Origin of the sequence: Streptomyces sp. NPDC046261 (genome assembly GCF_040646235.1) — a bacterium.
Classification (GTDB): Bacteria; Actinomycetota; Actinomycetes; order Streptomycetales; family Streptomycetaceae; genus Streptomyces.
In genome coordinates this window covers 1-57,272 of the sequence record NZ_JBEYZU010000013.1, presented here as the reverse complement: position 1 = coordinate 57,272, position 57,272 = coordinate 1, and the positions used below count along the sequence as shown (strand labels likewise).

The window sequence follows — 57,272 nt, the reverse complement described above, 5'->3', positions numbered from 1 at the left end:
GGTTGTTGGGCGCGATGCCGACCAGGGCGTTGACCTTCTTCGCGCCGCCGTTGAACTTCATGTACTGACGGGGCATCATCCCGCCCTGCGAGTGGCCGACGATGTCGACCTTGTCGGCACCCGTGGCGGCCAGCACCTTGTCGACGTCGCCGGCGAGCTCCTGCGCCGACTTGGCGACCGGACCGAGGCCGTGGAAGGCCGGGACGCCGGACAGCTTGCCGTAGTCGAAGGAGAAGACGCAGTAGCCCCGGTTCACCAGGTAGGGCGCGAAGGCCCACCAGTTGGTCTTGGCGTTCTCGAGCGTCCCGTGCACGAGGACGACGGGCCGGGGGTGGGCGGCGGAAGGCTTGCAGGAATAGTCGTTCCAGCCACGGCTGACGCTCTCCGTGGCGCTCGGAGCGGCTGCCGCGGTCCCCGGAACCGCGGCGGCCGCCACGGTCAGAGTCAGGGCGGACAGCAGGGACCTGAACGGTCTCCGGGGTCTACGACGCAGCATCACTTCCGAAACTCCTCGCAGGTGGGGGGTGGGTACGCCGAACAGCACCGGCAACTGTGTTGCAGGCGCATTAAATGGGCGTTAATTACTCTTGAGTAGGGTGCGGGCAATCTTTTGCTTTCGTCAAGCAAGTTGAAACAGTTGCCCAAGTTGAGTCAGTGACGTACGAATGATTCAGGCCACGTGCAGGGTGGTCGCCGGCCCCACGGCCCCCGCGCCGAAGCGCGCCCGTGCCCGGTCGACGGCGGCCTCCACGCGCCGCGCCTTCTCGTCGGCCGGGTCGAACGTGAGCTGGTGCGCGGCGAGGCGCGCGTCGCACAGCCCTTCCGCGCGCAGCGCCACGGCCCGCACCCTGGCCCGCTGCAGCGCGAGGGAGGCGTGCAGCGCGTAGGCCGCGGCGGTCAGTTCGGGGGTGTGCGCGGTCGGCTCGGCGAAGGTCCTGGACCGGGTCGTCGACGAACCGTCGGCGTAGCGGACGGTCAGCTTCAGGCCCCGTGCGGCCTGTCCGCTCCCCCGCAGCCGGGCGCCCAGCCCGTCGGCGAGCGCGAGCAGGGCGTGGCGCCGGTGTCCGGCGTCCAGTTCGTCGGCGTCGAAGCGGTGTTCCGCCCCCATGGAGCGGGCCCGCGCGTCCGGGGTGACGGGCGTGGGGTCGATGCCGCGCGCCCGCTCGTGGACGCGCCGCCCGGCGGCCGCGCCGAGGATGCGCTGCAGCGCGCCCAGGGGCGCGTCGGCGATCCGGCCGATGCTGTCGAGCCCGTACGAGCACAGGGTGCGGGCGGTGGCGGGCCCCACCCCGTACAGGGCGGCGGCCGGCTTGCGGGCCAGGAACGCGGCCACGGCCTCCGGCTCGCCGCGGAGCGTACGGACCGCTCCGGGCGGCCCGTCCTGCGCGGCCATCCGCGCGAGCATCGGATTGCCGGCGATCCCGACCGTGCAGTCCACCCCGTACCGCGCGAGCGCCCGCACCCGCAGCAACTCCGCGAGCCAGGCCGGCTCGTGCCTGAAGTAGCGCAGGGCACCGCGGACGTCCATGAGCGCGGCGTCGGGGGGCAGCGCCTGCACGACGGGCGTCACCTCGGCGAGCAGCGCGAGCAGCCCGTCGTAGGTCTCCTCGTCGAGGGCGGTCCCGCAGGCGGGATGGAAGTGCACGTACAGAACCACCGGTTGTGGGCAATCGTTCCGCAAGGCGGAACGGGTGGGCACAACCGGCCCACGGACCCGCGCCGACTCGCCTCGCCCACTCATCCCGCGCTCCCCTGACTCGCGTGCCACAACTTGCGCCCAGTGGCCGCCCCCTCGCCGGCAGGCTGCAGATCCGCCCACGGATGCATGGCATAGCCGGTGGACATCCGGATGCGACGCTCCGGTCCCGCGGCAGCGGACTCCGCGGGGTGCGCCAGCACCTCGGCCACCGCCCCCAGTCCCCCCTCCGCCCGCAGCGCGGTGAGCTCCGCCAGATCCCACGCCGCCGCGCCCACCACGCTCAGGCTGCGCGGCCCGCGCCGCTGGACCACGCCGCGTACGAGCAGCAGCCAGGAGTGGAAGACCGTGTGCGCGCACGCCTCGTGGCTGTCGTCGAAGAAGGCGCAGTCGACCAGGCCGGTGCCGTCGTCGAGGGTGGTGAAGATGACCCGGCGGCCGGAGCGGACCGGTGGGGTCTGGGTGGCGGCCTTGGCGCCCGCGACCAGGACGGTCTCGCCGTGCCGTGCGTCGCGCAGCCGCCGGGCGGGGATCGCGCCCAGCTCCGCCAGGAACGCCCGGTGGTCGGACATCAGGTGGCGCGAGGCGTCCATGCCGAGCACGTTCAGCTCCGCGCCGAGCCGCTCCCGCGCGTCCAGGTCGGGCAGGCCGACCGGTTCGGCCCGGGCGCTGTCGATCAGCGTCGGCTGGGCGGGGGAGCCGGAGCGGTGCCGGGCGTGCAGTTCGGCGATGTGCAGCAGCAGGTCCCGGCGGTTGGTGCCGAAGGCGTCCAGCGCCCCGACGCGCGCCAGCCGTTCGGCGACGGGCCGGGCGGGGTGGGCGCGCTGCCACAGGTCCTGGAGCGAGGTGTACGGGCGTCCGTCGACGATCCGCCGCACTTCGGCCCGGGAGATGCCCTGCACCTCGGAGAGGGCGAGGCGGATGCCGAGGAGCCCCCGCTTACCGGACACCAGTTCGATCGAATAGGCGGCGCCCGACCGGTTCACGTCCAGCGGCAGGATCGGCACCCCGCGCCGCCGCGCGTCCGCGAGCAGCAGCCGCTTGGGGTACATCCCGGGGTCGTGCGTGAGCAGGCCCGCGTAGAAGGCCGCCGGGTGATGGGCCTTCAGCCAGGCCGACTGGTAGGTCGGCACGGCGAAGGCCACGGCGTGCGCCTTGCAGAAGCCGTAACTGCCGAACGCCTCGACGATCTCCCAGGCGCGGCGCACGACGTCCGCCGGGTAGCCCCGCTCGCCCGCCCGCGCTGCGAACCAGACCCGTACCCGGCCCACCAGGGCGGGGTCCGACAGCGCGCGCCGGGTCTCGTCGGCGAAGCCCCGGTCGCAGCCGGTCATGATCCGCAGGATCTCGATGATCTGCTCGTGGAAGACGACCACGCCGTAGGTCTCGCGCAGCACGTCCTCCAGGTCGGGGTGCGGATAGCGGGCGGGGGCCCGGCCGTGCCGGGCCTCGATGAAGGGGCGGACCATGTCGGCGGCGACCGGGCCCGGCCGGAACAGCGAGATGTCGACGACGAGGTCGTGGAAGGTCGCCGGCTGCAGCCGTCCGATGAGGTCCCGCTGGCCCGGCGACTCGATCTGGAAGCAGCCGAGGGTCTCGGCGGACCGGATCAGCTCGTACGTCCGGCGGTCGCCCGGCGGGACCTGCGCGGGGTCGTCGAGGTCGATCCGGCGGCCGGTGGCCCGTTCGATCTCCCCGACCGCGTGCGCCATGGCGGACTGCATCCGCACGCCCAGCACGTCGAGTTTGAGCAGCCCCAGCTCCTCCACGTCGTCCTTGTCGAACTGCGACATCGCGAACCCCTCGCCGCTGGTGGGCACGATGGGGGTGCGCCCGCGCAGGGTGGCGTCCGAGAGCAGCACTCCGCAGGGGTGCATGGCGATGCCGCGCGGCAGCCCGTCCAGGGCCTCGACCAGCTCCCACAGCCGGCCGTGCTCCTCCGCCGCCACGCCGCGCAGCTCGGGCAGTTCGGCCAGCGCGGCGCGGGCGTCGCGGGCCCGGATGTGCGGGAAGGACTTGGCGAGCCGGTCCACCTCGGCCGGCTCCATGCCGAGGGCCGCGCCGACGTCCCGTACCGCGTGCCGGACCCGGTAGGTCTCGGGCATGGAGACGGTGGCGACGCGTTCCCTGCCGAAGCGGTCGAAGATCGCGCGGTAGACGTCCAGGCGCCGGGCGGACTCGACGTCGATGTCGATGTCGGGCAGCGCCTTGCGGCGCGTGGACAGGAAGCGCTCCATCAGCAGGCCGTGTTCCACGGGGTCGGCGTGGGCGATGCCGAGCAGGTGGTTGACCAGCGAGCCCGCGCCGGAGCCCCGGGCGGTGACGCGGATGCCCAGCGCCCGGGTGTCGTCGACGACCTGGGCGACGGTGAGGAAGTACGAGGGGAAGCCGCGCTGTTCGATGATGCGCAGCTCCTCCTCCAGCCGGTCCCAGTAGCGGCGGTCGCGGTCGTGGCCGCGCAGCACCATGGCCCCGGCGCAGCGGGAGCGCAGCACCCGGGCGGCGGTGCGCCGGCCGGCCCCGACCAGGTGCGGCTCGGGGAAGTGCACGGACCCCAGACCCAGGTCGTCCTCGGGGTCGACGAGGCATTCGGCGGCGGTCTCCCACGTCATGGTGAGCAGCCGGTGCGCGGCCTCGCGGCGGAACCCGGCGGCCTCCATGACCCGTTCGGCGACGGCGGCCATGGCGGCCGGGTCCTTGAGCCAGCGTTCGCCGCCGTCCAGGGCCTCGGGCCTGCGGCGGTCGATGGGCACCAGGCGGCGGGCCGCGTCGAGGACGTCGGCGACGGGCCCCTGTCCGGGGTCGGCGTAGCGGACGGCGTTGGTCAGCACGGCCCGTACGCCCTGTTCGGCGGCGAAGCCGGCGGTACGGGCGGCGAGCCGCAGCGAGCCGGGGCCGGTGCCGGCGCGGCCGTGCCAGACGGTCTCCAGCCGCAGGGCGTCACCGAACATTTCGCGCCAGGGCAGCAGCAGCCGCGCGGCCCGGTCGGGGCGGCCGGCGGCCAGCGCGCGGCCGACCTCGGAGTCCGGCCCGAGCAGGACGGTCAGCGGGGCGCGGGCGCCGTCGGCGGCGGCCGCGAGGTCCTCCCGGGTCAGCTCGGGCCGCTCGGCGCCCGACGCGTGGGCGGCGGAGACCAGCCCGCACAGCGCGGCCCAGGCGGGCGCGCCCGCGCGGGCGAGGAAGACCGCGCGGGGCGCGGACTCGTCGACGAAGGCGCCGCCGCGCACCGGGGAGCGGTGGCGCACCGTGGGCCCGGGTTCGGGCAGCGGCTCGCGTACGGCCAGGTCCACGCCGAACAGCGGGCGCACCCCGGCCGTGGCGGCGGCCCTGGCGAACCGGACCGTGCCGGCCAGGCTGTCGCGGTCGGTGAGGGCGATCGCGTCCATGCCCCGCTCGGCGGCCCGCTCGGCCAGCCGTTCGGGGTGCGTGGCCCCGTAGCGCATCGAGAAGCCCGAGGCCGTGTGCAGGTGTGTGAACGCCGGCATCGCAGCCATCGCACCCTCCTGCCTCGCTCACCCCCTGACCGAAAACCGCCCCTCCTTATCCACCATAGACCACTTCTCGAACGTTCGTACGAATAGAACGGGCGGGCCACCCGGACGGCCCACACCGCCTGCGCCGCACCCCCACCTCTCGCAGGCTCGAGGCATGGTCCTCTCCCCCAGCCGCGGCACCCGCTTCCTCGAGGAGGTGCGGGAAGCCGTGACGGGCCGGGCCGCGCTCCTGGTCGTCGGGGTGCTGGTGCTGCAGCTCGCGTTCATCGCCTCCTACGTCGGCGCCTTCCACAGCCCGAAGCCCAAGGACATCCCGCTCGGTGTGGTCGCCCCACCGCGGGTCGGCGAGGAGCTGGTGGGGAAGCTGGCCGCCCTGCCCGGTGACCCCCTGGACCCGCGCACGGTGTCCGACGAGGCGGCGGCCGTCCGGCGGATCCGCGAGCGCGACCTGGACGCGGCGCTGATCGTCGACCCGCGCGGCGACACCGACACCCTGCTGGTCGCCGGCGGCTCCGGTGCCTCGCTCGCCCAGGCCACCGAGGCGGTCGTCACCAGCGCCGAACAGGCACAGCGGCGGAGCGTGAAGGTCACCGACGTGGCCCCGGCCGCCTCCGGCGACTCCCGCGGGCTGACCTCGTTCTACCTGGTCGTGGGGTGGTGCGTGGGCGGCTATCTGTGTGCCGCGATCCTCGCCATCAGCGCGGGCGCCCGGCCCGCCAATCCCCACCGGGCCGTCATCCGGCTCGCGGCCATCGCCCTGTACGCGATCGGCTCGGGCCTGCTCGGCGCGGTCATCGCGGGTCCGGTTCTGGGGGCGCTGCCGGGCAGCATCGCGGGGCTGTGGGGCGTGGGCGCCCTGGTGGTCTTCGCCGTGGGGGCCCTGACCCTGGCCCTGCAGGGGCTCGCGGGGGTGGTGGGCATCGGGCTGGCGATCGCGATCGTCGTGGTGCTGGGTAATCCCAGCGCGGGCGGGGCATATCCCTATCCCCTGCTGCCGCCCTTCTGGCGGACCATCGGCCCGGCCCTCCCGCCGGGCGCGGGCACCTGGTCCGCCCGGTCCATCGCCTACTTCCGGGGCAACGCGCTCACCTGCCCCCTGCTGGTGCTGTCCGCCTGGGCGGCGGCCGGCACCGTGGCAACGCTCTGGAGTGCGGCATTCCGGGCCCGCAAGGGCCAGACCGAACGGTCGGTCTGAGCGGAGTTCGGCCATTGCTGCGGACCCTCCGCGATCGCCGCGGACGCTACGGAGGCGGGGGCCGAGCCGCTTTTCGGCCGGACAGCGGAGGCCGGGGCAAGGACCCCTTGACCCCTTGAATTCAATGGCGGGACCCCACAGGGATTCCCTACAGTCAAGCCCTATTTGACGACTCGTCAATGATTACAAGGCATCGCCGCTGGTCAACACTCCTGAAACATTAATCCCCGCCTTCCCGCACAAGTCGGGCGCCAAAGAGCGCCCTATGTTTCCCCGTTGTCGCTCGGGCGACCTTGCGCCCATCGGATCCGGCCAGAACCAAGCGCTACTGAGGGTTTTCATACGACGACTGAAAGTGTTCGATCGGGGTGCGTTCATGCCCGAGTTGGGCAAGACTGCCGTCCGTTATCTGCACCGACGAACAAGGGAGTGTTCGGAATGCGGTACATCACTGGGGGGATCGCGCTGGGAGCCGCGCTGGCACTGGGCGGCCTGGTGGGAGCCGGAACGTCGGCGAACGCCGAACCCGCGCCCGTACCCGCGGCACAGACGCAGAGTCTGTACGCGCCCTCCGCACTGGTGCTGACGGTTGGTCAGGGCGAATCGGCGGCGACCGCGGGCATACAGCGCGCGGTGACGCTCAGCTGTATGCCGAAGGCCGACGGCACCCACCCGAACACACGTGGGGCCTGCGCCCAGCTGCGCCTGGCCGGCGGTGACTTCGAGAAGGTCACCAAGATAAAGGAGGGCACGGCCTGCACCCGGGAGTGGAACCCGAGCGTGGTCACCGCCGAGGGCGTCTGGGAGGGCCGCCGGGTGAGCTTCGAGCGCACCTTCGCCAACCCGTGCGAGATGAAGGCGGGCAAGGGCACGGTCTTCGAGTTCTGACCCCGTAGCGGTCGGCACCGAGCGTGCTGCGGCCCCCGGACACCGTGGAGGTGTGTCCGGGGGCCGCGGTCCATGGGGGCGTCAGCCGAGGGTCGCGCCGTACGCGTCGAGGGCCGGCCGCACCGGCTGGTAGTACGTCACCTTCGGCCCGCTCAGCAGGCCGCAGTTGCCGCTGCCGCCCGAGAGGAGCCCCAGCGCCTTGGGGCCGTCGAAGAGGGGACCGCCGCTGTCGCCGGGCTCGGCGCAGACGTCGGTCTGGATCAGCCCTCTGACCTGCCCCTGCTCATAGTTGACCGTGGCGTCGAGGCCGGTGACCTTACCGCTGTGCAGCCCGGTGGTGTAACCGCTGCGCTGGACCGCCTCGCCGACGGACGCCGTGCCGGCCGAAGTGATGCGCTGTGACGAGCCGTTGTGGAGCCGCACGGTGCCCGGGGCGTCGGTGGTCGCGGTGTAGCCGGCGATGGCGTGGTCGCTGCCGGGGAACGTCGACGCCTCGGTCCTGGCGATCTGCGGGCCGCCCCGCGTGGCGGCCCAGGTGGTCACGGCGTTGCCGCAGTGCCCTGCCGTGAGGAAGCCGTCGGGCTTGCCGGCCCGCTTGACGTTGAAGCCGAGCGAACAGCGGGCGGTGGGGCCCCAGACGGCGTCCCCGCCCTCGATGAACCGGGTGAGCCGGGTGGAGATCCTGCGCACCGTCACCGACTCCCCCAGGTCGGAGACGACCTTGTCGAGCCGCGCCCGCTTCGCGCCGGTGACGGTGGGGTCGGCGGTGACGACGACCCGGTTGACTCTGGGGTCCTGCACCCAGGCGGTGCCGGGAATGGCGGCCCGCTCGTTGAGCGCCAGCAGGGCCGAGTCGAGCCGGGCCTGGGTGAACCGGGCACGCTGGGGTCGCGCGCCCGCCGCGCGGACGATGTTCTCGGCGGTCCGGTCGATGACGTTGACGACGAGGGCGCCGGCGCCCTCGTCGTAGTACGAACCGGCGGCGGAGCCCTGGAGCCGGTCGGCGAGCGACGCGGCGAGCCGCTGGGCGGAGACCGGGGACAGGGGCGAGAGCGTCGCGGGGACCGGCCCGGCAGCGGCCTGGACCTGCTGCGGGGCCAGGGACACGGCGGTGAGGGCGGCGACCGCCACGCCGGTCAGAACAGCCCGCACGGACACCCGAAAGGACTTCAACTCGGCACCTCCAGTGGGGGGTTGGGCCCGCACTGAAGGCTGCGGGCCCGGAGGACGAACGACACAGCCGCACCCCCGATAGGAGGTCGCGTCCATGCCAAGTTGGTCCGTCGAGTGTCCCGATCGGGCAAGGGAGTGCACAAGGGCGACTTCCAGTCGCGCGCATGGTCATGCGTACGCCCCCCTCGTACGCGGCACGCCATTACCGGACTACGCCCTGGTCCCCACATGCCGGACGGGCTGGATAATCCAGCCCGTCCGGCATGTGGGGCCACCGTGGCCGACGCGCCCCAGGGGATTCACCCCGGGGAAAGAGCCGCTAGGCGTGTCCGATACTCGCCTCGTCCTCCCCGGATTCCGTACCGGCGGGCGTGGTGGCGGGCGCGGGCGCGGGCGCCGCACCCTCCGCGCCGGTCTGCGCCGCGCGCTCCAGGAAGCGCAGCAACTCCACGGGGAAGGGCAGCACCAGCGTGGAGTTCTTCTCCGCCGCGACCGCCACGATGGTCTGCAGCAGCCTCAGCTGGAGCGCCGACGGCTGCTCCGACATCGTCTGCGCGGCCTCGGCCAGCTTCTTCGAGGCCAGCAGCTCGGCGTCCGCGTTGATGACCCGGGCCCGGCGCTCCCGCTCGGCCTCCGCCTGCCGCGACATCGACCGCTTCATCGTCTCCGGCAGCGAGACGTCCTTGATCTCCACCCGGTCGATGTGCACGCCCCAGCCCACGGCGGGGCTGTCGAGCATCAGCTCGAGACCCTGGTTGAGCTTCTCCCGGTTGGAGAGCAGATCGTCCAGGTCGCTCTTGCCGATGATCGAGCGCAGCGAGGTCTGGGCCATCTGGGAGACCGCGAAGCGGTAGTCCTCCACCTGGATGACGGCCTCGGCCGGGTCGACCACCTTGAAATAGACGACCGCGTCGACCCGCACGGTCACGTTGTCCCGGGTGATGCCCTCCTGGGCGGGCACCGGCATGGTGACGATCTGCATGTTCACCTTCCGCAGCCGGTCCACACCCGGAACGATCATGGTGAATCCCGGCTGCCGGATCTGGGAGCGCAGCCGTCCCAGTCGCAGCACCACTCCGCGCTCGTACTGCTTGACCACCCGGGCCGCCGCCGCCAGGTACACGGCACCGGTCGATGCGACGGCCACTGCTGCCACCACGAGGTCTTCGACCATCACGGCCCCCTGCGTTGCACGTCAGGCGATACGTCCACGGTATGCCCGCGGGTGAGCGTGGTCGAGCCCCCGGCCCCGCTGGGGGGCCGGGGGCCTTGTGCTGCTGGCCGCAGGCGTGGGGAAGGGCGGAGCGCGCTCGCGGTCAGACGCCGGGGACGGTCACCGTGGGGATCAGAAGATGCTCACCCCGTAAGCGCTCAGCGCCTTGGTGACGGGCTGGAAGAAGGTCGTGCCGCCGGAGCGGCAGTTGCCGCTGCCGCCGGAGGTCAGGCCCAGGGCGGTGGAGCCGGCGAAGAGGGCGCCGCCGCTGTCGCCGGGCTCGGCGCACACGGTGGTCTTGATCAGGCCGCGGACGACCTGGCCGTTGCCGTAGTTGACGGTGGCGTTCAGACCGGTGACCTTGCCGCTCTTCAGCCCGGTCGTGGAGCCGCTGCGCTGGACGCTCTGGCCGACGGTGGCGTTGCCCGCGCCGGTGATGCGCTGCGAGCTGCCGTTGTAGAGGTTGACCGCGCTGGGGTGGGGGATGGAGGTGTTGTCGTACCGCACGATGCCGTAGTCGTTGCCCGGGAAGCTGGTCCCGGTGGTGGGGCCGACGCTGGTGGTGTGGGCGGCGTTGGCGTAGTACGCCGGTTTGCCCTCGGTGCAGTGGCCCGCGGTCAGGAAGTAGTAGGTGCCGCCCTTGCGCACGTTGAACCCCACCGAGCAGCGCCAGCTGGGGGCGTAGACGGCGTCGCCGCCGGCCAGGAGCTTGCGGAAGGTGCCGGGGGTGCGCTCGACGCGCAGCGCCGAGGCGGCCGGTCCGGCCTGGCGTCTGATGTTGGCTATGGCGGCCTCGGAGACGCTCTCGTCGGCGGTCACCACGAGCGTGTTCGTCCGCTGGTCGACGACCCAGGCCGTGCCGGCGACGTCCGCCGACTCCACTGCCGTGTTCACGGCGGCCAGCCGCGCTGCCGAGTGCGCGGCCGCCGAGGCGTCCTGGGCGTGGGAGTCGGTGGCGGTGAGGCCGGACGCGGCCACGACGGCCACGAGGCCGGAGGCCACCGTGGCGGCCCGGGCCCGTCTGGCGATACCGCTGCGGGGGGTGGTGCGCTTGATCCTCACGTAGTTCCTCCCGAGTGGGGTCGGGGGCCCGGGTGCGCGGACCCGTGAGGCGCAGCCAAAAGGACACCACGGTTCCACTTTCGCCGTGCCCCTGACAAGCGCTGCTCGGGAGTATTCGGGCCCCGCGCCGCACGGCGCAAGAGCACCTTTCGGACGCGCCCCCGGCGCACGCCAAGGAGCCCCGACGGCTCCCGGGCCGCCGGGGCCGCGTCGGAGGCGGTCCCGCTCGCCGCTTCGACGCGTCAGCGCGTGCGGAGGTTCCGCTCCCCCGCCGGGACGTCGAAGGGCAGCCTGTTGCCCGGCGGCGGGAAGGGGCAGATGAAGTGGTCGGCGAAGGCGCACGGCGGCAGCACCGCGCGGTTGAAGTCGACGCTCACGGTGCCGTCGGCCGCCGGCGGCGGGGGCTTGAGGAAGCGGAAGCGGTAGCTGGAGACGCCGCTGGTGCCGTCGGCGAACACGGCCCACATCGCCCCGTCCGCCTCCGCCGAGACCCGCAGCGCGTACTCCTCGCCGCCGATGCCGAAGGCCAGTTCACCGGCGAGGTGCAGGCCGCGGGTGAGCCCGTCGGCGTTCTCCACCGCGACCGTGCGGTCCCGCTCGTACGGGCGGAACACGCCGGGCAGCACCCAGCGCTCGTCGTGGTCGAAGGCGTCGATGCCGGCGAACGCCCGGCGGCCGGCGGAATCCGGGTCGAAGACGCGGACCGCCCACAGCCCTTCGCGGCGCATGACCAGCAGCTTGCGACGGCCGTGCGCGACGCGGGCGGCGGCCGGCCCGCTGTCGGGGGTCAGCAGCGCCTCCCCCTCCAGCGGCCGCCCGTCCAGGACCAGCCCGTCCGCGGGCCCGGCGCTCAGCAGCACGCCCCCGGGACGCACAATCCAGCGCCCGGGGATGGCCGGAACCCGACCGTCCGGGGCGCTGCCGAGCCAGTACGTACCGGTGAGCGCGAGCGGCCCGTAGGGGGCCGAAACCTCCTCGGTGCGCTGCTCGCGCCACGCCTCCCACTGCTGCCGCGCCTCACTGGTGCTCATGCCGGCCCACCCTGCCACACGGGCAGCGCCGACCCGAGGAACTCAGCAGCCGCAGTCGCAACCACAGTCGCAGCCGTCACAACAACCGCCGCCGTCGCCACCTTCACCACCCTCACCGGAGCTTCCGCAGCACTTGCAGCATTGACCACAGTCGGCACAATCGCCGCAGCAGTCACAGAACTTGGCGCACCAGCCCTCGCGCGGCTGCCCGTTCCACGGGTCCTGATACGGGTCCCGGCAGCACACCTGGCCGGTGCAGAACAGCCCGGTCCACACGGCGCAACCGGCGATCAGCCCACGCCGCCGGCCACCGCGGGGCGGCCCCGGCGGTGCGGGCGGCGGCGGCATCGGGGGCGCGCCGTACGGACCGTACGAGCCTTCCGGCCCCTGCCCGCCGCGGGGTTCGTGGCCCCCGTGCGTCGCACAACCTCCCGTGGCGAACGCGCGGTCGACGGAACGTTCCAGCTCGTGCGCCAGCAGGATGTGCGCCAGCCTGCCCTGCGCCTTGCTCGCGAAGGCGACCTCGCGCAGCGCCAGCCGCACGCCGTGCACCGCGTCGTCGCACAGCCGCCGCACCTCGGTGAGTTCGGTGCCCGTGGCGGCGATCGGGTTCCAGGCCCCGGTCCGGGCGTCCTCGTCCAGATCCTCGACGGCGTCCAGCAGATGGGCGAGGCGCCCGAAGAGCCGGCCCGCCTCCTCCAGCGGCGCCCGGTTGGCGGGCCGCCCGGCCAGAACGGCCGTATGACCGAAGGCGGCCGCGGTGGCCGTCTCGGTGGGCTCGGTCACCTCCAGCAGCGACGTGCCCGTCCCGGCCAGCGCCTCGATCCCGGCCTGCCGTTCGACGGCGTCGACCAGAACGGCCGTGTCGAAGCCCAGTTCCGATCCCGTACGGGCGCCCGCCCGGTCCCACGTGGCGGCCACCCTGCGCGCCGCCGCCGCGACCGGGCGGCGCGCCAACAGCCCGTCGCCGTCGGCGACATGGTCGCGCATCTTCGCGGACGCCAGTACGAGCGATACCGAAGCGGCCAACCGGGCGCCCTCGCCCTGCGCCACCGGCGCGGAACGCATCCCGCGCAACGGGCAGGGCCCCGCCGTGCGCCGCCAGGAGCCGGCGTCCTCGCCGCGCGACGACTGCGCCTCGACGAGCACTGATATGACCAGCCCGTCATAGTTGGTGGCTATTCGAGCAAACTGCCCGTGATCGCCCTTCAGTGCCAGGCAAAGGCCGCAGAGATGGGCCATCCACTCGGTTCGCATGCTCTCGGACAGCCGATGACGGCATGGCCTGATGATCCCGAACAAAACGTGCCCCCGTGTGTGGTGTCGATGTGCCCGGGCATCCTATTCACCGGGGACAATCGAGCTGGGCCGGAGCCCGCTCCCTGAGAACCATGCCGCATATGCCCAGGTCCAGCGCCTGCGGCCAACCACCAGGGGTTTCTGACGCATCGCCACCCGCTTTGCACCAGATGCGTCACGAAATCCCCGCATGGCCGCCATCCACTTGGCACATCATCCGCATCATGGACGACCATAGAGGAGCGGGCGGAACACACCGCGTGTGAGAGGAGGCGTCCATGGGATCGGTGCGCAAGGCGAGTGCCTGGCTTGGCCTCGTCGACGACAGCGATGACGAGCGCTACTACGGCGGCTACGAAGAGGACTCGGACGAAGGGCCCGAGCCCGGCGACTCCTGGGTGACCAACCCGAAGGTGCGTGTGGCCGACGAGGTCGCGCAGGAACAGGGCACCCGCATCGCCACGGTCACCCCGGACGGCTTCCGGGACGCCCGGGGCATCGGCGAGCTGTTCCGGGCGGGCGTCCCGGTGATCGTCAACCTCACCAGCATGGAGCCCAGCGACGCCAAGCGCGTCGTGGACTTCGCGGCCGGCCTGACCTTCGGCCTGCGCGGCTCGATCGAGCGGGTGGCCAACCGCGTCTTCCTGCTCACCCCGGCCGACTACAAGGTCGTCAGCGGCGAGCAGCCCGGCCGCGCGAACGGCGGCTTCTTCAACCAGAGCTGATCCCCCCGGCAGCGCCAGGGGGTCCGGGGGCGGGGCACGCCCCCGGAGGGCCGAGCGGGCGGGGCTTACCGGAACGCGTCGAGACCGGTGAGCGCCTTGCCCAGCACCAGCTGGTGCATCTCCACGGTGCCCTCGTACGTCAGCACCGATTCCAGATTCGTCGCATGCCGCATCACGGGGTACTCCAGCGAGATCCCGTTGGCCCCGAGGATCGTACGGGCCGTACGGCAGATCTCGATCGCCTCCCGCACATTGTTCAGCTTCCCGAAGCTCACCTGTTCCGGCCGCAGCCGGCCCGCGTCCAGCCGCCGCCCCAGATGGTGGGCGAGCAGAACCCCCTTGTGCAGCTCCACCGCCATGTCGGCCAGCTTGGCCTGCGTCAGCTGGAAGCCACCGATGGGCCTGCCGAACTGCTCCCGCGTCCGCGCGTAGTCGAGCGCCGCCTCGAAGCAGGTACGGGCCGCGCCCATCGCACCCCAGACGATGCCGTACCGCGCGTGGTTCAGACAGCCCAGCGGCCCGCGCAGCCCGACGGCCTCCGGCAGCACGGCGTCGGCGGGCAGCCGCACCTCGTCCAGGACCAGTTCGCTGGTGACCGAGGCGCGCAGCGACCACTTGTGCCCGATCTCGGGGGCCGAGAAGCCGGGGCTGCCGGCGGGCACGAGGAATCCCCTGATCCCGCCGTCGGTCTGCGCCCAGACGACGGCCACCCCGGCCACCGAGCCATTGGTGATCCACATCTTGCGCCCGGTCAGCACCCAGTCGCCGCCGGCGTCGCGCTTGGCGTACGTGCGCATGCCCGCGGGGTCCGAGCCGTGATCGGGCTCGGTCAGGCCGAAGCAGCCGATGATCTCACCGGCCGCCATCCCCGGCAGCCAGCGCTGCTTCTGCTCCTCGGAGCCGAAGCGGTGGATGGCGTACATCGCGAGGGAGCCCTGCACGGAGACGAGGGAGCGGATGCCGGAGTCGGCGGCCTCCACCTCCAGGCACGCCAGCCCGTACTGGACCGCGCTCGCCCCGGCGCAGCCGTAGCCGGTGAGCTGCATGCCGAGGGCTCCCAGGGAGCCGAGCTCACGGGCGAGTTCACGGACGACGGGCAGCTCGCCGCTCTCGTACCACTGGGCGATGTGGGGCAGCACGCGGTCCGCCGCCCAGGCGCGCATGGTCTGCCGTACCGCGCGGTCCTCGTCGGTCAGGAGATCGTCGATGCCGAGCGGATCATGCGGGTCGAACACGTCAGCCTCCGGCCGGGCGCGGGTGATCATCGGTCACCACCGACGCTACGGCCGGGTAACCCCCGGCGTCCAGACCCGGCCGGGGCCGCTGCGGTGCCGGCTCAGGCCGCGGGCACCCCGCCCGGCGCGGGCACCGACACCGGAACGGGGTCGGTGCCGTCCGCGTCGGCCGCGACGCGCGGCAGGCGCAGGGCCGCCAGGCCGCCCAGCAGGAGCAGTCCGGCGCTGACGGCCAACGTGACGTGCAGGCCGTGGACGAAGGAGTCGCGTGCCGCGGCCCGCAGGGCCGCACCGGCGGGGCCACCGAGCCGGTCGGCGACGTCGTACGCCTCCCCCAGCGAGTGCCTCGCCGCGGCCCCCGCCGCGCTCGGTACCCCCGGCACCGCGGCCACGCCGGGTGCGTACGCGGCGTTCATGACGCTGCCGAGCAGGGCGATGCCGATGCCGGCACCGAGCTGGTAGGAGGTCTCGCCGATCGCCGCGGCGCCGCCCGCGCACTTCGCGGGGGCCTCGCTCAGCATGGACTCGTACGCCCCGAAGAGCGTGGTCTCCAGGCCGAAGCCGAGCAGCACGAAGCCCGCGATGAGGGCGGCCGGCCGGTCCTCGCGGCCCATGACGGTCAGGGAGAGCACCGCCATCGCCGTCAGCACGAATCCGGCCGCGACCATGGTGCGTGGCCCGAAGCGGTGCAGCACCCGGGAGCCGGCCAGGCCCGCCGCCATCGCGGCGAGCGTGAGCGGCAGCAGCCGCAGGCCCGTCTCCAGCGGGGTGAGGCCGAGCACGAGCTGCAGATACTGCGCGGCGACGAGCTCCAGCCCGACCAGTGCCAGCATGGCCAGCACGATGCAGCCCACGGACGTGCCGAACGCGGGCCGGCTGAACATCGCCAGGTCGACCAGCGGGTGCTTGCGCCGGCGCTGCCGCCGCACGAAGAGGATGATCAGGGCGGCCCCGAGCGCCGCCGGGACGACCGTGCCCAGGGCGAGCGGGTCGGCGCTGCCGACCCGCTTGACGCCGTAGACGACGCCGAACAGCCCGAACGCCGCCATCAGCGCGCCGAGCACGTCCCACGGGCCGTCGCGGTCGCCGGTCGACTCGGGCAGCACCCAGCGTCCGATGGGGAGGCTGACCGCCATCAGCGGAATGTTGATGAGGAAGACCGAGCCCCACCAGAAGTGCTCCAGCAGGAAGCCGCCGAGCAGCGGTCCGACGGCCGCGCCCACCGCGGCCACCGCGCTCCAGACGCCGATGGCCACCGCGCGCTCCCGGCGGTCGGGGAAGACCTGCCGGAGGATGGACAGCGTCGCCGGCATGATCATCGCACCGCCGACGCCGAGCAGGGCCCGGGCGGCGATCAGGACCTCGGGCGCCGTCGCGAAGGCGGCCAGCGCCGAGGCCACGCCGAAGAGCGCGTAGCCGAACAGCAGCACGCGGCGGCGGCCGACGCGGTCGCCGAGGGTGCCGAAGAGGATGAGCAGGGAGGCGCAGACGAGGGGGTAGACGTCGACGATCCACAGCAGCTGTATCGCGCCCGGCCGCAGGTCCTCGGTCACGGCCGGCACGGCGACGTGCAGCACGGTGGCGTCGACGGCGACGAGGAGCAGGCTGACGCAGAGGACGACGAGCACGGCCCAGCGGTTCGCACCCGCGGTGCCGTACCCGTCCGCGCGGCGCGGCCGTGGCCGCTGCCGGGGAACGCCGACCGGCCGTCGGGGGCCGGCGGTGGTCGTCCCGGACATCCACACACCTCCGTGTCATGCGCTCGCGGCCGCCGCGGGCCTGGAAACTGTGGGGCCCCGGCGGAGTCGAGGGGCGAGTGAGTCGACAGAGTACGCGAGTCCCGCCGGAAGCCACGTGGCCCGCCTCACGTCACGGGGCTGGGACAATCGACCGGTGACCGATCTCGCTACCCCCTCCGGCATAGCCCCCGGCGCGGCCACCCTGCCCCATGGCCGCGCCGCGCTGCGCCGCGCCGCGCCCGCCCTGCTGCTGTTCGCGGCGGTGCGCGCGCTGGGCATCGTGGCACTCGCCCTGTGGGGGCTGGCGGACGGCAAGGGGGCGCGACACCTTCTCTCGGCGCGCTGGGACTCCATCTGGTACGCCCGCATCGCCGAGCAGGGGTACGGCCACACCCTCCACCTCCCGGGTGGCAAGGTCCACTCCGACATGGCGTTCTTCCCCCTGCTGCCCTGGCTGGAGCGGCTGCTGTCGGCCGTCTTCCCGCTGTCGGCACCCGACGCGGGACTGGTGGTCTCGGCCGTCGCGTCACTGTGCGCGGCGTGGGGCATCTTCGCCGTCGGCGACCACCTGTACGGGCGGCGGGCGGGTGTGGCGCTCGTGGTGCTGTGGGCGGCGCTGCCGGTCGGCGTGGTGCAGTCGATGGCGTACTCGGAGTCCCTCTTCACGGCGCTGGCGGCGTGGAGCCTGTACTGCCTGCTCACCGGGGGCTGGGTGGCGGCGGGGACGTTCGCCGCGCTGGCCGGGCTGACCCGGCCGGTGGGAGCGGCGGTGGTCGCGGCCGTGTGGATCACGGCGGCGGTGGCCCTGCTGCGGGCGCGCCGCCGGCCCGCGGCGGAACGTCCGCCGCCGGCGCGGGTGCTGCTCGGGGTGGCGCTGGCGCCCCTGGGCTGGCTGGCGTACTTCGCCTGGGTCGGATCGCGCACCGGCAGCGTCACCGGCTATCTCGACGTGCAGGGCGGCTGGGGCAACGGTTTCGACGGCGGGCTGGCCTTCGCCTCCTTCATCGGGGAGCGGCTGGCGGGCCCGGCGTTCTGGGCGGGCCTGGGCCTGCTGGCCGGCGTCGCCCTGGTACTCGTGCTGTACCGGGCCGGGGTGCGGCAGGGGCAGCCGCTGCCGCTGCTGGTCTTCACCGGCACGGTGGTGCTGCTGGCGCTCACCGCCAAGGGGTACTTCGGCTCCAAGCCGCGGCTGATGATGCCCGCCTTCCCACTGCTGCTGCCCCTGGCGGCGGCCCTGGCCCGGCTACGCACGGTACGCGCGGTGTCGGTGGTGACGGTCGTCGCACTTGCGTCGGCCGTCTACGGCGCGTTCTGGCTGCATGGCTCCGGACCCCCATGATCATATTTTCGGGGCGCGCGGCGGGCCGGCGGGAAACGCCGCGAAACCCCTCGGCCAATCGCCGATAAACGCCTTCGTACGGAATGGAATTAAAGCGGTCCGGACCATTGTCCGGGGGCGCTGACGATTCCTTGGGTGTTTCTTGTTCCGGCGTTTCAAACCTGAGCCCCCGCCACGATTGAGACGCATTCCACATCACATCGTCATCACAAAGAGGCCCGAACGGCCTAAGCCTCCCGTCACGCAATGTAACGTCGATTGAGTGCGTACCGATGACGAGCTCGTCCCCGTGGAGGAGCACCCGACCAAGCCCGTGCGGCCGCGGATGACCCGTACCCGCCTGGGGATCTTTGTCGCGACCTCCGTGGTCTACGCGGCGATCGTGGTCGGCGTGGTCACCACGTCCTGGCCGGTGCGGTTCGACTGGCAGGTCATGCTCTTCCGGCCGTACAAGCAGTGGCCGGAGATCCATGCCTTCCTCGACTACTTCGTGGTCCTGGGCCAGCGCGGCCCGACCGCGGTGGCCGTGGCGGCCTGGCTGGGCTGGTGCACGTACAAGCACAAGACCCTGCGCCCGCTGCTGGTGCTGGGCACGTCGTTGCTGCTGCTCAACGTGACGGTGGGCGCCGCCAAGCTCGGCATGGGCCGGCTCGGGCCGCACTACGCGACCACCGTCGGCTCGAACGAGATGTTCGCCGGCGGTGACATATTCCCCTCCGGCCACACCGCCAACGCCGTGGTGACCTGGGGCGTCCTCGCCTATCTGGCCACCACGCCGCGCGCCCGCCGGATCGCCTCGGTGGCCGCCGCGATGCTGGCGCTCGGCGTGGGCATGACGACGGTCTACCTGGGCACGCACTGGATGAGCGATGTGACCCTGGGCTGGACCGCGGGCCTGCTGGTGCTGCTGGTCCTGCCCTGGTTCGAGCCGCTGATGGCCCGCACCGACGCCTGGCTGCTGGGCCTTTGGCAGCGGCTGCGCGGGCGCCGCACGCTCGCCCCGGTCACCGTGCCGGTGGCCGCCTCCGTCCCGCTGGGCGCGCCGCGCGGCCCGGTCGACGACGAACTGCCCGTCCGCGAGCCGGTGGCGGCGGGCAGCCGCCCGGGCGCCGGCGCCTCGGTCCGCGTCCCCGACGGCAGACCGCACCTGGCGCCGCGGCCGCACACCGCCCGCTCGGAGCGGACACCGGTCACTCCCACCGGCAGCCGCCGGCCCCCGCACGCCGACCGCCTGCCCCGCACCTCGCCGCTGGGCCCGGGCGCCGGCCGCGGCCGCGCCGCCGGGAACTGACGGCCCCACCGATCCACGCGAGAAGGCGGCCCCGGAACATCCGGGGCCGCCTTCCTGTGTGTGCGGGCCGTCCGCCGGGTCAGCCCTTCCAGCAGCGCTCCACGACGCCGTCGCGGACCTCGAAGTTCAGCCGGCCGACCCGGTACTCCATGGTGATGACCGCGCCGTGCGGCAGGACCCGTACGTCCGTCCAGCCGAGGGCCCGCGCGCGGACGGCGGCCGCTTCCTCGGGCAGGCCGAGGTAGGCCCCGGGGTCGTCGTCGGGCTCGCTGGGCAGGTGGGGAAGAGGTGCCATGACAGCCACCGTAGGCGGCGCCGCGCGGCGGCGGAAGCCGGGGCGTACCGGGCGCCCGGACCCACCCGGTCCGCCACTGGTCACACTTGTGTCACAGAAGACCCGCCGGGGTTTGGCCCGGAAGACCCCACCCGCGCAAGCCCTCCGCTTTCTTCCCAGAGCTTGCGCTAAACCTGTGCGCCGAATTAACCGAGCCGTTCCGGAACGCTCCCGCTAACCCCGCCCGCGGCACCCTGAATTACCGGGCCCGGGGCCGCACCGATATGGAGCCGCTGAGCTCCGTCATTGATCCCGGGCCGAATTGAGCGACGTCCCGCGCCGGGAGCCGGGTGTACGCGGAATATAAAGTTCCGGCACCTCACTCGCTGTCCGCGGGCCCCGCTTCGCCCCGGGGCCGGGGAGGCACCCTCGCGCGGTGACCTTCCGGCGGAGCATCATGGCGGTGCCCGAGAGAGCGCGTGGGCACCAGGAGCCCATGTGAGCCGACAGCGAGGGGGCACGGATGGGGACCGGGACCGCGCAGGCCACCGCAGCGGATCCGGCCGGAGCCCGGCGGCCCGGCCGGATCATCGTGGACTGGCTGACGACCACCGACCACAAGAAGATCGGCCATCTCTACCTGATCACGTCGTTCGCCTTCTTCCTCGCCGCCGGCCTGCTCGCCATGCTGATGCGCGTCGAACTGGCCCGCCCGGGCCTGCAGCTGATGACCAACGAGCAGTTCAACGAGGCGTTCACCGCCCACGGCACGATCATGCTGCTGCTGTTCGCCACCCCGGCCTTCGCCGGCTTCGCCAACGCGATCATGCCGCTGCAGATCGGCTCGCCGGACGTGGCGTTCCCCCGGCTGAACATGTTCTCGTACTGGCTCTACCTCTTCGGCGGCCTCATCGTCGTGGCCAGCCTGCTGATGCCACAGGGCGGCGCCACCTTCGGCTGGACCGGCTACGCGCCGCTGAGCAGCATGGTCCGCTCACCCGGCATCGGCACCGACATGTGGATCATGGGGCTGGCCCTGTCCGGCTTCGGCACGATCCTCGGCGCGGTCAACTTCCTGACGACCATCATCGGCATGCGGGCACCGGGAATGACGATGTTCCGGATGCCGGTCTTCACCTGGAACGTGCTCTTCACCTCGATCCTGATCCTGCTGGCCTTCCCCGTGCTGGCCGCGGCCCTGCTCTGCCTCGAGGCGGACCGGCGGTTCGGCTCGGTGGTCTTCGACGCCGAGTGGGGCGGGGCGCTGCTGTGGCAGCACCTGTTCTGGTTCTTCGGCCACCCCGAGGTCTACATCATCGCCCTGCCGTTCTTCGGCATCATCACCGAGATCATCCCGGTGTTCTCCCGCAAGCCGATCTTCGGCTACCTGACGCTGGTCGCGGCCACCATGTCCATCACCGCCCTGTCCGTGGTCGTCTGGGCGCACCACATGTTCGCGACGGGCGCGGTGCTGCTGCCGTTCTTCTCCTTCATGTCGTTCCTGATCGCGGTGCCGACGGGGGTGAAGTTCTTCAACTGGATCGGCACGATGTGGAAGGGCTCGCTGTCCTTCGAGACACCGATGCTGTGGGCGGTGGGCTTCCTGGTGAGCTTCCTCTTCGGCGGGCTGACCGGGGTGATCCTCGCGTCGCCGCCGCTGGACTTCCACGTCACGGACACCTACTTCGTCGTCGCCCACTTCCACTACGTGGTGTTCGGGACGGTGGTGTTCGCGATGTTCGCGGGCTTCTACTTCTGGTGGCCGAAGTTCACCGGGAAGATGCTGGACGAGCGGCTGGGCAAGGTCCACTTCTGGACGCTGTTCGCCGGCTTCCACACCACGTTCCTCGTCCAGCACTGGCTGGGCGCCGAGGGCATGCCCCGCCGCTACTCCGACTACCTGGCGGCCGACGGCTTCACCGCCCTCAACACGCTCTCCAGCATCGGCGCGTTCCTGCTGGGCCTGTCGACCCTGCCGTTCTTCTACAACGTCTGGAAGACCGCGAAGTACGGCAAGAAGGTCGAGATCGACGACCCCTGGGGCTACGGCCGTTCCCTGGAGTGGGCGACCACCTGCCCGCCGCCGCGCCACAACTTCCTCACGCTCCCCCGCGTCCGCTCCGAGTCCCCGGCCTTCGACCTGCACCACCCGGAGGTGGAGACGCCGGCCCGGCCGCCCGCCGCGGCCGGGCCCACCGCGCGGTGACCGGGGGACACTACCGGGCGGCCGCCACCGGCGGGCGTTCGTCGATCCTGATCGAGAGGTCGTTGTCGACGGTGTAGTACGGGCTCACCCGGGCAGGGGCGTAGGAGGCGGCCACGGGCTTCGCCGGGTAGGTGAAGACCTGCTTCTTGTCGGCGACGTCGTCCAGGATGCGGGCGATGCGGACCGGCTGCGAGCCCTCCGGCCCGCGCAGCCACAGGTCCCACACATCGAGTCCGCCCCGCCACTCCTCGCACAGCTCGGCGTAGGAGAGGGCGAAGGTGAAGTCCTGGCCGTCGGCGGTGACCGGTGCGGTGCGCACCAGCTCGGGGGCGCGGCGGCAGCGGGCCTCGACGACGGCCCCGGCGAGCCACGCCCCGGGGTTCTCGACCCGGTAGAGGCTGCCGCGGCCGGTTATGCCGCTGTCCTCGACCTGCACGTCCCCCGCCTCGGCGTGCGGGGCGCGCAGCCAGCTGCGCAGCGAGAGGTTGCCGTGCTTGGTCGCGTACGGGATACGCACCGCCAGCGGCGAGGTGCTGGGCCCGGGCCTGCGGTCGACCAGGGAGCGCAGGTCGGCCAGGCCGGGCAGCAGGCGCTGCGGGGTGTCCTCGCCGCACGCCACATGGACGTCCCAGCGGCCCTCGGGGAGGGCCACGGTGCTGGGCAGGACGGCGCGCACCCGGCCGGCGCCGCTGGGCGCGAGCGGCAGGCGGACCTCGTCGGCGCCGTCCGGCGCGTCGGGCGAGCCGCCGCGGCGGCGCAGCACGAGGGCCGCGGACCAGTGCGCGGCGGCGTCGGCACTGCCGGGGACGTCGAGGTCGAAGGTGAGTCCGCCCGCGGAGTCCGCGATGCAGTCGGCACTGGGGTTTCCCGCGCCGAAGGCCAGGGGAGGGGCAGACACGTCGGTGCACTCCTCGGAGGTGGTGGTCGAGCTCTCGGGCACGGTGGGCTGGTTCGGTGGCGTCACGCGGCACGCACCCTTCGCAGGGCGGAGCGGGAGAGGTCCTTGGCCTGGAAGGCGCTGCTGAGCAGGGCGCCACGGGTGCGGTGCAGCGAGCCGCGCAGGCTGCCGCGGGCCAGGAGGTCGGTGAAGAGGCTCTCGTAACGGCCGGCGATCCGGCCGGGGTCGAAGCGCGCCGAGCTCGCCAGGGCCTCGCGGCCCATGCGGGCGCGCAGTTCGTCGTCGTTGATGAGCTTCAGCAGCCCGGCGGCGACGGCGTCGGGCTTGCCGACGGGCACGAGCAGGCCGTCGACACCGTCGTTGATGATCTCCCCGGGGCCGTGCGGGCAGTCGGTGGAGACCACCGGCACCCCGCAGCGCATCGCCTCCACGATGGTCATGCCGAAGGACTCCAGGCTGGAGGTGACCGCGCCGATGGAGCCCTTGACCCACTCGGGGTCCAGCGGCGTGGCCGGGCCCATGAGCAGGACGTGGTTGTACAGGCCGTGCTTGTCGATGAGCGCCCGCAGCTTGGCGCGCTCGGCACCGGCGCCGTAGATCCGCAGCCGCCAGTCGGGGCGCTCGGCGACGACCTTCGCGAAGGCGCGGATGAGGACGTCGTAGCGCTTGGCGGGGGCGAGCCGGCCGGCGGCGATCACCCACTTGCCGCTGCCGTCGGCGGGCTCGAGCGCCGGCGCGGGCACGCCGTTGGGCACGGCCTCGACGCGTACGCCCGGCAGCCGCATCAGCTTGCGGTAGGTCTCGGCGTCGGCCTCGGTGACGGTGGTGACGGCGTCCAGGCGCGGGTAGTGGGTGCGCAGCGTCAGCTTCAGGCGTGGGGAGTGGGTGCCGAGCGTCAGGTGCTCCTGGCCGACGCGGACCGGGCCGCGGCGGGCCTGCTGGGCGATGTGGACGTTCAGCCCGGGGCGGGTGCCGACGACCACGTCGCAGTCCAGGCCCCGCAGATGCTCGGCGATCCGCCGGTCGGTGAGGGCGCTGTACTGCTTGTACCGGCCCTCGGTGGCCGGGAAGACCGACGCCGGGCGCTGGTAGTCGGGGTCCTCGCCCTCGTAGCCGGGGCTGTTCTTGCGCAGATCCACCAGATGGCGCAGCCGGATCTTGGGGCTGGGGGTGAAGACCGGCTCCTGGCGGTGACGGAAGACGGAAACGATCTCCACGTCGTGCTGCTCGGCGAGGATGCCGGCCAGGTTGTACGTGGTGCGGATCGTGCCGCCGATGCCGTACGCGTTGTGAATCAGGAATGAGATGTGCATTCGTCCCCATGCAGCCGGTATGCCGCGGACAGTCCTGGTAGCCCGCCTCCACTGAGAGGTTAGACCGTGGGGCGCCCCGGCGGGTTGGCCTTGATCACCAAGTCGTTCTTCAACAGATGGCGAATCGGTAGCGGATCCGGGAACTTTTCCGGGGCGTGACCCAGGCCATGGATCGTCCGTTGTCTCCTTACGAGCCGGGTTCCGCCCTGCTCACACCGCGTAGCGATCCGCAGTGCTTGTCTACCGAGTGTCACACCAAGTTTTCGAGGAGACCCCGTGCCGCGCATGCTCGATGTCAGCGACGAGGTACGCGCCGAGATCGGCGCCGAGGAAGCGGAGCGACTGCTGGGCGGCGACAGCGCCCCGGGGCTCTACGACTGCACCTCCTGCCGCACCCCCGGCCACACCGAGAAGGAGCGCACCAGCACGGTGCTGTTCGTCGGGGACGAGACGGCCGTGCTGGCCTTCGCCCACGCCGCCTGCATCCCCTCCCAGGTGGTCCCGGTCTCCGAGGAGCAGTTGCAGGGGGCCGTGCGCTCCATCACCGGCGAGGGCGAGCCGGAGGTTCCGCTGCAGGCCGAGCTGGGGGTGACGAGCGGTCTGGTGCTGGTCGGCGGCGCCGTGCAGCCGGCGCTGGTGGTCGAGCCGCTGGGGCCGATCGCCCGCCCGGGCACCACGGGACCGGTCGACGTCTTCCTGGATCTGCTCACCGAGCAGGGCTTCACGCCCGTCGCCGACGTCGACCAGGCGCCGCCGCCGCTCGCGGGCTGGTCGGTGCTGGTGGCCATGGGCAAGCTGCACGCGGTCATGCAGCCGCCGGCCCAGGGCACCACCCCCCAGGCCTGGTGGCAGGCGCACCAGGCGATGCAGGTCGCCGACGAGTGGCGGGCGGCGGTCAACAAGACGCGGCAGGTGCTGGTCTTCTGTGCCCCGGTCGGGACGATCGGGGCACAGCCGCGTGAGGACCTGCTGCGCGAGGCCCTGGACCGGGCGGCCGCCTCCGGCCGGCTGGTAGGGGCGGCCATGCCGCTGGCGGGCACATGAGCGGCGACCTGCGCCCCGTCGTACACCCCGCGGGCATGCTCCCGGCGGGCCATTCGCGCCCGGGGCCGCATCCGACGGGCCTCGAGGTCGTTGGCAGGGATGTGTACTCATACGAACCCGCAGCCCGGACCTCGTACCCGAACCACATTCCCGGCATGCGGCCACCCCGCGATGCCTCCACGGAGAGTCACCCCGCCTCGGTCACCCCGATCTACGACGCTCTCTGCTCCGAGTACCGCCGTTCCTTCCGGGCCCTGCCCGGGGACCGCTCGGGCGAGGAGGATCTGCGGTTCAAGGCCTTCGGCCCGCACCAGGGCGGGTACGGCTACGCCGGGCAGCTGACGGGGCAGTCCGCCTACCCGGGGCAATCGGGGTACAACGCGGTGTGGGAGTCGTACCACGGACGCCAGCGCGGCAGCCAGCTGCCCGCGCTGCCACCCGCGCCGCGCGACGGCCGCTCACGCGGCTTCTAGCCGCCCGACCCGCTCCGCTCCAGCATGCGACGGAGCCCCGGACCCCGGTGGGATCCGGGGCTGCCCGGCGTTGTCCTGCGCCCTACTTCTTGCGCCCGCGCTTCTCGCGCACCCGCACCGACAGATGGATCGGGGTGCCCTCGAAGCCGAACTCCTCGCGCAGGCGGCGCTCGATGAAGCGGCGGTAGCCGGCCTCGATGAAGCCGGAGGCGAAGAGCACGAAGCGCGGGGGCTTGGTGCCGGCCTGGGTGCCGAAGAGGATGCGGGGCTGCTTGCCGCCCCGGATCGGGTGCGGGTGGGCCGCGACGAGCTCGCCGAGGAAGGCGTTCAGCCGACCGGTCGGCACCCGCGTCTCCCAGCCCGCCAGGGCCGTCTCGATCGCCGGGACCAGCTTCTCCATGTGGCGGCCGGTACGCGCCGAGACGTTGACCCGCGGCGCCCACGCGACCTGCTGCAGCTCGGTCTCGATCTCGCGCTCGAGGTAGTAGCGGCGCTCCTCGTCGAGCGTGTCCCACTTGTTGAACGCGATGACCATCGCACGCCCGGCCTCGACGGCCATGGTGATGATGCGCTGGTCCTGGACCGAGATGGTCTCGCTCGCGTCGATGAGGATGACGGCGACCTCGGCCTTCTCCACCGCCGCCGCGGTGCGCAGGGAGGCGTAGTAGTCCGCGCCCTCCTGCAGGTGCACGCGCTTGCGGATGCCGGCGGTGTCGACGAACTTCCAGGTCGTGCCGCCCAGCTCGATCAGCTCGTCGACCGGGTCGCGCGTGGTGCCGGCCAGCTCGTTGACGACGACCCGCTCCTCGCCCGCGACCTTGTTCAGCAGGGAGGACTTGCCGACGTTCGGACGGCCGATCAGCGCGATGCGGCGCGGGCCGCCGGGGGCGGTCCCGAAGGTCTGGGCCGGGGCCTCGGGCAGCGCGTTGAGCACCTCGTCGAGCATGTCGCCCGTGCCGCGGCCGTGCAGCGCGGAGACCGGCATCGGCTCGCCGAGCCCGAGCGACCACAGCGCGGTGGCGTCGGCCTCGCCGGACTGGCCGTCGACCTTGTTGGCGCACAGCACGACGGGCTTGCCCGCGCGGCGCAGCAGCTTGACGACGGCCTCGTCGGTGTCGGTGGCGCCGACCGTGGCGTCCACGACGAAGACCACCGCGTCGGCGGCCTCGATCGCGTACTCCGCCTGGGCGGCGACGGACGCGTCGAGCCCGAGGACGTCCTGCTCCCAGCCGCCGGTGTCGACGACCTTGAAGCGGCGGCCGGCCCACTCGGCCTCGTAGGTGACGCGGTCGCGGGTGACGCCGGGCTTGTCCTGGACGACGGCCTCGCGGCGGCCGATGATGCGGTTCACCAGCGTCGACTTGCCGACGTTGGGGCGGCCGACGACGGCGAGCACCGGCAGCGGGCCGTGGCCGGCGGCGGCGAGCTCGCTCTCGACCTCCTCGGCGTCGAAGCCCTCCTGCGCCGCGAGCTCCATGAACTCCGCGTACTCGGCGTCGCCAAGCTCACCGTGCTCGTCGCCGGAGTGGATCTGGTCGTTCATGAAGTCAATTCCCTGCTTTTGAAGTGCTTCGTCATCCGGCGGACCGCTCGTGCGGGCCACCACTGAAAGTCTCGTCGGTCGTACGACCGGTCAGCCGCCTGGCTTCCGCCAGGTGTGCGGCCAGCCGCTGCTGGACCCGGGTCGCGGCCGCGTCCAGCGCCGTGCGGGTCCGCTTCCCGCTGCCGTCGCCCGCCTCGAACGGGTCCCCGAAGACCACGTCGATGCGGCTGCGCAGCGGGGGCAGCCCGGGGACCAGCCGGCCCCGGTCGCGGGCGCTGCCCAGCACCGCCACCGGCACGATCGGCGCCCCCGACCGTACGGCGAAGTAGGCCAGCCCGGCGCGCAGCGACGAGAAGTCGCCCTCGCCCCGGGTGCCCTCGGGGAAGATCCCCAGGACGTGGCCGCGCTCCAGCACGGCCAGCGCGTCGCTGATGGCGGCCCGGTCGGCGCTCTCGCGGTCCACCTTGAGCTGGCCGATCCCCCGCAGGAACGGGTCCAGCGGGCCGGTGAACGCCTCCCGCTTGATCAGGAAGTGCACCGGGCGGGGCGCGGTGCCCATCACCATGGGGCCGTCGATGTTGTGGGAGTGGTTGACGGCCAGGATGACCGGCCCCGCGGTGGGCACCCGCCAGGCGCCCAGGACGCGGGGCTTCCACAGCCCGTACATCAGCCCGATCCCGATCCGGCGGCCGACGGCGGCCCCGGCCTCGGTGCCGGTGACAGCTCCGCTCACGCCGCCCGCTTCTCCTCTACCAGGGTGACGACGCACTCGATGACCTGCTCCAGCGTCAGCTCGGTGGTGTCGACCTCGACCGCGTCGGCGGCCTTGGCGAGCGGGGAGGTCTTGCGGCCGGAGTCGGCCGCGTCCCGCTTGACCAGGGCGGCCTGTGTGGCGGCCAGGTCGCTCGCCTCCTTGCCCTTCAGCTCACCGTTGCGGCGGGCGGCGCGCGCCTCGGCCGAGGCGGTGAGGAAGATCTTGAGGTCGGCGTCCGGCAGCACCGTGGTGCCGATGTCCCGGCCCTCGACGACGATGCCGGCCGGCGCCTCGGCGGCGATCGCCCGCTGCAGCTCGGTCAGGCGCGTGCGCACCTCCGGCACCGCGCTGACGGCGCTGACCGCGGCGGTGACCTCCAGGGTGCGGATGGGCGCCGAGGCGTCCGCGCCGTCGACCGTGATGGTGGGCGCGGCCGGGTCGGTGCCGGAGATGATCTCCGGCTTGGCGGCGGCGTCGGCCACGGCCGCGGCGTCGTTGACGTCGATGCCGTTGTTCAGCATCCACCAGGTGATCGCCCGGTACTGGGCGCCGGTGTCCAGGTAGCGCAGGCCGAGCTTGGCGGCCACGGCCTTGGAGGTGCTGGACTTGCCCGTGCCGGAAGGGCCGTCGATGCCGACGATGACAGCTGCCGGGGCGGTCCGGGCGGCGGTTTCCACGGTGTCAGACACCTTCCTTGTGCACGGGGCGGAGAGTACGAGCCATATCAGGCTCACCCAAGGTTACTGGCTCACCGGACCGGCCCGCGCAGTCGTACGGTTCGGGCGGCTACTGGCGCACCGCCCAGCCGCGGTCCCGGAGCGTGGCGGTCAGCCCCGCCACGGCCGCCGGCTCGACCATCAGCTGGATCAGGCCGGCCTGCTGGCCGGTGGCGTGCTCGATGCGTACGTCCTCGATGTTGACGCCCGCCCGGCCCGCGTCGGCGAAGATGCGGGCCAGCTCGCCCGGCTGGTCGCCGATGAGGACGGTCACGCTCTCGTAGGCGGCCGGGGCGGCCCCGTGCTTGCCGGGGACCCTGGAGCGGCCGGCGTTGCCGCGCCGCAGGACGGCCTCGATGCCGGCCGCGCCGCCCAGGCGCTTGTCCTCGTCGGCGGAGTCCAGGGCGCGCAGGGCCCGCACGGTCCCGTCGAGGTCGGCGGCGACGGCGGCGAGGACGTCGGCGACCGGTCCGGGGTTGGCGGAGAGGATGTCGATCCACATGCGGGGGTCGGAGGCCGCGATGCGGGTGACGTCGCGGATGCCCTGGCCGCACAGGCGCACGGCCGTCTCGTCGGCCTCCTGCAGCCGGGCGGCGACCATGCTGGAGATCAGCTGGGGGGTGTGCGAGACGAGGGCGACGGCCCGGTCGTGGGCGTCGGCGTCCATGACGACGGGCACCGCCCGGCACAGGGCGACCAGCTCGAGGGCGAGGTTGAGGACCTCGGTGTCGGTGGCGGGGGTGGGGGTGAGCACCCAGGGCCGGCCCTCGAAGAGGTCCGCGGTGGCCGCCATGGGCCCGGAGCGCTCGCGCCCGGCCATCGGGTGCGTGCCCAGGTAGCCGCTGAGGTCGCAGCCGAGTTCCTCAAGCTCGCGGCGCGGGCCGCCCTTGACGCTGGCGACGTCCAGATAGGCGCGGGCCAGGTCGTCCCGGATCGCCTCGGCGAGGGTCGTGGCGACGTGCGCGGGCGGTACGGCGACGATCGCGAGGTCCACGCGTCCCTCGGGCGCCTGGTCCGTGCCGGCGCCGCGGGCGGCGGCCGTACGGGCCTGGGCGGGGTCGTGGTCCATGAGGTGCACCTGGACGCCGCGACCGGCCAGTGCGAGGGCGGCGGACGTGCCGATCAGTCCGGTTCCGATGACAAGGGCGGTTCTCACGTCCCCAGCCTAGTCAGCCCGCCGCCCGGGACGGGCGGGGCCCTCGTCGGGTAGAACCGTGGTCATGATCTTTCACGTGGTGCCCCTGGACGACTGGCTGACCGTGCCCGACCGCCCCTACTCCCCCGCGTCGCTCGCGGAGGAGGGCTTCGTCCACTGCTCCCCCGACGAGGCCACCACGCTCGCCGTGGCCACCGCGTTCTACCGCGAGGTGCCCGGCCCGCTGATGGCCCTGCTGATCGACGAGCACAAGCTGGACGTGATGGTGCGCTGGGAGGCCGCCGTGCCGGCGCCGCCGCCGGGGGTGGCGCCGGGCACCTTGTTCCCGCACGTCTTCGGCAGGATCACCCGTGACGCGGTGGAGGGGATGATGGAGATCCAGCGCGACGAGGAGGGCCGGGCGACGGGGCTGGCGGTGTGGTCGTAGCCTGCGGGGGCGCCGCGGCCTGCGCGGCGCCCCCGCCCCGTGGCCGGAGGTGACTAGAGGTCGACCTCGCGCATCAGCATGCCGACCTCGGTGTTGGTCAGGCGGCGCAGCCAGCCGGACTTCTGGTCGCCCAGGGGGATCGGGCCGAAGCTGGTGCGGACCAGCTTCTCGACCGGGAAGCCGGCCTCGGCGAGCATGCGGCGCACGATGTGCTTGCGGCCCTCGTGGAGGGTCACCTCGACGAGGTAGTTCTTGCCGGTCTGCTGGATGACCCGGAAGTTGTCGGCGCGGGCCCAGCCGTCCTCCAGCTGGATGCCGCTCTTGAGCTGCTTGCCGATGTCGCGCGGCAGCGGGCCCGTGATGGCGGCCAGGTACGTCTTCTGCACGCCGTACTTGGGGTGCGTGAGGCGGTGGGCCAGCTCACCGTGGTTGGTGAGCAGGATGATGCCCTCGGTCTCGGTGTCGAGGCGGCCGACGTGGAAGAGCCGGGTGTCGCGGTTGGTGACGTAGTCGCCGAGGCACTGGCGGCCGTCGGGGTCCTCCATGGTGGAGACGACGCCGGCCGGCTTGTTGAGCGCGAAGAACAGGTACGACTGGGTGGCGACCGTCAGGCCGTCGACCTTGATCTCGTCCTTCTCCGGGTCCACGCGCAGGCCCTGCTCGGTGACGATCTCGCCGTTGACCTCGACGCGCGCCATCTCGATGAGCTCTTCGCAGGCACGCCGCGAGCCCATGCCGGCCCGGGCCAGCACCTTCTGCAGGCGCTCGCCCTCCTGCTCGGCGCCGGGGAAGGTCTTGGGGGTCTTCACCTGCGGCTTGTTGTGCCGCTCCCGGTTGCGCTCCTCGATCTTGGCGTCGAGCTCGCGCGGACGGGCGGGGGCGTAGCCGTGGCCGCGGGCGGGCCCGCTGCTGCGGCCGCCGGAGCCGGCCGTGGAGCCGCGCCTGGGGCCGCCCTTGGCACCGCCGCGGGCCGCCGCGCCCCGGCCGCTGGTGGGGCCGCCGGTGCGGCCGCTGGTGGCGCCGCCGCGGGTGCGCTCGGCGTCGGGGCCCACGTCGTAGCGACGCTCCTCGGGGCGCGGACGGCGCGGACGCTCCTGCTGGCGGTCGTCACGCCGGTCGTCGCGCCGGTCCCCGCCGCGGCCGCCGTCGTAACGCCCGCCCTCGGAGCGGCCGCCGTAGCTGCCGCCGCCGGAGCGGCCACCGCCGCTGTAGCTCCCGCTGGAGCGGCCGCCGCCCTCGGGGCGTCCGCCGCCGGAACGGCCGCCACCCGCGCGCCCGCCCCCGGACGCCGGACGGGAGGCTCCTGCCCGGCCGCCCCGGTCGTCCCGGTTGCCGCTTCCGCTGTTCCTGCCGCTGCTTCGCATCAAAGTTCCGTCTTGTCGTCTGCGTCGGTGTCCGGTGCGTCCGGATCGAACGACGGCACACCTTCCTGAGTGTCGCCCTCGATCGCTTCCGCCTCGGGGAGGAAGGGGGCGAGCTCCGGGAGCTCGTCCAGGCCGCGCAGGCCCATGCGCTCCAGAAAGTAATTCGTCGTCCTGTACAGGATCGCACCTGTTTCGGGTTCCGTCCCCGCCTCCTCCACCAGACCGCGCTGGAGGAGGGTGCGCATGACCCCGTCGCAGTTCACGCCGCGTACGGCCGAGACCCGGGAACGGCTGACCGGCTGACGGTACGCGACCACGGCCAGGGTCTCCAGCGCGGCCTGGGTGAGCCGGGCCTGCTGCCCGTCGAGGACGAAGGCCTCGACGGCGTCGGCGTACTCGGCGCGGGTGAAGAATCTCCAGCCGCCGGCCACGTGCCGCAGGTCGAAGCCGCGGCCCTGGGCCGTGTACTCGTCGGACAGCTCGCGCAGCGCCCGCGCGAGCTCGCGGCGGGGGCGGTCCAGGACCTTGGCGAGGTGCTCCTCCGTGGCGGGCTCGTCGACGACCATGAGCACGGCCTCCAGGGCCGGCTTGAGATCGAGCCGCGCGAGGGCCATGACCCCCGCGGGAGCCGCGTCGTTTTCGCGGGTCTCTTCCGTCACGTCTTCGCTCACGATGTGCTCTCCTCCGGCTCCGGCTCCGGCTCCGGCTCCGGCTCCGGCTCGGCCTCCGGCTCGCGGTCGAACTCGTCCGTCACCGTCGGCAGGGCGTCCTCCGTGCCCGTCCAGCGGACGTTCAGGGCCCCAAGCGCCTCGTCCTGGTCCAGGGCGACCGCCCGCTCGCGGTAGAGCTCCAGAAGGGCCAGGAAGCGCGCCACGACGGTGAGGGTGTCCGGGGCGTCGGCGGTGAGCTCCGCGAAGCTGGCCTCGCCGGCCCCGCGCAGCCGGGCCACCACGACCTCGGCCTGTTCCCGGACGCTGACCAGCGGCGCGTGGATGTGGTCCACGTACACCTGTGGCGCGGGCTTGGGCCGCATGGCCTTGACGGCCAGCTCCGCCAGCCGCTGCGCCCCGATGCCGAGGACGACCTCGGGCAGCAGCTCGGCGTGGTGCGGTTCCAGTCCGACCGTACGGGGGTAGCGGCGGCCTTCCGTGGCCAGCCGCTCGCTGAAGATCTCCGCGATGCGCTTGTACGCCCGGTACTGCAGCAGCCGGGCGAAGAGCAGGTCACGGGCCTCCAGCAGGGCCAGGTCCGCCTCGTCCTCCACCTCGGCGGCGGGCAGCAGCCGGGCGGCCTTGAGGTCGAGCAGTGTCGCCGCGACCACGAGGAACTCGGTGGTCTGGTCCAGATCGAAGTCCGGGCCCATGGCACGGATGTGCGCCATGAACTCGTCGGTGACCTTGGACAGGGCCACCTCGGTGACGTCCAGCTTGTGCTTGGCGATCAGCTGCAGCAGCAGATCGAAGGGGCCCTCGAAGTTCGCCAGCCGAACGGTGAACCGCCCGTCGTCCGCCGCACAGTCCCCCGCCCCGGCCCGCGGCCCCTCCGGCGCCCCGTCCGTGGCGGCGGGAGCCGCCTGCGGCTCCGGGGGCCGGTGCCCCGGTCCGCGGCCCAGCGGACGGCGGGCCGGAGAGGGGGCGGCTGCGGGCATCGGGGTTCCAGGGTGCGGGGCGGGGCGGGCCGTGCGCCCGGAAGTCCGGGGACGGCGGTCGACTGCGGTTGACGGCAGGTTAGCGGCCGCGCAGGCGCCGCACGAGGATGCTCGCGTCGCCGCGCTGCTCCAGGTCGGCCAGGACGACGGCGACGGCCTCGCGGACGATGCGGCCGCGGTCCACCGCGAGCCCGTGTTCGCCGCGCAGCACGAGCCGGGCGTGCTCGAGGTCCATGAGCTCCTCGGCGGAGACATAGACCGTGATCTTCTCGTCGTGGCGCTCACGGCCGCTGGGCCGGCGGTTGGCGGCGCGGCCACGCCGCTTGCCCTGGGGGGCGGCGGGCTCGGCCGCCGTACGGCCGGCGGCCGGGCGGCGCTCGGCGTCCTGCTCCGGGCCCGCGGCGGCCGCGGCGGTCGGCGCGGCCGCACCGCGGCCGGGCGGCTCCGCGCCCTTGCCCGGGCGCTCGTCGGGCCCGTCGCCCGGTCCCGGCACCCTCGGCTGCGGCTCGCCGTTCGCCTTCCGGCGGGGGGAGGAGGACTGCAGCCCCATCCCGCCGGTGGTGCGGAACAGCTCGTCGGCACCGGGCAGACTCACTCGGCGTGACACCGGGCGAGCACCTCCCTGGCCAGCTGACGGTACGCGGCGGCGCCGACGGAGTTGGACGCGTACGTGGTGATGGGCTCGCCCGCGACCGTGGTCTCGGGGAAGCGGACCGTACGGCCGATGACGGTGTGGTAGACGTGATCGTCGAACGCCTCGACCACGCGGGCGAGGACCTCACGGCTGTGCACGGTCCGCGAGTCGTACATCGTGGCGAGGATGCCGTCCAGCTCCAGTTCGGGGTTGAGCCGCTCCTGGACCTTCTCGATCGTCTCGGTGAGCAGCGCGACACCGCGCAGCGCGAAGAACTCGCACTCCAGCGGCACGATCACCTTGTGAGCCGCCGTCAGCGCGTTGACGGTGAGCAGGCCGAGCGAGGGCTGACAGTCGATCACGATGTAGTCGTAGTCCGACATCAGCGGCTTCAGGGCGCGCTGGAGGGTGGACTCGCGGGCGACCTCGCTGACGAGCTGGACCTCGGCCGCCGACAAATCGATATTGCTGGGCAGCAGGTCCATGTTGGGGACGGCCGTCTTCAGCAGCACCTCGTCGGCCGACATGCCCCGCTCCATGAGCAGGTTGTAGACCGTCAGGTCGAGCTCCATCGGGTTGACCCCGAGGCCGACCGAGAGCGCGCCCTGGGGGTCGAAGTCGACCAGCAGGACCCGGCGTCCGTATTCGGCGAGCGCGGCGCCCAGGTTGATGGTCGAGGTGGTCTTGCCGACCCCGCCCTTCTGGTTGCACATCGCGATGATCTTGGCCGGGCCGTGGTGGGCCAGCGGGCCGGGGATCGGGAAGTACGGCAGGGGACGCCCGGTGGGGCCGATGCGCTCACGGCGCTGGCGCGCGGCGTCGGGTGCGAGCGTCGCCGCGTACTCGGGGTCGGGCTCGTACTCCGCGTCGGGGTCGTAGAAGTGCCCGTCCGGCACTTGCTCGTAGTCGGCGAGACGGGTGGATTCCGCCCCGCCCCGGTCGCCGGCCATGGCGTTCACGTGTTGACCGTCCATGCTCTGGTGGGCTGTCGTCATGCTCTGGATGTTCTGGTGGGCTGCGAAGGTGTGGACAGCGACGGAGCCGACAGCTTGGAGTCCCACGGGACTCTGGCCCAGCGCAGGCATTCCTGGGTGACCACCCCCGGGAGCAAATGTCGACTCATTCACAAGTCGTCCTACCTCCTTGGTGACCAGGAAACATCTCAATACGTCAGCGTGGCACCATGCCGACGGTTGGCGACTCTATGGCGTGTCGGCGGTCCGCAGCAACACAATCCGCCGGAGACGGCACGATGTGTCGGCAATCGAACACCCTTCTGTCAAGGGTGTACGACGGATAACCCGGAAGAATCACGGGCGGGTCAAAGCACCGTAAAACACCCCGGCCGGACCTTGCTCGGCAAGGCCCGGCCGGGTGCGTGCTCTTCTGGGTTACGCCATGACGGCTCAGCCGAGCAGGGTGCTCAGTTCGACGTGCGGCAGGCCGTGCGCCTCGGCGACGGGGCCGTAAACGACCTGACCCTCATGCGTGTTGAGACCCTTGGCGAGCGCGGCGTCGCGGCGCAGCGCCTCCTGCCAGCCGCGGTTGGCCAGCTCCACGATGTAGGGCAGCGTGGCGTTGGTCAGCGCGTAGGTGGAGGTGTTCGGCACCGCGCCCGGCATGTTGGCGACGCAGTAGAAGACGGAGTCGTGGACCTGGAAGGTCGGCTCCGCGTGGGTGGTGGGCTTGGAGTCCTCGAAGCAGCCGCCCTGGTCGATCGCAATGTCGACAAGTACACTTCCGGGCTTCATCTTGGCGACGAGCTCGTTGGTGACCAGCTTGGGGGCCTTGGCGCCCGGGATGAGGACGGCACCGATGACCAGGTCGGCCTCGACGACGGCCTTCTCCAGCTCGTAGGCGTTGGAGACGATCGTCTGCACCTTGGTGCCGAAGACCTTGTCGGCCTCGCGGAGCTTGTTGATGTCACGGTCGAGCAGGGTGACGTGGAAGCCCATGCCGACGGCGATCTGCGCGGCGTTCCAGCCGGAGACGCCACCGCCGATGACGACGGCCTTGCCCGCCGCCGTGCCCGGGACGCCGCCCGGCAGCACGCCACGGCCGCCGGCCGAGCGCATCAGGTGGTAGGCGCCGACCTGCGGGGCCAGCCGGCCCGCGACCTCGGACATCGGGGCGAGCAGCGGCAGCGCGCGGTTGGCGAGCTCGACCGTCTCGTACGCGATGGCGGTGGTGCCCGACTCGAGCAGGGCGTCCGTGCACTCGCGGGAGGCGGCGAGGTGCAGGTAGGTGAAGAGGGTCTGGCCCTTGCGGAGGCGGTGGTACTCCTCGGCGATCGGCTCCTTGACCTTCAGCAGCAGGTCGGCGGTGCCCCAGACGTCGTCGGCGGTGTCCAGGATGGCGGCACCGGCGGCCACGTACTCGGCGTCGGTGATGGAGGAGCCGAGACCGGCCCCCTTCTCCACGAAGACCTGGTGGCCGTTGCGCACCAGCTCATGCACGCCGGCGGGCGTGATGGCCACGCGGAATTCGTTGTTCTTGACCTCGCGGGGGATGCCGACCTTCACGTCGATCACGGTCCTTGTATCAGAGAATGACAGGCTAATCCTGATATGCCGGGCACACCAGAGCAGACCGCGTCGATCGCGGCCTTGCCAGTCTAATGAAGGATTGCGCGCTGTCTAGCCTTGCAATGCACCAATCTTTGCGCCAAGCGCCACTGATTTCTTAGGTCGAAGATCCGGTACCCTGCGTAACCCCTATCGCGCCTCCGCCTGGGCTCCTCCTCCTGGTGCTCCCGGTCCTCGCGGTCCGCCCGGTCCTCCGGGCTCCCCGGCCGTCGCGTCCCCCGGTGGCGCCGCCGATGCCTCGCCTCCCCCGCCGCCGGCGCCCAGCAGCCGCTCGGCGGACCGCCGGTGCTCGACGGCGGAGTCCGGGTCGCCCAGCCGCTCCAGGGTGTCCGCCAGCCGCAGCCGCACCGCCGCCTCCAGCCGGGCGTCACCGGCGCCCTTGGCGCACTCCACCGCCTCCAGGCAGGTGCGCAGCGCCTCCCGCGGCCGGCCGGCGTGCTCCAGCACCCGGGCGGCCTCGCTCAGCGCCCGGGCGTGTCCCGGCTGGTCCCGCAGCCTGCGGCAGGCGGCGGCCGCGGCCCGCCAGTCGCGCAGCGCCTCCGCCCACTGGCCGGCATAGCTGTGCACCGCGCCGAGGCGCCCGTACAGGCGTGCCTCGTCGGCGAGCTCACCCCGCGTCAGCCGCAGCTCCAGCCCCCGCCGGTACCAGTCGGCCGCCCGCTGCCAGTCGCCCAGCTGCTGGTGGGCGGCGGCGATGGACTCCAGCGCGCGGCTGGTGGCGTACGGGTCACCCGCCTCGCGCGCCGACTGCAGCGCCTGGCGGTAGCGGTCGAGCGCCTCGGTGGTGCGCCCGCCCCGGGCGTCGAGGTCGCCGAGGTTCAGCAGCGCCGCGGCCTTCTCCAGCGGCATCTCGCAGCGCCGCGCCACATCGAGGACGAGCTGGTGCAGCCCGTACAGCTCCGGTGCCGCCGCCTCGGGGCCCAGGTGGGCGGTCAGCGCCCGGGTCAGCGCGGAGACCAGCCGGCGGGCGAGGGTGTCGAGCCGGCCGTCCTCCACGGCCAGGCGCGCGGCGGCCAGCAGCGCCGGCAACCGGGCCCGCAGCCACTCCTCGGCGGCCCGCTCCGAGGGGAAGCGCAGCGGCCGGGGCAGCTGCTCGATCCTCCGGCGCACCGCGGGATCGTTCCGCTCCGTGGCGGCCCGGCAGGAGTGCAGCTGGCGCACGGTGCGCTCCAGCATCCGGGCCCGCGCCAGCTCGATCTCGGCGGGCCGCTCCTGTGCCTGCAGCAGCGCGCCGAGCAGCGGCGCCAGGCAGCCCGGCACCCGGTACTGCGGCGGCAGCGCGCCCGACGCGCTCTCGGGGGCCTCCAGGCGCAGCAGGCCGCGGGTGGTGAGGTCCTCCAGCGCCGACTGGGCGGTGGCCAGCGAGGAGCCGGCCAGCGCGGAGGCGGTGTGCGCGTCGAGCAGCCCGGCCGGTGCCAGCGCGAGGAGGTGCAGGGTGCGGGCGGCGGGCGGGGGCAGCGCCTCGTAGGCGAGCCAGAAGGCCCGGGCGAGCGGCCGGCCGGCGTTCTCGTAGCCGTCGACGGCGGGCGGCAGCTCCCGCAGCCGCTTGGCGACGTCGACGATCGTCATCTTGGTGCGGGCCGCGAGCCAGCCGCCGACCAGCACCAGGGCGGCGGGCTGGCCGCCGCACTCCTCCACGACGGCGTTGGCCGCGACCGGGTCGCAGGTGATGCGAGTCGGGCCCGCGTACCGCTCCAGCAGCTCGACGGCGGCGGCCGTGTCCAGCCCGCCGAGGGTGCACGGCCGTACGTCGGGCACCCCGGTCAGCGGGCCGCGCGAGACGGCGACGACGAGGCAGTCGGGTTCGTCCGGCAGCAGCGGGTCCACCTGTTCGGCGCCGGCCGCGTCGTCCAGGAGCAGCAGCACCCGCCGCCCGTCGAGGGCGGCGCGCAGCTCCTGGGTGAGCTCGTCCTCCAGGGCGCCCGCGGGGACGGGCTCGCCGAGCTCGGCGAGCAGGGCGCGCGCCGTCCGCTCGGTGGGCACGGGGGCGCCGTCGGCACCCGTGAGGCGGGCGCGCAGTACTCCGTCCGGGTACTCCGTGGCGAGCTGCCGGGCCAGCGCCTCGGCGAGGGCGGTGCGGCCGGAGCCGGGGCGGCCGGCGATGAGCAGCACCCGGCTGCGGGGTTTCTTGCGGCCGGAGAGGGTGTCGAGCCCGGCGCGGACGATGTCCTCGCGCAGCTCCTTGAGCTCGCGCAGCCGCCCGACGAACCGCTCCGGCGCGGGTCCGGTTGCGCGGGCGGGCGTCTGACGGGGGCTCATTCCCGCGCCCGGGGCGGGCAGCCGTCGCTCGGGCGGGGCCGCCGCCGGTCCGCCGGTCTCCACCGTCCGCTCCGCCACGGGTCCACTCCCGTTCCACCTGCACTGCACGCACGAGCCCGCCGCGGCCGCGGTCGGGAACACAGCGAGCCTAGTTCACCGCCCGGCGCGCTCCGGGGAACGCGGACCCGCCATGCTGAAGATCACCTATTCGGGTTGCATGACGATCGGACCGGCGAGGGTGTTCCCGGCGGTCCCCGACGGGCCGTCAGGCCTCGAAGGGGCGGGCCGGCCAGGGCGCCTCCGCCGGGCGCAGCGCGTCCAGGCCGTCGCCCGAGAGGGCGGCCAGCACCGACAGGACGCCGACGACGAGGCTGTTGTTGTGCAGCTCGCCGGCGAGGATGCCGCGCGCCAGCAGGGCCAGCGGGACGCGGTCGATCCGCATGTCGAGCTCCTCGTGCTCGACGGCGAAGCGGTCGCCCTCGACGTCGGAGATGCCGCGCGCCAGGAAGATCCGTACGGCCTCGTCGCAGCCGCCGGGCGTGGTGTAGACGTCGGTCAGCACCCGCCAGTCCTCGGCCTTGACGTGCGCCTCCTCGTAGAGCTCGCGCTGCGCGGCGTGCAGCGGGTTCTCACCGGGGACGTCCAGCAGGCCGGCGGGGATCTCCCACAGCCGCTGCCGCACGGGGTGGCGGTACTGGTTCACCAGCAGCACCCGGTCCTCGTCGTCGAGGGCCAGGACGGCGACCGAGCCGGGGTGGACCTGGTAGTCGCGGGTGACGGTGGTCCCGTCCGGCATGACCACGGTGTCGGTGCGGACGCTGGTCTTGTTGCCGGTGAACGGGGTGCCGGTGGCGGTGACCTGCCACTCCTCGGCGGTGTCATGGATGGGTGCGTGCGCCATGTCTGTCCTCCAGCGAATACGGAAACCGGGGTGAGTGCCCCCGGAAGGAGGCGCTCACCCCGGTCAACCGTATAGGTCAGCCCTGCTGGCGCTGCACGGCCGCCTTGATCAGGCCCGCGAAGAGCGGGTGCGGGCGGGTCGGGCGGGAGCGCAGCTCCGGGTGGGCCTGGGTGGCCACCAGGTAGGGGTGGACCTCGCGCGGGTACTCGACGTACTCGACGAGCTTGTTGTCCGGGGAGGTGCCGGAGAAGAGGATGCCGGCCTTCTTCTCCAGTTCCGCGCGGTAGGAGTTGTTGACCTCGTAGCGGTGGCGGTGGCGCTCCTCGACGTAGGGCTGGTCGTCGTAGACCTCGCGGACGATGGAGCCCTCGGCGAGCTTGGCCGGGTACATGCCCAGCCGCATCGTGCCGCCCATGTCGCCCTCACCGGCGACGATGTCCATCTGCTCGGCCATGGTGGAGATGACCGGGTGCGCGGTGGCGGGGTCGAACTCGGTGGAGTTGGCGCCCTCGATGCCGGCCAGGTTGCGGGCGGCCTCGATGACCACGCACTGCAGGCCCAGGCAGAGGCCCAGCAGCGGGATCTTGTTCTCACGGGCGAAGGTGATGGCGCCGACCTTGCCGTTGACGCCACGGTCGCCGAAGCCGCCCGGGATGCAGATCGCGTCCACGTCCGCGAGCTGCTGCTTGGCGCCGGCGGGGGTCTTGCACTCGTCGGAGGCGACCCACTTGATCTTGACCTTGGCCCGGTTGGCGAAGCCGCCGGCGCGGATGGCCTCGGTCACCGAGAGGTAGGCGTCGGGCAGGTCGATGTACTTGCCGACCAGCGCGACCGTGACCTCGTGCGAGGGATTGTGGACGCGGTCCAGCAGGTCCTCCCACTGGGTCCAGTTCACGTCGCGGAAGGGCAGGTCGAGCTTGCGCACGACGTAGGCGTCCAGGCCCTCGGTGTGCAGGACCTTGGGGATGTCGTAGATCGAGGGGGCGTCGATCGCGGCGACGACCGCGTCCTCGTCCACGTCGCACATCAGCGAGATCTTGCGCTTGATGGCGGTGGGCACCTCGCGGTCGGCGCGCAGCACGATCGCGTCGGGCTGGATGCCGATGTTGCGCAGGGCGGCCACCGAGTGCTGGGTGGGCTTGGTCTTCAGCTCGCCGGAGGGGCCGATGTAGGGCAGCAGCGAGATGTGCACGACGAAGACGTTGTCGCGGCCGACCTCGTGGCGCACCTGACGCACCGTCTCCAGGAACGGCAGCGACTCGATGTCGCCGACGGTGCCGCCGACCTCGGTGATGACGACGTCCACGTCATCGGTGGCCATGCGCCGGATGCGGTGCTTGATCTCGTTGGTGATGTGCGGGATGACCTGCACGGTGTCGCCCAGGTACTCGCCGCGGCGCTCCTTGGCGATCACGGAGGAGTAGACCTGGCCGGTGGTGACGTTCGCCGAGCCGTCGAGGTCGACGTCCAGGAAGCGCTCGTAGTGGCCGATGTCCAGGTCGGTCTCGGCGCCGTCGTTGGTGACGAACACCTCGCCGTGCTGGAACGGGTTCATCGTGCCCGGGTCGACGTTCAGATACGGGTCGAGCTTCTGCATCGTCACCCGCAGACCCCGCGCCTTGAGCAGCGCGCCCAGGCTGGAGGCCGTCAGTCCCTTGCCGAGCGAAGAAGCGACACCCCCGGTGACGAAGAGGTGCTTGGTCGTCGTGGGCTTTGCTGCAATGGCCAAAGGGGGGCTCCCGTGGTCGCGAGTGAGGGTGCGTTCCGGCGATCACCCGGTTGGTTTCGGGGGTGCCGTCGCTGCGGTTGGGGGGTCTTGCGCCCACCGGTCCACGGGGTACCAGGGTATCAGCGCCCGGGGCCGTACGCGTCCGGTGACGCGGCGCGACGGGCCCCGGGACCGTGCGTCACGGACGTGTCGGCGGGCGTGTGCGGGGTACGCATCAGGCCACCCATTCGGCACAGATTCAACTCCCAACCGTCGCGCGTGTCCCAACTCCGCGTCGTATCCTGCTCGGACACACGCAGCGAGCCGGCCGGCACGGCGCATCCCGCCTTCCCCCAGTTGCCTCCCCCAGCCACCGCCGGGGGTGCCCAGGGGGGGACTCCCCTTCCGGAAAGAGCTCGTCGAAGATCGCTTGACCGCCAAGGCCCCCCGGGGTCCTGAGATGCCGTTCGACTGGAGATGACGTGGCCGGGCGTATCGAGGATTACGCACTCATCGGCGATATGCAGACCGCCGCACTGGTCTGCCGGGACGGCACGGCCGACTGGCTGTGCCTGCCCCGATTCGATTCCCATGCGGCGTTCGCAGGGCTGCTCGGCGAAGAGGAACACGGCTTCTGGCGGATCGGCCCGGCCCACCCCTCGGGGGCGGCGCCGCCGGTCGCCGACCGGCGCCGGTACCGGGGGGACTCCCTCGTGCTCGAATCCGAGTGGGACACCCCGCGCGGCACGGTCCGCATCATCGACTTCATGCCGCCGCGTGACGGAGCCCCGCAGCTGATCCGGATCGTGGAGGGCGTCAGCGGCCGGGTGCCGATGCGCTCCGCCCTGCGGATGCGGTTCTCCTACGGGCGGGTCGTGCCGTGGGTGCACAAGGTGGGCGACCGCACGGTGGCCGTCGCGGGCCCCGACTCGGTCTGGCTGGACACCACCGCCGACACCTTCGGCAAGGACCTGACGACCTACTCCGACTTCACCGTCTCCCCCGGTGACCGCATCGCCTTCACCATCAGCTGGCAGCCCTCGCACCGCGAGCCCCCGGCCCTGCCCGACCCGGAGGGGTCGCTGGAGGCCACGGAGGAGTTCTGGCGCGAGTGGGTCGGCCACTGCACGTACCACGGCCCCTACCGGGACGCCGTCGTCCGCTCGCTGATCACGCTCAAGGCGCTGACGTACGCGCCCACCGGCGGCATCGTGGCCGCCCCCACCACCTCCCTGCCGGAGGAGATCGGCGGGGTCCGCAACTGGGACTACCGCTACACCTGGCTGCGGGACGCCGCCATCACCCTGTCCTCGCTGCTGCGCACCGGCTACCGCGAGGAGGCCCGCGCCTGGCGGGAGTGGCTGCTGCGCGCGGTCGCCGGCGACCCCGAGAACCTGCAGATCATGTACGGCATCGCCGGCGAGCGCGAGCTGGGCGAGGCCGAGCTGCCGTGGCTGCCGGGGTACGAGAACTCCGCCCCCGTCCGGGTCGGCAACGGCGCGGCCGGCCAGCTCCAGCTGGACGTCTACGGCGAGGTCACCGAGGCCCTGCACCTGGCCCACATGACGGGCCTGGCCCGCAACGACTACGCCTCGCTGCTGCAGCTGCGCCTCATCGGCTACCTCGAGGACCACTGGACCGAGCCCGACGAGGGCATCTGGGAGGTGCGCGGCCCGCGCCGCCACTTCGTGCACTCCAAGGTGATGGCCTGGGTCGCGGTCGACCGCACCATCAAGCTGATCGAGTCCGGCGACGTCGACGGCCCGCTCGAGCGCTGGCGCGAGCTGCGCGAGGACATTCACCGGGACGTCTGCGAGAAGGGGTACGACAAGGAGCGCAACACCTTCACGCAGTCCTACGGCTCCAAGGAGCTGGACGCCTCCCTGCTGCTGATCCCGCAGATGGGCTTCCTGCCGCCCGACGACAAGCGCGTCATCGGCACCATCGAGGCCATCCAGCGGGAGCTGTCGACCCCCGACGGCTTCGTGCTGCGCTACCCCACCGCCGGCCACGAGGCCGGTGTGGACGGGCTGGAGGGTGACGAAGGGGCGTTCCTGGCCTGCTCGTTCTGGCTCGCCGACGACCTGGCCATGATCGGCCGGGTCGACGAGGCCCGCCAGCTCTTCGAGAAGCTGCTGGCCCTGCGCAACGACCTGGGGCTGCTCGCGGAGGAGTGGGACCCGCACCTCAAGCGGCAGGTGGGCAACTTCCCGCAGGCCTTCAGCCACGTGCCGCTCATCGACACGGCGCTGCGGCTGACGGCGTCGAGCGCGTTCGGCGGCTAGCGCCGGCCCGGGGGCGGTCGCGGCCCGGGGCGGTGCGCGGCACTGTAGGTTCCCCGCCATGGAACAAGGCAGCATCACCGTCGCCCGGGCCCTCGAGCTGCCCGCCCTGCGCCGGGGCCTGCCGGAGGTGGTGGCCGCCGCCGACCGGCTGCACCGCCCGGTGCGCTGGGTGCACGCCGGCGAGGCCCCGAACATCGCCGCCCTCCTCAGGGGCGGCGAGCTGCTGCTGACCACCGGCCTGGGGCTGGGCAGCCGCCCGGCCGAGCAGCGCGCCTTCGTCCGCGGCCTGGCCGAGCGGGACATCGCGGCCCTCGTCGTCGAGCTGGGGGCGCGCCTGCCGGCGCTGCCGGCCGCGGTGGTGGACACGGCGCGCTCCTGCGGGCTGCCGCTGGTGCAGCTGCACCACGAGGTGCCGTTCGTGGCGGTGACCGAGGAGATCCACACCGAGCTCGTCAACGAGCACTACGCCCTGCTGCGCCGTGCCGAGGACGTGCACCGGCGCTGCACCGAGGTGCTGCTGGGCGGTGGCGGGGTGCCGGAGGTGCTGCGGCTGTTCGCGGACTTCGCGGGCAACCCCGTCTTCCTCCAGGCCGCGGACGGCCGCCTGCTGTACGCGGCCGGCCCCTCCCCGGCGCCGCCGGGGGCGGCCGATCCGCTCCAGGTCTGGGACGGGCTGCGGGCCGCCGGGCTGCCCGGGAGCGTCGTCGCCGACGTCCCCGGCCACCACCCGGGCCACGGCCCGGGCCCGGGCGCGGTGCGGGCCCGGCTGACGGTGCTGCCGGTGAACGCGCCGCTGGCGCCCGTCCACCGGATCGCCGCGGACCGGGCGGCCGGGCTGCTGGCGGTCGTCCTGCTGCAGGCCCGGCAGGAGGAGGAGCTGGCCGCCCGCGGGCGGGGCGACTTCCTCACCGACCTCGCCGAGGACCGGCTGGACGCCGCGGACGCCCCCGCGCAGGCCCGCGTCCTGGGCTTCCGGCCGGGTCCGGGACCGCTGCTGCCGGTGGTGATGCGGATGGCGGCCGACCTGGTGCCGGCGGACAGCTGGGCGGCCCTGGCGGGGGCGGTCCACAAGGAGCTCTCCCGGCTGGGCATGCCGGTGCTGCTGGGGGTACGGCTGCCGGAGGCACGGGTGCCGCTGCTGGTCGGTCTGCGCGAGGAGGCGGAACGGGCCGCGGTGGCCGATCGCGTGGCCGCGGCGCTGCGGGCGGGCGCGGAGCGGGCGTCCGCCCGGCCGCCGGTGGTCGTCGTCGGCGCCCCGGTGACGTGGGCGACGGCCGGCGCGGGCCTGCGGCACGCGGCGGAGGCGGCGACGGCGGCCCAGGGCCTGCCGGAGCGGCCCTGGCACGACGTGCGGCGGCTCGACGTGGACGTCCTGCTGTGGCGGCTGCGCTCGCACGGCGACCTGGCGGCGTACGTGGAGCGGGTCCTGGGCCCGCTGCTTGCCCACGACGCGGCGTCGCGGCCGCCGTTGCTGCCGACGCTGGAGACCTTCCTGGCCCGCGGCGGGTGCAAGGCGGAGACGGCACGGGAGCTGCATCTGAACCGGCAGACGCTGTACGACCGGCTGGGCCGGATCGGGCGCCTGCTCGGCACGGACCTGGAGGATCCGGAGGCGGTGCTGGCCCTGAGCCTGGCGCTGCGGGCCAGGCGGCACGTCGGCTAGCGGCGGCGGGCGTCGCCTGTGCCGCCGGTGAGTTCGTCGTAGACGCTCAGGACGTGGGCGACGGTGTCGTCCTCCGTGGGCCAGGACGCCGCCTGCCGCCGGCCCGCGGCCACCAGGCGGGCGCGGCGCGGCGGGTCGTCGAGGAGGCGGGCCACCGCGTCCGCGAGGGCCCCGGCGTCCCCGTAGGGGACGAGTTCGGCGGCGTCGCCGAGCAGATCGGGTACGCCGCCGACGGAGGTGGCGACCAGGGGCACGCCCGCGTGGAGCGCCTCCTGGGCCAGCAGGGAGCGGGCCTCCCAGCGGCTGGGCAGGATGGCGACGTCCGCCGCGGCGAGCAGCTCCGGCACGTCGTCCCGGCTGCCCAGGAGCATGACCGGCAGGTGTTCGTCCTCGATCCGGCGCTGCAGGCGGGGGCGTTCGCCGCCCTCCCCGGCCATGACGAGCAGCGGCTCGGGGTCCAGCTCCCGCCAGGCGCGGGCGGCGTCCAGGAGCGGCCCGTGGCCCTGGCCGGGTTCGAGGCGGCCGACGGTGACGAGCAAGGGCCGGGCGATGGCGCCGAGTTCGGCGCGGGCCTTGTCGCGCAGGTTCTCGTCCTCCTCGGGCACGGAGGTCGGCGCGGGCAGCGCCACGGGCGCCAGCCGGGCGTCGCGGGCGCCGCGCCGCCGCGCCCGGTCGACGAGGTCCGGGGAGGCGCCGAGCACCACGGCCGCGGCCCGTGCGGCCTGCCGCTCCATGAGCCGTACGACGTGGGACCGCGCCCCCGCGACGCGTACCGGCGCGTGCCAGGTGACCACCAGGGGTGTGGGCCTGCCGCGCAGCGCCAGCGCGGCCAGCACGCCGGAGCGCAGGCCGTGCGCGTGCACCACGTCGGCGCCCTCGCTCGCGGCCCGTAGGGCGGCCACCGTCAGGGCGTTCGTCCCCGTGCGCAGCGGTGTGAAGGTCGCCTGGGCCTCCGTGAAGCCGTACCGCTCGGCGGCGACCGGGGATCCGCACACCGTCACCCGCAGCCCCCGGGCCACCAGCCCGTCCGCCAGCGACCGCACGTGCGCGCCGCTTCCCGCGCTCCCGCTGCCCAGGACCTGAACAGCGTGCAGAGGCGGCCGCCCGTGCGAGGGGCCGGGTGTGCTGCTCACGCGGGGGAAGCTCCTGTGTCGACGTCGGGCGGTGGCGTACGGCGAGGTGCTGAGCCCAGGATGCCAGCCTCCACCGGCATCCCGGCACCACCGTTCCGAGGGTGGCCCGTCCTACCTCGCCCGCAGATCCCCGGATTCACCCACTTTGGGGATTCCGGCCGTTTCCGGCCCGCCCCGCGGGCGGCAGCATCAGCGCCCCGCCCGGGCCGCCTCCAGCAGTTCCTCCGCGTGCGCCCGTGCCAGCTGCGAGTCCTCCTGGCCTGCCAGCATCCGTGACAGTTCCCGCACCCGGGCCTCGCCCTCCATCGCCTGCACCCCGCTGCGGGTGACGGCGCCGTCGTGGGTCTTCTCCACGACCAGGTGCCGGTCCGCGAAGGCGGCCACCTGCGGAAGGTGGGTGACGACGACGACCTGCGCGCTCTGCGCGAGCCGCGCCAGCCGGCGGCCGACCTCCACGGCGGCCTTGCCGCCGACGCCGGCGTCGACCTCGTCGAAGAGGTACGTCGGCACCGGGTCGGAACCGGCGAAGACGACCTCCACGGCGAGCATGACGCGCGAGAGCTCGCCGCCGGAGGCGCCCTTGCCGATGGGCCGCGGCTGGGCGCCGGGGTGCGAGGCGAGGAGGAGCTCGACGTCGTCGGCGCCGTGCGGCCCGTAGGCGACGGCGCGGCCGCCGACGTCGATGCCCGCGGCGGCGTCGGCCACCTCGTTCTGGCGGATGGAGAAGGTCACGCGGGCGTGCGGCATGGCGAGCGAGGCGAGTTCGGCGGTCACGGCGTCGGCGAATCGCTTCGCCGCCTCCGTGCGGGCGTCGGTCAGCAGCTGGGCCAGGTCGCCGAGCTCGGCGCGGAGCGCGTCGCGCTCGGCGGTGAGCTCGCCGATGCGGTCGTCGTCGCCCTCCAGCTCGCTCAGCCGGGCGGCGCCGGTCTCGGCCCAGGCGAGGACTTCCGCGATGTCCTGGCCGTACTTGCGGGTCAGGTGCGTGAGCGCGGCGCGGCGCTCCTCGACGGCGGCCAGCCGGCGCGGGTCGGCGTCCAGGCCGGAGGCGTAGCCCGCCAGTTCCCCGGCCACGTCGCCCAGCAGGATGCCGAGCTCGCCGATCCGGTCGGCGAGGGCGGCCAGGGCCGGGTCGTGGGAGCGCACCGCCTCCAGGGCCCGCTGGGCGCCGGCGACGAGGGTGCGGGCGTCGACGCCCTCGGGGTCCTCGGGGTCGCCGGCCAGCGCCGCGTGCGCGACGGTGGCGGCGGAGGCGAGGGCCTCGGCGTGGCCGAGCCGCTCGGCCTCGGCGGCGAGTTCGGCGTCCTCGCCCGGCAGCGGCTCGGTGGCGGCGATCTCGTCGAGGCCGAAGCGCAGCAGATCGGCTTCCTGGGCGCGCTCGCGGGCGCGGGTGGTCAGCTCGGCCAGCTCGGCGGTCACCGCGCGCAGGCGGCGGTAGGCGTCGGCGTACTTGGCCAGCGGCGCGGCGACCGCGTCACCGGCGTACCGGTCCAGGGCCTGGCGCTGGCGTGCGGGGCGCAGGAGCCCCTGCTGGTCGGTCTGGCCGTGCACGGCCACCAGGTCGTCCGCGAGCTCGCCCAGCAGCCCCACGGGCACGCTGCGGCCGCCCACATGGGCGCGTGAGCGCCCCTCGGCGGAGAGGGTGCGGCTGATGAGCAGCGTGCCGTCGTCGAGCTCGGCGCCGGCCTCCTCGGCCCGTACGGCCACGGGCGAGCCGCCGTCGACGGCGATCCGCCCCTCGACGACGGCGGCCTTGGCCCCCACCCGTACCAACGCCGGGTCGGCGCGTCCGCCGAGCAGCAGGCCGAGGCTGGTGACGACCATGGTCTTGCCGGCGCCCGTCTCGCCGGTCACCGCCGTGAAACCGGGCGACAGCTCGACCACCGCGTCGTCAATGACGCCCAAGGACCGGATCCGCATCTCCTCCAACACGGATACGACCATACGAGGTTCCGGGGTCCCCTCGCGACGGCCTCCCCCACCGGACACCCTGGGGACAGCCCCACCACCGTTCCGGGTGACCGCTCCATCGCCCCCGCACCCCTTGGGACGTCAGGCTGAAGACATGATCAATTCCGTTCGTGGCCGGCGCGCCGCCACCTTCGTTCTCACCACATCCGTCGCCCTCGCCACGTTCTGCGGGGCTCGGGGCGCGCTCGCCGCCACCCCTGGCGCGTCCTCCGCCGCCGCGTTGGACGGGGTGTGGCGGATGGACGGCTACGGCACGGTCGTCGCCATCGAGGACGGTGGCCGGCGGCTGCGCGAGTACGAGACGGCGGGGGCCGGCTGCCTGCCGGGCGACGTCACCGACCTGACCCGCACGGCCACCACCACCGTCACCCCGGCGGGCCCGGGCCGGGCGCGGCTGGGCTACGCGGGGAGCGTCGGCCACCGCACGCTGTCGCGCCTCGCCGCCCTGCCGGACGCCTGCCGCGAGACGGACCCGGCGAAGGACCCGCGGGCCGTCTTCGACACCTTCTGGCAGACGTATGCGGAGAATTACCCCTTCTTCGGTGCGAAGGGCGTCGACTGGCGGGCCGTCCGCGACCGCTACCGGCCGCAGATCACCGACCGGACCACGGACAAGGAGCTGTTCGCGGTCCTGACGAAGATGATCGAGCCGTTGCACGACGGGCACACGTATCTGATGAAGGGCCCCTGCGACGCGGACCCCGGCAACTGCTTCGGCGGGCACCGCGCCGACACCCCGTTCCCCTCACCCGAACTGGTCAAGAAGATCGACACGTCGGTCGCCGACCAGGTCGGCGCCTCCCGCCTCCAGGAGTGGGGCCGGGGCCACGGCAAGGGGAAGATCTCCTTCGCCGAGCTGCCGGACGGGATCGGCTATCTGCGCCTGACCGGCTTCGTCAACTACACCGACGACCACACCTTCGAGGCGGACAGCGCCGAGCTCGACCGCGCCCTGGACGCCGTCTTCACCGCGCGGCGCACGGCCGGACCGGGCGCCCTGCGCGGCCTCGTCCTCGACCTGCGCCTGAACGGCGGCGGCTCCGACCGGCTCGGCCTGCGCGTCGCCGAGCGGCTGACCAACCGCCCGTACACGGCGTACCTCAAGCACGCGCGCAACGATCCCGGCGATCCGCGCCGGTTCACGCCGGCCGAGCCGGTACGGGTCGTTCCGCACCGGGGCGCCGTCTACACGGGCCCCGTCGCGGTCCTCACCGGCCGCCTGACGATCAGCGCCGGCGAGACCACGACCCAGGCGCTCATGGGCCGTACGCCCGGCGTCGTACGGATCGGGCAGAACACCAACGGGTCGTTCTCCGACGTCCTCGAACGACGGCTGCCGAACGGGTGGCGCTTCGGGCTGCCGAACGAGGAGTTCCTCGCCGCGGCGGACGGCAGGACGACGTACGACGGCGACGGCATCGCGCCGCACGTCCGCGTTCCGGTCTTCACCGACTCCGACTTCGCCTCCGGGCGCGACTCGGCCCTGACGGAGGCCCGCAGGCGGCTGACGGCGGGCCGGTGAGGGCCCGCCCCTGCCCTAGTGCGGCGCCCCGCGCCACCCCGCGACGGGCAGCGCGAACTTCGCCACCAGCCGGTCCGTGAAGGAGGCGTGGTGCAGCCGGGCCAGGCGGACCGGCACGGCGCCGCGCCGCACCTCCACCCGGGCCCCGGCGGGCAGCTCCACGGTCCGCCGCCCGTCGCACCACAGCACGCCGTTGGGGGTCTGCGGCTGCACCTCCACGGCCAGCACCGAGTCCGGCGCCGTCACCAGCGGCTTGGCGAACAGCGCGTGGGCGCTGATCGGCACCATCAGCAGGGCCTCTACCTCCGGCCAGACCACGGGCCCGCCCGCGGAGAAGGCGTAGGCGGTGGATCCGGTCGGGGTGGCGCACACGACGCCGTCCCCGCCGAAGCGGGAGACGGGCCGGCCGTCGACCTCGGTGACGACCTCCAGCACCCGCTCGCGGGCGGCCTTCTCGACGGAAGCCTCGTTCAGCGCCCAGTCCGTGTGCACGACGTGCCCGTCGGTGCGCACGAGCACATCGAGGGTCATCCGCTCCTCGACCTCGTAGGCGCGCGTGACGACCCGGTCGACGACCTTGTCCAGGTCGTCGCGCTCGGCCTCGGCGAGGAAGCCGACCCGCCCGAGGTTGACGCCCAGCATCGGCACCCCCGAGCGCCGGGCGAACTCCGCGCCGCGCAGCAGCGTGCCGTCGCCGCCGAGGACGATCAGCAGCTCACAGCCCTCCAGGGCGTCCGGCTTGCCCGGTCCCGGGTCCACGCGCTCCGCCGAGCCCGGCAGCGGCAGGTCGGCGGCCTCCTCGGCCAGCACCCGCACCCCGATGCCGCAGCGCAGCAGGCCCTGGACGACGAGCTCGGCGCTGCGGATGGCCGCCGGCCGGCCGGTGTGGGCGAGCAGGAAGACGGTACGTCCGGACGGCTTTGCCGATGGTGCTTCTGAAGTGGTCAACGGGGCCCCTCCGCCACTGCACGGTCAACGTCCGCCGGGTCCAGGTCGGGCGCACCGGCGCGCAGCCACAGAAAGTACTCGACATTGCCGGACGGGCCCGGCAGCGGGCTGGCGGTGACCCCCAGGACGCCCAGTCCCAGTTCGGCCGCGCGCGCGGCGACCGCGCGCACCGCCTCGGCGCGCAGCTGCGTGCTGCGCACCACGCCGCCGGAGCCGAGCCGCTCCTTGCCGACCTCGAACTGCGGCTTGACCATCAGCACCAGGTCGGCGTCGGGCGCGGCGCAGCGCACGAGCGCGGGCAGCACCAGGCCCAGCGGGATGAACGACAGGTCGCCGACGATCAGGTCGACCGGCTGTCCGTCGATCTGCTCCAGCGTCAATTCGCGTACGTTCGTACGGTCCTTCACAGTGACCCGGTCGTCACTCTGCAGGGACCAGGCCAGCTGTCCGTAGCCGACGTCGACCGCCACGACGTGGGCGGCGCCCGCGCGCAGCAGGACGTCGGTGAAGCCGCCCGTGGAGGCGCCGGCGTCCAGCGCCCGCCGCCCCTCGACCTTCAGCCCGAGCGGTACGAACGCGGCGAGGGCGCCCGCGAGCTTGTGCCCGCCGCGCGAGACGTAGTCGGGGTCGTTCTCGTCCTGGGTGACGACGAGCGCGGCGCTGGTCTCCACCTGCGTGGCGGCCTTGGTGGCCGTCGCTCCGCCGACGGTCACGCGGCCTGCGGCGATCAGCTGGCCGGCGTGCTCGCGCGAACGGGCCAGCTTGCGGCGCACCAGCTCCGCGTCGAGTCGGCGGCGGGTCACTGCCACGTGCGGTTCAGCTCCTGTTGTCGTACGGACGCGTGGGGCCCTGGGGCCCCGGGCGCTGGTCGAGCGCGGTGAGCGCGTCGCGCAGGCCCTGGTGTACATCCTCGTACACCTGCAGGTGACCGCTCACGTCGAGGTGGTCGGCGTCCGCCAGCCGGGCCAGCCGTTCGTCCACGTCGGCGTCGCCGGTGGGGGTGCGCTCCACGCCGAGGGGCTGCGGTGTGGGCGGCTGCGTCGGATCGGTCATGGTTCCGACGCTACCCCGTGCCGGGGACATCTCCTGCGTTCCGGCCCCGCTGCGGTACCGTCCATGGCGATGGCGACCATCGATGAGTGCCTGGAGGCGCTCGACCGGCTGGCGGAGAACCTCGCGGGCGCGAGTGGCGAGCTCCGCGGCGTCGCCGCGCCCGACCGCTCGCTCAGCTGCCATGTCACCGATCTCGACGTCACCTTTGTGGGCCACCTGCGGGAGGGCCATATCAAGGAGGTGCGTACGGTGCCGGGCACGCCCGAGCAGCGGGCCGAGATCGGGCTGGAGATGACCGGTGACGACCTGGTGGCCCTGGTCGACGGCAAGCTGAACTTCGCGCGTGCCTGGGCCAGCGGCCGGGTCAAGCTGAAGGCGGGCCTGCGGGACGTGCTGCGGCTGCGGGCGATCCTGTAGCCGCCGCGGGCGTGCGGCGCCGGCGGGCGGCCGGGACGACCAGCGGGGTGCCCGTCTGCGGGTCCTCGATGACCTCGCAGCGCAGCCCGAAGACCTGCTCGACGAGCTCGGCCGTCACCACCTCGCCGGGCGCGCCCTCGGCGACGACGGTGCCGTCGCGCATGGCGATGAGGTGGGTGGCGTAGCGCGCGGCGTGGTTGAGGTCGTGCAGGACGGCGACGAGGGTGCGGCCCTGTTCCTCGTGGAGTTCGGCGCACAGGTCGAGGATCTCGATCTGGTGCTGGATGTCGAGGAAGGTGGTGGGCTCGTCCAGGAGCAGCAGCGGAGTGCGCTGGGCGAGGGCCATGGCGATCCACACGCGCTGGCGCTGTCCGCCGGAGAGCTCGTCGACGTACCGGTCGGCGAGGGCGGCGACGCCGGTGGCCGCCATCGACTCCTCGACGACGCGCTCGTCCTCGGGCGACCACTGACGCAGCAGCCCCTGGTGGGGGTGGCGGCCGCGGGCGACGAGGTCGGCGACGGTGATGCCGTCGGGGGCGACGGAGGACTGCGGCAGCAGCCCGAGGGTGCGGGCGACCTTCTTGGCGGGGTAGGAGCCGATGGCCGCGCCGTCCAGCAGCACGGAGCCGGCGGCGGGCTTGAGCATGCGGGACAGGGCGCGCAGGAGCGTGGACTTGCCGCAGGCGTTGGGGCCGACGATGACGGTGAAGGAGTGGTCGGGGACGGCGACGGAGAGGTTCTCCGCGATGACCCGCCCGTCGTAGGCGAGGGTGACGGCTTCGGCGGTCAGTCGGCTCATGGGGGTGTTCCTGTCCTTGTGCGTGCTCATATCCGTCCCGCCTTGCGCTCGGTGAACAGCAGCCACAGCAGATAGGCGCCGCCGAGCATGCCGGTGAGCGCTCCGACGGGCAGCCGGTCCGCGCCGAAGAGGTGCTGGGAGGCCCAGTCGGCGGTGACGAGCAGGGTCGCGCCCGTGCAGGCCGCGGCTATCAGGCCCGGGCCCGGGGAGCGGGTGAGGCGGCGGGCGAGCTGGGGGGCGGCTAGGGCGATGAAGGAAATGGGCCCGGCGGCGGCCGTGGCGGCGGCGGTGAGCAGCACCGCGGCCCCCATGCTCACCAGGCGGGTGCGTTCGACGGGCACGCCGAGCTCGTACGCCGAGTCGTCGCCCATCTCCAGCATCTTCAGGCCGCGGCCGTGGCCGAGGACGACGGGGACGAGCACGGCGCACGCGGCCGTCAGCGGCCACACCTGCTCCCAGTCGCGGCCGTTGAGGGAGCCGACCATCCACATGGTGGCGCGGGCGGCGTCGGTGAGGTTGGCCTTGGTGAGCAGGTAGCCGATGACGGCGACGAGGACGGCGGAGGTGGCGATGCCGACGAGCACGAAGCGGTAGCCGTGTACGCCCTTCTTCCAGGCCAGCGCGTAGATCGCGGCTCCGGAGACGATGCCGCCGCCCGCCGCCCCGAGGGCGACCGCCGTGGTGTCGCCCTGGAAGAGCACGATGACCAGGAGCGCCCCCACCGTCGAGCCCTGGGCCAGGCCGATCACGTCGGGGCTGCCGAGGGGGTTGCGGGAGACGGACTGGAAGACCGCGCCGGCCAGCCCGAGGGACGCGCCGACGAGCAGGCCGACCAGGACCCGCGGCAGCCGCAGGTCGTGGACGATGAATTCCTGTGCCGTCGTTCCGCCGCCGGTCAGGGTGCGCAGGACGTCGGCCGGTGCCATGGGGTAGTCGCCGGTGCCGATGAGGGCGACGGAGGCGGCGAGCGCGCCGGCGACGAGCAGCAGCACGACGAGCGCGGCCCGGGGGTCCACGCGCACCGAGAGCCCGCCGCGGGTGCGCAGCGCCTTCACGGTCGTCGTGGTCGTGGTGGTCTGGTCGGCTTTCACAGCTGGGCCATCCTCCGGCGCCGTACGAGGTGGATGAACAGGGGCCCGCCGATCAGCGCGGTGACGATGCCGACCTGCAGTTCGGAGGGGCGTACGACGACGCGGCCGACGATGTCCGAGCCGAGCAGCAGGACGGGCGAGAGGATCGCCGCGTACGGCAGGACCCAGCGCAGGTCGGGCCCGGTGAACGAGCGGACGACGTGCGGCACCATCAGCCCCACGAAGACGATGGGCCCGCAGGCGGCGGTGGCCGCCCCGCACAGCAGGGTGACCGAGCCCAGCGCGAGGACGCGCGTGGCGGTGAGCCTGGTGCCGAGCGCGCGGGCTTGGTCGTCGCCCAGCGCCATGGCGTTCAGGGGCCGGGCCAGCGTCAGGGCGACGACGACGCCGACCGCGACGAAGGGCGCGAGCTGGGCGACGAGGGCGGAGTTGGCGGAGGCCAGCGAGCCGACCGTCCAGAAGCGCATCCTGTCCAGGGCGGCGGAGTCCATCAGCTGGACGGAGTAGACGTAGCCGTTGAGCGCGGCGGTCACGGCGGTGCCGGCCAGGGCGAGGCGCACGGGCGTGGCGCCGCGGCTGCCGCCCAGGGCGTAGACGACGACGGAGACGAGCGCCGCGCCGAGGAAGGCGAACCAGACGTACCCGGTCAGCGAGGTGACGCCGAGGAAGCTGATGCCGGAGACGACGGCGGCCGAGGCCCCGGCGTTGATGCCGAACAGCCCGGGATCGGCGAGGGGGTTGCGGGTGAGGGCCTGCATGACGGTTCCGGCGAGGCCGAGCGCGGTGCCGGCGAGCACGCCCAGGAGGGTGCGGGGGACGCGTACGTCCCGTACGACCACGTCCGTGGCGTTGCCGGTGGAGTGGAACAGCGCGTGCCAGACCTGGTCCAGGGGGATCTGCTTGGCGCCGATGGCGATGGACGCCGCGACGACCAGCAGCAGGGCGCCCGTGGCGGCGAGCAGCCCCACCGCGTGCACGGCGCCCCGGCGGCGAGGCGCGGCTTCGGGGGCGGCGACGGGGGTGGGGGGACCAGGGGAGGGGGGACTGTCGACCAACACCTGGTTAGGTTAGCCTACCCTCACACTCCCCCCTCAGTGAGAGAAGCACTACCCATGAGCACCACCCGCACCATAGCTCCCTCCCGCCGCGGCTTCCTTGCCGCGGGTGGCGCCCTGGGCCTCGGCGCCCTGCTCACCGCGTGCGGTGGCGGAACGTCAGGCGCCGACGAAGGCAAGAGCTCCGGTGCGGCGGGGGCCAAGGACGGTGCGTGGAGCTTCAAGGACGACCGCGGCCAGACCGCCAAGTCCCCGAAGACCCCCAAGCGGATCGTCGCCTTCACCGGCACGGCGGCGGCCCTGCACGACTTCGGCGTCGAGTGCGTCGGCGTCTTCGGCCCCACCAAGCTCGGCAACGGCAAGCCCGACCCGCAGGCCGGCGAGCTCGACGTCGACAAGCTGACGATCCTCGGCAACGCCTGGGGCGAGTTCAACATCGAGAAGTACGCCGGGCTCAACCCCGAGCTGCTCATCAGCAACATGTTCGAGCCGGAAGCCCTCTGGTACGTGCCCGAGGACAGCAAGAAGAAGATCCTCGGCCTCGCCCCCAGCGTCGGCCTCACCTCCGCCCGCGTCTCCATGCTGGAGCCCATCAAGCGCTACGCCGCCCTGGCCGAGTCCCTCGGCGCCGACCTCAAGGCCCGGAAGGTCCTCGACGCCAAGGCCCGTTTCGAGAAGGCCGCCGAAACCCTGCGCAAGGCCGCCAAGGCCAACCCCGTCAAGGTCATGGCCGCCTCCGGCAGCGCCGACCTGTTCTACGTCTCCAACCCGGCCGTCAACGCCGACCTGATGTACTTCCGCGAGCTCGGCGTCGACTTCGTCGTCCCCGAGAAGCTCGACCAGGGCGGCTACTTCGAGAGCCTCAGCTGGGAAAACGCCGACAAGTACAAGGCCGACCTCATCCTGCTCGACAGCCGCACCTCGGCCCTCCAGCCCAAGGACCTCGCCACCAAGCCGACCTGGGAGCAGCTCCCCGCCGTCAAGGCCGGGCAGGTCAGCCCCTGGCTCAGCGAGCCGCGCTTCTCCTACGCCGGCTGCGCACCGCTCCTGGAGGGCCTCGCCGCCGCGATCGAGAAGGCGAAGAAGACCTCCTGACCCCGGGGCCCCCGGCACCTGACCGCCCGACCCGAAAGGACCGCCTCCCGCGATGACCGACGCCCCGCCCCCGCCCTACCGCTGGTTCGACCTGCACGTCATACGGACCGAGCGGATCAGCCCCGCCCTGGTCCGCGTCACCTTCGGCGGCGACCGCCTCGGCGACATGGTCACCGGCGGCCGCGACCAGCGCTTCAAGCTGTTCCTGCCCCAGCCGGGCCAGGACGCGCCGGTGCTCCCCGACGACCTGGGCGTGGGCTGGTACGCCGAGTGGCGCACCCAGGACCCGGCGGTGCGGGCCGTCATGCGCTCGTACACCGTGCGCGAGCTGCGGTACGAACCCGCGGAGCTGGACGTCGACTTCGTCCAGCACGGCGAGGGCACCGGGCACAGCGGGCCGGCCTCCCACTGGTCCCGCACCGCCCGCCCCGGCGACCGGGTCGCCATCCTCGGCCCGGTCGCCGAGGAGAACGGCGGCGTCGACTTCCAGCTGCCGGACGGCACCGACTGGGTCCTGGTCACCGCCGACGAATCGGCGCTGCCCGCGGCGGCCGGCATCCTCGCCTGGCTGCCGGCGGGCACCCCGGCCAAAGTCTGGATCGAGGTCTCGCACCCGGACGACGTCCAGGACCTCCCCACGGCCGCCGACGCCGACATCACCTGGCTGATCCGGGACACCCCCGGCGACCAGCCCGTCATCGACGCCGTCCGCTCGGCCGACCTGCCCTCCGGCACCCCCTACGCCTGGATCGCCGGCGAATCCGGCACGATCCGCACCCTCCGCCGCCACCTGGTCACGGACCGCGGCTTCGACCGCCGCACGGTCACCTTCACCGGCTACTGGCGCCGCGGCGCCACGGAGGAAGACCTGCTGGCAGAACTGGGCTGACCCCGGTCCTCAAGCGCCGGACGGGCTGAAAATCAGCCCGTCCGGTCCCGCTATCTCGACAAGTCGATACT

General features: G+C 73.3%; 49 protein-coding genes (1 of these 49 running past the window's edge). 15 read left to right on the top strand and 34 right to left on the bottom strand.

Features of this window, described 5'->3' with window-relative positions:
- The 3 genes from ABZ956_RS21925 to ABZ956_RS21915 form a co-directional block, all read right to left on the bottom strand.
- On the bottom strand, positions 1-496 hold the 5' portion of the coding sequence (locus ABZ956_RS21925) for an alpha/beta fold hydrolase (RefSeq protein ID WP_361896112.1). Its footprint begins 383 nt before the window's first position; only the first 496 of its 879 coding nucleotides appear in the window; its start codon is at positions 494-496; the stop codon falls past the left edge of the window.
- A 174-nt stretch (positions 497-670) separates the two neighbouring features.
- Positions 671-1,645 (bottom strand): hypothetical protein, encoded by a 975-nt coding sequence (locus ABZ956_RS21920; protein ID WP_361896110.1) that lies wholly within the window; start codon positions 1,643-1,645, stop codon positions 671-673.
- A gap of 92 nt (positions 1,646-1,737) precedes the next feature.
- Positions 1,738-5,181, bottom strand: coding sequence for a DNA polymerase III subunit alpha (locus ABZ956_RS21915; RefSeq protein ID WP_361896399.1), 3,444 nt, complete (start codon positions 5,179-5,181; stop codon positions 1,738-1,740).
- 163 nt (positions 5,182-5,344) lie between these two features.
- Between ABZ956_RS21915 and ABZ956_RS21910 the strand changes: the two genes are divergently transcribed.
- Both ABZ956_RS21910 and ABZ956_RS21905 read left to right on the top strand, forming a co-directional pair.
- A complete protein-coding gene (locus ABZ956_RS21910; protein ID WP_361896108.1) occupies positions 5,345-6,385 on the top strand; it encodes a DUF3533 domain-containing protein in 1,041 nt (346 codons plus the stop codon).
- Positions 6,386-6,823: 438 nt separating this feature from the next.
- Entirely contained in the window at positions 6,824-7,273 is a 450-nt protein-coding gene (locus ABZ956_RS21905) for a subtilase-type protease inhibitor (protein WP_361896105.1), read from the top strand.
- A gap of 81 nt (positions 7,274-7,354) precedes the next feature.
- Here ABZ956_RS21905 and ABZ956_RS21900 read toward each other — a convergent pair whose 3' ends face one another.
- The 5 genes from ABZ956_RS21900 to ABZ956_RS21880 form a co-directional block, all read right to left on the bottom strand.
- Positions 7,355-8,446: a S1 family peptidase gene (locus ABZ956_RS21900; protein ID WP_361896102.1), complete on the bottom strand. Its 1,092-nt coding sequence runs from the start codon at positions 8,444-8,446 to the stop codon at positions 7,355-7,357.
- Positions 8,447-8,765: 319 nt separating this feature from the next.
- Entirely contained in the window at positions 8,766-9,620 is an 855-nt protein-coding gene (locus tag ABZ956_RS21895) for a slipin family protein (protein ID WP_361896099.1), read from the bottom strand.
- A gap of 171 nt (positions 9,621-9,791) precedes the next feature.
- Positions 9,792-10,721, bottom strand: coding sequence for a S1 family peptidase (locus ABZ956_RS21890; protein ID WP_361896096.1), 930 nt, complete (start codon positions 10,719-10,721; stop codon positions 9,792-9,794).
- 242 nt (positions 10,722-10,963) lie between these two features.
- Positions 10,964-11,752: a DUF1684 domain-containing protein gene (locus ABZ956_RS21885; RefSeq protein ID WP_361896093.1), complete on the bottom strand. Its 789-nt coding sequence runs from the start codon at positions 11,750-11,752 to the stop codon at positions 10,964-10,966.
- A 42-nt stretch (positions 11,753-11,794) separates the two neighbouring features.
- Positions 11,795-13,054, bottom strand: a complete 1,260-nt coding sequence (locus tag ABZ956_RS21880; protein ID WP_361896090.1) for a DUF5685 family protein — start codon at positions 13,052-13,054, stop codon at positions 11,795-11,797.
- 275 nt (positions 13,055-13,329) lie between these two features.
- Between ABZ956_RS21880 and sepF the strand changes: the two genes are divergently transcribed.
- Positions 13,330-13,776 (top strand): cell division protein SepF, encoded by a 447-nt coding sequence (gene sepF / locus ABZ956_RS21875; protein ID WP_361896087.1) that lies wholly within the window; start codon positions 13,330-13,332, stop codon positions 13,774-13,776.
- A 65-nt stretch (positions 13,777-13,841) separates the two neighbouring features.
- Here sepF and ABZ956_RS21870 read toward each other — a convergent pair whose 3' ends face one another.
- The gene (locus ABZ956_RS21870; RefSeq protein WP_361896084.1) at positions 13,842-15,041 is read right to left on the bottom strand and encodes an acyl-CoA dehydrogenase family protein; all 1,200 of its coding nucleotides are present in this window, start codon (positions 15,039-15,041) and stop codon (positions 13,842-13,844) included.
- Positions 15,042-15,112: 71 nt separating this feature from the next.
- Positions 15,113-16,750: an MFS transporter gene (locus ABZ956_RS21865; protein WP_361896081.1), complete on the bottom strand. Its 1,638-nt coding sequence runs from the start codon at positions 16,748-16,750 to the stop codon at positions 15,113-15,115.
- A gap of 154 nt (positions 16,751-16,904) precedes the next feature.
- Between ABZ956_RS21865 and ABZ956_RS21860 the strand changes: the two genes are divergently transcribed.
- Both ABZ956_RS21860 and ABZ956_RS21855 read left to right on the top strand, forming a co-directional pair.
- Complete coding sequence (locus ABZ956_RS21860) at positions 16,905-18,089, top strand: glycosyltransferase family 39 protein (RefSeq protein WP_361896078.1); 1,185 nt, start codon at positions 16,905-16,907, stop codon at positions 18,087-18,089.
- A 262-nt stretch (positions 18,090-18,351) separates the two neighbouring features.
- A complete protein-coding gene (locus ABZ956_RS21855) occupies positions 18,352-19,380 on the top strand; it encodes a phosphatase PAP2 family protein (RefSeq protein WP_361896076.1) in 1,029 nt (342 codons plus the stop codon).
- Between the two features lie 79 nt (positions 19,381-19,459).
- Here the strand turns inward: ABZ956_RS21855 and ABZ956_RS21850 are convergent, their stop codons facing one another.
- A complete protein-coding gene (locus ABZ956_RS21850; protein ID WP_361896073.1) occupies positions 19,460-19,675 on the bottom strand; it encodes a proteinase inhibitor I78 in 216 nt (71 codons plus the stop codon).
- A 502-nt stretch (positions 19,676-20,177) separates the two neighbouring features.
- Here ABZ956_RS21850 and ctaD point away from each other — a divergent pair.
- Entirely contained in the window at positions 20,178-21,860 is a 1,683-nt protein-coding gene (ctaD, locus tag ABZ956_RS21845) for a cytochrome c oxidase subunit I (protein WP_361896070.1), read from the top strand.
- A gap of 10 nt (positions 21,861-21,870) precedes the next feature.
- Here the strand turns inward: ctaD and ABZ956_RS21840 are convergent, their stop codons facing one another.
- Positions 21,871-22,743: a hypothetical protein gene (locus tag ABZ956_RS21840; RefSeq protein WP_361896396.1), complete on the bottom strand. Its 873-nt coding sequence runs from the start codon at positions 22,741-22,743 to the stop codon at positions 21,871-21,873.
- Positions 22,744-22,820: 77 nt separating this feature from the next.
- Complete coding sequence (locus tag ABZ956_RS21835) at positions 22,821-24,071, bottom strand: glycosyltransferase family 4 protein (protein WP_361896067.1); 1,251 nt, start codon at positions 24,069-24,071, stop codon at positions 22,821-22,823.
- A gap of 276 nt (positions 24,072-24,347) precedes the next feature.
- On the opposite strand from ABZ956_RS21835, the gene ABZ956_RS21830 reads away from it, so the two are divergent.
- Positions 24,348-25,115, top strand: a complete 768-nt coding sequence (locus tag ABZ956_RS21830; RefSeq protein WP_361896064.1) for a hypothetical protein — start codon at positions 24,348-24,350, stop codon at positions 25,113-25,115.
- Between the two features lie 155 nt (positions 25,116-25,270).
- A complete protein-coding gene (locus tag ABZ956_RS21825; protein WP_361896062.1) occupies positions 25,271-25,588 on the top strand; it encodes a hypothetical protein in 318 nt (105 codons plus the stop codon).
- Between the two features lie 82 nt (positions 25,589-25,670).
- Here ABZ956_RS21825 and der read toward each other — a convergent pair whose 3' ends face one another.
- The 4 genes from der to ABZ956_RS21805 form a co-directional block, all read right to left on the bottom strand.
- Positions 25,671-27,131: a ribosome biogenesis GTPase Der gene (der, locus tag ABZ956_RS21820; protein ID WP_361896059.1), complete on the bottom strand. Its 1,461-nt coding sequence runs from the start codon at positions 27,129-27,131 to the stop codon at positions 25,671-25,673.
- A gap of 31 nt (positions 27,132-27,162) precedes the next feature.
- Positions 27,163-27,798 carry a lysophospholipid acyltransferase family protein gene (locus tag ABZ956_RS21815; RefSeq protein WP_361896393.1) on the bottom strand — a complete coding sequence of 212 codons (636 nt, stop codon included), beginning with the start codon at positions 27,796-27,798 and terminating at the stop codon, positions 27,163-27,165.
- Positions 27,799-27,860: 62 nt separating this feature from the next.
- Positions 27,861-28,574, bottom strand: coding sequence for a (d)CMP kinase (gene cmk / locus ABZ956_RS21810; RefSeq protein ID WP_361896056.1), 714 nt, complete (start codon positions 28,572-28,574; stop codon positions 27,861-27,863).
- Between the two features lie 97 nt (positions 28,575-28,671).
- Entirely contained in the window at positions 28,672-29,757 is a 1,086-nt protein-coding gene (locus ABZ956_RS21805; RefSeq protein WP_361896054.1) for a prephenate dehydrogenase, read from the bottom strand.
- A gap of 64 nt (positions 29,758-29,821) precedes the next feature.
- On the opposite strand from ABZ956_RS21805, the gene ABZ956_RS21800 reads away from it, so the two are divergent.
- Complete coding sequence (locus ABZ956_RS21800; RefSeq protein ID WP_361896051.1) at positions 29,822-30,184, top strand: DUF952 domain-containing protein; 363 nt, start codon at positions 29,822-29,824, stop codon at positions 30,182-30,184.
- 53 nt (positions 30,185-30,237) lie between these two features.
- On the opposite strand, the gene ABZ956_RS21795 is transcribed toward ABZ956_RS21800, so the two are convergent.
- The 9 genes from ABZ956_RS21795 to ABZ956_RS21755 all read right to left on the bottom strand — a co-directional run bounded on the left by ABZ956_RS21795 (position 30,238) and on the right by ABZ956_RS21755 (position 41,298).
- Positions 30,238-31,548, bottom strand: coding sequence for a pseudouridine synthase (locus ABZ956_RS21795; RefSeq protein ID WP_361896048.1), 1,311 nt, complete (start codon positions 31,546-31,548; stop codon positions 30,238-30,240).
- Positions 31,548-32,162, bottom strand: a complete 615-nt coding sequence (scpB, locus tag ABZ956_RS21790; protein WP_361896390.1) for an SMC-Scp complex subunit ScpB — start codon at positions 32,160-32,162, stop codon at positions 31,548-31,550. Before scpB ends, ABZ956_RS21795 begins: the two co-directional genes overlap by 1 nt.
- A 53-nt stretch (positions 32,163-32,215) precedes the next feature.
- Positions 32,216-33,196 carry a segregation/condensation protein A gene (locus ABZ956_RS21785; RefSeq protein WP_361896045.1) on the bottom strand — a complete coding sequence of 327 codons (981 nt, stop codon included), beginning with the start codon at positions 33,194-33,196 and terminating at the stop codon, positions 32,216-32,218.
- Between the two features lie 79 nt (positions 33,197-33,275).
- On the bottom strand, positions 33,276-33,803 hold the full coding sequence (locus ABZ956_RS21780) for a hypothetical protein (RefSeq protein WP_361896042.1): 528 nt from the start codon (positions 33,801-33,803) through the stop codon (positions 33,276-33,278).
- Complete coding sequence (locus ABZ956_RS21775; protein WP_071964999.1) at positions 33,788-34,915, bottom strand: ParA family protein; 1,128 nt, start codon at positions 34,913-34,915, stop codon at positions 33,788-33,790. The genes ABZ956_RS21780 and ABZ956_RS21775 overlap by 16 nt, the downstream gene beginning before the upstream one ends.
- A gap of 321 nt (positions 34,916-35,236) precedes the next feature.
- The gene (ald, locus tag ABZ956_RS21770) at positions 35,237-36,352 is read right to left on the bottom strand and encodes an alanine dehydrogenase (protein WP_361896387.1); all 1,116 of its coding nucleotides are present in this window, start codon (positions 36,350-36,352) and stop codon (positions 35,237-35,239) included.
- Between the two features lie 192 nt (positions 36,353-36,544).
- Complete coding sequence (locus ABZ956_RS21765; protein ID WP_361896040.1) at positions 36,545-38,752, bottom strand: tetratricopeptide repeat protein; 2,208 nt, start codon at positions 38,750-38,752, stop codon at positions 36,545-36,547.
- 187 nt (positions 38,753-38,939) lie between these two features.
- A complete protein-coding gene (locus ABZ956_RS21760) occupies positions 38,940-39,575 on the bottom strand; it encodes an NUDIX hydrolase (RefSeq protein ID WP_361896037.1) in 636 nt (211 codons plus the stop codon).
- A gap of 76 nt (positions 39,576-39,651) precedes the next feature.
- The gene (locus tag ABZ956_RS21755; protein WP_361896384.1) at positions 39,652-41,298 is read right to left on the bottom strand and encodes a CTP synthase; all 1,647 of its coding nucleotides are present in this window, start codon (positions 41,296-41,298) and stop codon (positions 39,652-39,654) included.
- 467 nt (positions 41,299-41,765) lie between these two features.
- Between ABZ956_RS21755 and ABZ956_RS21750 the strand changes: the two genes are divergently transcribed.
- The gene (locus ABZ956_RS21750) at positions 41,766-43,568 is read left to right on the top strand and encodes a glycoside hydrolase family 15 protein (protein WP_361896034.1); all 1,803 of its coding nucleotides are present in this window, start codon (positions 41,766-41,768) and stop codon (positions 43,566-43,568) included.
- A 58-nt stretch (positions 43,569-43,626) separates the two neighbouring features.
- Complete coding sequence (locus tag ABZ956_RS21745) at positions 43,627-45,231, top strand: PucR family transcriptional regulator (RefSeq protein WP_361896031.1); 1,605 nt, start codon at positions 43,627-43,629, stop codon at positions 45,229-45,231.
- Here the strand turns inward: ABZ956_RS21745 and ABZ956_RS21740 are convergent.
- Both ABZ956_RS21740 and recN read right to left on the bottom strand, forming a co-directional pair.
- Positions 45,228-46,364, bottom strand: a complete 1,137-nt coding sequence (locus ABZ956_RS21740; protein ID WP_361896028.1) for a glycosyltransferase family 4 protein — start codon at positions 46,362-46,364, stop codon at positions 45,228-45,230. The two genes, ABZ956_RS21745 and ABZ956_RS21740, sit on opposite strands and share 4 nt — an antisense overlap.
- Positions 46,365-46,553: 189 nt before the next feature.
- Positions 46,554-48,305 (bottom strand): DNA repair protein RecN, encoded by a 1,752-nt coding sequence (gene recN / locus ABZ956_RS21735; protein WP_361896025.1) that lies wholly within the window; start codon positions 48,303-48,305, stop codon positions 46,554-46,556.
- Positions 48,306-48,426: 121 nt separating this feature from the next.
- Between recN and ABZ956_RS21730 the strand changes: the two genes are divergently transcribed.
- A complete protein-coding gene (locus tag ABZ956_RS21730; protein WP_361896022.1) occupies positions 48,427-49,854 on the top strand; it encodes a S41 family peptidase in 1,428 nt (475 codons plus the stop codon).
- Positions 49,855-49,869: 15 nt separating this feature from the next.
- Here ABZ956_RS21730 and ABZ956_RS21725 read toward each other — a convergent pair whose 3' ends face one another.
- Genes ABZ956_RS21725 through ABZ956_RS21715 form a run of 3 tightly spaced genes read right to left on the bottom strand, consistent with a single transcriptional unit; the run spans position 49,870 to position 51,855 of the window.
- A complete protein-coding gene (locus ABZ956_RS21725) occupies positions 49,870-50,802 on the bottom strand; it encodes an NAD kinase (RefSeq protein WP_361896019.1) in 933 nt (310 codons plus the stop codon).
- On the bottom strand, positions 50,799-51,605 hold the full coding sequence (locus ABZ956_RS21720; protein WP_361896381.1) for a TlyA family RNA methyltransferase: 807 nt from the start codon (positions 51,603-51,605) through the stop codon (positions 50,799-50,801). The genes ABZ956_RS21725 and ABZ956_RS21720 overlap by 4 nt, the downstream gene beginning before the upstream one ends.
- A gap of 13 nt (positions 51,606-51,618) precedes the next feature.
- Positions 51,619-51,855 (bottom strand): hypothetical protein, encoded by a 237-nt coding sequence (locus ABZ956_RS21715; protein WP_361896016.1) that lies wholly within the window; start codon positions 51,853-51,855, stop codon positions 51,619-51,621.
- A gap of 69 nt (positions 51,856-51,924) precedes the next feature.
- On the opposite strand from ABZ956_RS21715, the gene ABZ956_RS21710 reads away from it, so the two are divergent.
- Positions 51,925-52,272, top strand: coding sequence for a sterol-binding protein (locus ABZ956_RS21710; protein ID WP_361896013.1), 348 nt, complete (start codon positions 51,925-51,927; stop codon positions 52,270-52,272).
- Here the strand turns inward: ABZ956_RS21710 and ABZ956_RS21705 are convergent.
- From ABZ956_RS21705 to ABZ956_RS21695, 3 genes are read right to left on the bottom strand one after another with little or no spacing between them, the layout of a single operon-like run.
- Positions 52,220-53,071: an ABC transporter ATP-binding protein gene (locus tag ABZ956_RS21705; RefSeq protein ID WP_361896010.1), complete on the bottom strand. Its 852-nt coding sequence runs from the start codon at positions 53,069-53,071 to the stop codon at positions 52,220-52,222. The two genes, ABZ956_RS21710 and ABZ956_RS21705, sit on opposite strands and share 53 nt — an antisense overlap.
- 26 nt (positions 53,072-53,097) lie before the next feature.
- Entirely contained in the window at positions 53,098-54,162 is a 1,065-nt protein-coding gene (locus ABZ956_RS21700) for an iron chelate uptake ABC transporter family permease subunit (protein WP_361896007.1), read from the bottom strand.
- A complete protein-coding gene (locus tag ABZ956_RS21695) occupies positions 54,159-55,220 on the bottom strand; it encodes an iron chelate uptake ABC transporter family permease subunit (RefSeq protein ID WP_361896004.1) in 1,062 nt (353 codons plus the stop codon). The genes ABZ956_RS21700 and ABZ956_RS21695 overlap by 4 nt, the downstream gene beginning before the upstream one ends.
- Positions 55,221-55,274: 54 nt before the next feature.
- Here ABZ956_RS21695 and ABZ956_RS21690 point away from each other — a divergent pair, with 54 nt between their 5' ends.
- Together ABZ956_RS21690 and ABZ956_RS21685 are read left to right on the top strand one after the other, a co-directional pair.
- On the top strand, positions 55,275-56,312 hold the full coding sequence (locus tag ABZ956_RS21690) for an ABC transporter substrate-binding protein (RefSeq protein ID WP_361896002.1): 1,038 nt from the start codon (positions 55,275-55,277) through the stop codon (positions 56,310-56,312).
- Between the two features lie 52 nt (positions 56,313-56,364).
- The gene (locus ABZ956_RS21685) at positions 56,365-57,201 is read left to right on the top strand and encodes a siderophore-interacting protein (protein ID WP_361895999.1); all 837 of its coding nucleotides are present in this window, start codon (positions 56,365-56,367) and stop codon (positions 57,199-57,201) included.
- The last annotated feature ends 71 nt before the right edge of the window (positions 57,202-57,272 follow it).

Bases quoted from the DNA above. Each gene is read 5' to 3' on its own strand.
- ABZ956_RS21775 (WP_071964999.1), bottom strand. From the start codon at position 34,915: ATGCCTGCGCTGGGCCAGAGTCCCGTGGGACTCCAAGCTGTCGGCTCC.
- der (WP_361896059.1), bottom strand. From the start codon at position 27,131: ATGAACGACCAGATCCACTCCGGCGACGAGCACGGTGAGCTTGGCGAC.
- ABZ956_RS21705 (WP_361896010.1), bottom strand. From the start codon at position 53,071: ATGAGCCGACTGACCGCCGAAGCCGTCACCCTCGCCTACGACGGGCGG.
- ABZ956_RS21685 (WP_361895999.1), top strand. From the start codon at position 56,365: ATGACCGACGCCCCGCCCCCGCCCTACCGCTGGTTCGACCTGCACGTC.
- ABZ956_RS21905 (WP_361896105.1), top strand. From the start codon at position 6,824: ATGCGGTACATCACTGGGGGGATCGCGCTGGGAGCCGCGCTGGCACTG.
- ABZ956_RS21715 (WP_361896016.1), bottom strand. From the start codon at position 51,855: ATGACCGATCCGACGCAGCCGCCCACACCGCAGCCCCTCGGCGTGGAG.
- ABZ956_RS21915 (WP_361896399.1), bottom strand. From the start codon at position 5,181: ATGCCGGCGTTCACACACCTGCACACGGCCTCGGGCTTCTCGATGCGC.
- ABZ956_RS21710 (WP_361896013.1), top strand. From the start codon at position 51,925: ATGGCGACCATCGATGAGTGCCTGGAGGCGCTCGACCGGCTGGCGGAG.
- recN (WP_361896025.1), bottom strand. From the start codon at position 48,305: ATGGTCGTATCCGTGTTGGAGGAGATGCGGATCCGGTCCTTGGGCGTC.
- ABZ956_RS21730 (WP_361896022.1), top strand. From the start codon at position 48,427: ATGATCAATTCCGTTCGTGGCCGGCGCGCCGCCACCTTCGTTCTCACC.
- ABZ956_RS21760 (WP_361896037.1), bottom strand. From the start codon at position 39,575: ATGGCGCACGCACCCATCCATGACACCGCCGAGGAGTGGCAGGTCACC.
- ABZ956_RS21795 (WP_361896048.1), bottom strand. From the start codon at position 31,548: ATGCGAAGCAGCGGCAGGAACAGCGGAAGCGGCAACCGGGACGACCGG.
- ABZ956_RS21745 (WP_361896031.1), top strand. From the start codon at position 43,627: ATGGAACAAGGCAGCATCACCGTCGCCCGGGCCCTCGAGCTGCCCGCC.
- ABZ956_RS21870 (WP_361896084.1), bottom strand. From the start codon at position 15,041: ATGATCACCCGCGCCCGGCCGGAGGCTGACGTGTTCGACCCGCATGAT.
- ABZ956_RS21835 (WP_361896067.1), bottom strand. From the start codon at position 24,071: ATGCACATCTCATTCCTGATTCACAACGCGTACGGCATCGGCGGCACG.
- sepF (WP_361896087.1), top strand. From the start codon at position 13,330: ATGGGATCGGTGCGCAAGGCGAGTGCCTGGCTTGGCCTCGTCGACGAC.
- ABZ956_RS21850 (WP_361896073.1), bottom strand. From the start codon at position 19,675: ATGGCACCTCTTCCCCACCTGCCCAGCGAGCCCGACGACGACCCCGGG.
- ctaD (WP_361896070.1), top strand. From the start codon at position 20,178: ATGGGGACCGGGACCGCGCAGGCCACCGCAGCGGATCCGGCCGGAGCC.
- ABZ956_RS21865 (WP_361896081.1), bottom strand. From the start codon at position 16,750: ATGTCCGGGACGACCACCGCCGGCCCCCGACGGCCGGTCGGCGTTCCC.
- ABZ956_RS21785 (WP_361896045.1), bottom strand. From the start codon at position 33,196: ATGCCCGCAGCCGCCCCCTCTCCGGCCCGCCGTCCGCTGGGCCGCGGA.
- ABZ956_RS21815 (WP_361896393.1), bottom strand. From the start codon at position 27,798: ATGTACGGGCTGTGGAAGCCCCGCGTCCTGGGCGCCTGGCGGGTGCCC.
- ABZ956_RS21895 (WP_361896099.1), bottom strand. From the start codon at position 9,620: ATGGTCGAAGACCTCGTGGTGGCAGCAGTGGCCGTCGCATCGACCGGT.
- ABZ956_RS21690 (WP_361896002.1), top strand. From the start codon at position 55,275: ATGAGCACCACCCGCACCATAGCTCCCTCCCGCCGCGGCTTCCTTGCC.
- scpB (WP_361896390.1), bottom strand. From the start codon at position 32,162: ATGGCCCTCGCGCGGCTCGATCTCAAGCCGGCCCTGGAGGCCGTGCTC.
- ABZ956_RS21800 (WP_361896051.1), top strand. From the start codon at position 29,822: ATGATCTTTCACGTGGTGCCCCTGGACGACTGGCTGACCGTGCCCGAC.
- ABZ956_RS21910 (WP_361896108.1), top strand. From the start codon at position 5,345: ATGGTCCTCTCCCCCAGCCGCGGCACCCGCTTCCTCGAGGAGGTGCGG.
- ABZ956_RS21825 (WP_361896062.1), top strand. From the start codon at position 25,271: ATGCGGCCACCCCGCGATGCCTCCACGGAGAGTCACCCCGCCTCGGTC.
- ABZ956_RS21885 (WP_361896093.1), bottom strand. From the start codon at position 11,752: ATGAGCACCAGTGAGGCGCGGCAGCAGTGGGAGGCGTGGCGCGAGCAG.